At 51.0% G+C, this 57,671-nt stretch carries 37 protein-coding genes and 4 pseudogenes (1 of these 41 only partly in view); 7 read left to right on the top strand and 34 right to left on the bottom strand.

Translation table 11 applies throughout. The features are described from left to right. Positions 1-298, bottom strand: the beginning of a protein-coding gene (gene helD, locus GGC63_RS29395) for an RNA polymerase recycling motor HelD (protein WP_192705374.1). Its footprint begins 2,057 nt before the window's first position; only the first 298 of its 2,355 coding nucleotides appear in the window; the start codon lies at positions 296-298; its stop codon lies off the left edge, out of view. 432 nt (positions 299-730) lie between these two features. On the opposite strand from helD, the pseudogene GGC63_RS29390 reads away from it, so the two are divergent. Together GGC63_RS29390 and GGC63_RS29385 are read left to right on the top strand one after the other, a co-directional pair. Beyond that, positions 731-1,490: pseudogene (locus tag GGC63_RS29390) on the top strand (IS5 family transposase). Positions 1,491-1,520: 30 nt separating this feature from the next. Then, positions 1,521-1,799 (top strand): annotated as a pseudogene (locus tag GGC63_RS29385) (DUF711 family protein); the annotation flags it as partial. 161 nt (positions 1,800-1,960) lie between these two features. Here the strand turns inward: GGC63_RS29385 and GGC63_RS29380 are convergent. From GGC63_RS29380 to GGC63_RS29365, 4 genes and pseudogenes are all read right to left on the bottom strand, one after another. Continuing rightward, the gene (locus GGC63_RS29380; protein WP_192705313.1) at positions 1,961-3,916 is read right to left on the bottom strand and encodes a carbohydrate-binding protein; all 1,956 of its coding nucleotides are present in this window, start codon (positions 3,914-3,916) and stop codon (positions 1,961-1,963) included. A gap of 84 nt (positions 3,917-4,000) precedes the next feature. Beyond that, positions 4,001-4,159 carry a hypothetical protein gene (locus GGC63_RS29375; RefSeq protein ID WP_192705312.1) on the bottom strand — a complete coding sequence of 53 codons (159 nt, stop codon included), beginning with the start codon at positions 4,157-4,159 and terminating at the stop codon, positions 4,001-4,003. Positions 4,160-4,299: 140 nt separating this feature from the next. Further along, positions 4,300-4,920, bottom strand: a pseudogene (locus GGC63_RS29370) (glycosidase); the annotation flags it as partial. 203 nt (positions 4,921-5,123) lie between these two features. Further along, positions 5,124-5,405 carry a helix-turn-helix transcriptional regulator gene (locus tag GGC63_RS29365; protein WP_225948589.1) on the bottom strand — a complete coding sequence of 94 codons (282 nt, stop codon included), beginning with the start codon at positions 5,403-5,405 and terminating at the stop codon, positions 5,124-5,126. Between the two features lie 315 nt (positions 5,406-5,720). Between GGC63_RS29365 and GGC63_RS35440 the strand changes: the two are divergent. The 3 genes and pseudogenes from GGC63_RS35440 to GGC63_RS29355 all read left to right on the top strand — a co-directional run. Further along, positions 5,721-5,843, top strand: a pseudogene (locus GGC63_RS35440) (hypothetical protein); the annotation flags it as partial. A gap of 7 nt (positions 5,844-5,850) precedes the next feature. Next, positions 5,851-6,117: a transposase gene (locus GGC63_RS29360; protein ID WP_412973902.1), complete on the top strand. Its 267-nt coding sequence runs from the start codon at positions 5,851-5,853 to the stop codon at positions 6,115-6,117. 368 nt (positions 6,118-6,485) lie between these two features. Continuing rightward, positions 6,486-7,022 (top strand): DUF3221 domain-containing protein, encoded by a 537-nt coding sequence (locus GGC63_RS29355; protein ID WP_192705311.1) that lies wholly within the window; start codon positions 6,486-6,488, stop codon positions 7,020-7,022. A 304-nt stretch (positions 7,023-7,326) separates the two neighbouring features. Here GGC63_RS29355 and GGC63_RS29350 read toward each other — a convergent pair whose 3' ends face one another. From GGC63_RS29350 to GGC63_RS29320, 7 genes are all read right to left on the bottom strand, one after another. After that, a complete protein-coding gene (locus tag GGC63_RS29350) occupies positions 7,327-9,552 on the bottom strand; it encodes a glycosyl hydrolase family 95 catalytic domain-containing protein (protein ID WP_318781141.1) in 2,226 nt (741 codons plus the stop codon). A 16-nt stretch (positions 9,553-9,568) separates the two neighbouring features. Continuing rightward, positions 9,569-10,864, bottom strand: coding sequence for an ABC transporter substrate-binding protein (locus GGC63_RS29345; protein ID WP_192705310.1), 1,296 nt, complete (start codon positions 10,862-10,864; stop codon positions 9,569-9,571). A 129-nt stretch (positions 10,865-10,993) separates the two neighbouring features. Further along, a complete protein-coding gene (locus GGC63_RS29340) occupies positions 10,994-11,875 on the bottom strand; it encodes a carbohydrate ABC transporter permease (protein WP_192705309.1) in 882 nt (293 codons plus the stop codon). Between the two features lie 15 nt (positions 11,876-11,890). Beyond that, entirely contained in the window at positions 11,891-12,853 is a 963-nt protein-coding gene (locus GGC63_RS29335; protein ID WP_079913575.1) for an ABC transporter permease subunit, read from the bottom strand. A gap of 78 nt (positions 12,854-12,931) precedes the next feature. Further along, positions 12,932-14,581, bottom strand: a complete 1,650-nt coding sequence (locus GGC63_RS29330) for an extracellular solute-binding protein (RefSeq protein ID WP_192705308.1) — start codon at positions 14,579-14,581, stop codon at positions 12,932-12,934. A gap of 472 nt (positions 14,582-15,053) precedes the next feature. Then, positions 15,054-16,991 carry a chondroitinase-B domain-containing protein gene (locus GGC63_RS29325; protein WP_192705307.1) on the bottom strand — a complete coding sequence of 646 codons (1,938 nt, stop codon included), beginning with the start codon at positions 16,989-16,991 and terminating at the stop codon, positions 15,054-15,056. Positions 16,992-17,283: 292 nt separating this feature from the next. Continuing rightward, on the bottom strand, positions 17,284-19,614 hold the full coding sequence (locus GGC63_RS29320; protein WP_192705306.1) for a helix-turn-helix domain-containing protein: 2,331 nt from the start codon (positions 19,612-19,614) through the stop codon (positions 17,284-17,286). Positions 19,615-19,912: 298 nt separating this feature from the next. Here GGC63_RS29320 and GGC63_RS29315 point away from each other — a divergent pair, with 298 nt between their 5' ends. Continuing rightward, complete coding sequence (locus GGC63_RS29315) at positions 19,913-20,350, top strand: MarR family winged helix-turn-helix transcriptional regulator (protein WP_225948575.1); 438 nt, start codon at positions 19,913-19,915, stop codon at positions 20,348-20,350. 112 nt (positions 20,351-20,462) lie between these two features. Here the strand turns inward: GGC63_RS29315 and GGC63_RS29310 are convergent, their stop codons facing one another. From GGC63_RS29310 to hepB (GGC63_RS29220), 19 genes are all read right to left on the bottom strand, one after another. Beyond that, positions 20,463-21,017 carry an OsmC family protein gene (locus tag GGC63_RS29310; RefSeq protein WP_192705305.1) on the bottom strand — a complete coding sequence of 185 codons (555 nt, stop codon included), beginning with the start codon at positions 21,015-21,017 and terminating at the stop codon, positions 20,463-20,465. A 97-nt stretch (positions 21,018-21,114) separates the two neighbouring features. Then, on the bottom strand, positions 21,115-21,648 hold the full coding sequence (locus GGC63_RS29305; protein WP_192705304.1) for a hypothetical protein: 534 nt from the start codon (positions 21,646-21,648) through the stop codon (positions 21,115-21,117). 41 nt (positions 21,649-21,689) lie between these two features. After that, positions 21,690-22,658 (bottom strand): ABC transporter ATP-binding protein, encoded by a 969-nt coding sequence (locus GGC63_RS29300; RefSeq protein ID WP_192705303.1) that lies wholly within the window; start codon positions 22,656-22,658, stop codon positions 21,690-21,692. Continuing rightward, on the bottom strand, positions 22,633-23,625 hold the full coding sequence (locus GGC63_RS29295) for an ABC transporter ATP-binding protein (RefSeq protein WP_318781140.1): 993 nt from the start codon (positions 23,623-23,625) through the stop codon (positions 22,633-22,635). The genes GGC63_RS29300 and GGC63_RS29295 overlap by 26 nt, the downstream gene beginning before the upstream one ends. A gap of 25 nt (positions 23,626-23,650) precedes the next feature. Further along, positions 23,651-24,586 (bottom strand): oligopeptide ABC transporter permease, encoded by a 936-nt coding sequence (gene opp4C / locus GGC63_RS29290; RefSeq protein ID WP_192705301.1) that lies wholly within the window; start codon positions 24,584-24,586, stop codon positions 23,651-23,653. A gap of 13 nt (positions 24,587-24,599) precedes the next feature. After that, on the bottom strand, positions 24,600-25,556 hold the full coding sequence (locus tag GGC63_RS29285; protein ID WP_192705300.1) for an ABC transporter permease: 957 nt from the start codon (positions 25,554-25,556) through the stop codon (positions 24,600-24,602). A 65-nt stretch (positions 25,557-25,621) separates the two neighbouring features. Then, the gene (locus GGC63_RS29280) at positions 25,622-27,343 is read right to left on the bottom strand and encodes an ABC transporter substrate-binding protein (protein ID WP_192705299.1); all 1,722 of its coding nucleotides are present in this window, start codon (positions 27,341-27,343) and stop codon (positions 25,622-25,624) included. A 326-nt stretch (positions 27,344-27,669) separates the two neighbouring features. Next, positions 27,670-31,452, bottom strand: coding sequence for a discoidin domain-containing protein (locus GGC63_RS29275; protein WP_192705298.1), 3,783 nt, complete (start codon positions 31,450-31,452; stop codon positions 27,670-27,672). 340 nt (positions 31,453-31,792) lie between these two features. Then, complete coding sequence (locus GGC63_RS29270; protein WP_192705297.1) at positions 31,793-33,118, bottom strand: ABC transporter substrate-binding protein; 1,326 nt, start codon at positions 33,116-33,118, stop codon at positions 31,793-31,795. Between the two features lie 74 nt (positions 33,119-33,192). Beyond that, complete coding sequence (locus GGC63_RS29265; protein WP_192705296.1) at positions 33,193-34,512, bottom strand: ABC transporter substrate-binding protein; 1,320 nt, start codon at positions 34,510-34,512, stop codon at positions 33,193-33,195. 173 nt (positions 34,513-34,685) lie between these two features. Further along, positions 34,686-36,089, bottom strand: coding sequence for a sulfatase (locus tag GGC63_RS29260; RefSeq protein WP_192705295.1), 1,404 nt, complete (start codon positions 36,087-36,089; stop codon positions 34,686-34,688). A 37-nt stretch (positions 36,090-36,126) separates the two neighbouring features. Then, entirely contained in the window at positions 36,127-37,632 is a 1,506-nt protein-coding gene (locus GGC63_RS29255) for a DUF3604 domain-containing protein (RefSeq protein WP_192705294.1), read from the bottom strand. 65 nt (positions 37,633-37,697) lie between these two features. After that, the gene (locus GGC63_RS29250) at positions 37,698-39,593 is read right to left on the bottom strand and encodes a heparinase II/III family protein (RefSeq protein WP_192705293.1); all 1,896 of its coding nucleotides are present in this window, start codon (positions 39,591-39,593) and stop codon (positions 37,698-37,700) included. A gap of 9 nt (positions 39,594-39,602) precedes the next feature. Beyond that, a complete protein-coding gene (gene hepB / locus GGC63_RS29245) occupies positions 39,603-41,846 on the bottom strand; it encodes a heparin/heparin-sulfate lyase HepB (protein WP_192705292.1) in 2,244 nt (747 codons plus the stop codon). Between the two features lie 565 nt (positions 41,847-42,411). Next, positions 42,412-43,722 carry an ABC transporter substrate-binding protein gene (locus tag GGC63_RS29240; RefSeq protein ID WP_192705291.1) on the bottom strand — a complete coding sequence of 437 codons (1,311 nt, stop codon included), beginning with the start codon at positions 43,720-43,722 and terminating at the stop codon, positions 42,412-42,414. Between the two features lie 84 nt (positions 43,723-43,806). Then, positions 43,807-45,846, bottom strand: a complete 2,040-nt coding sequence (locus tag GGC63_RS29235; RefSeq protein WP_192705290.1) for a heparinase II/III family protein — start codon at positions 45,844-45,846, stop codon at positions 43,807-43,809. Between the two features lie 55 nt (positions 45,847-45,901). Continuing rightward, complete coding sequence (locus GGC63_RS29230; RefSeq protein WP_192705289.1) at positions 45,902-47,038, bottom strand: glycoside hydrolase family 88 protein; 1,137 nt, start codon at positions 47,036-47,038, stop codon at positions 45,902-45,904. Between the two features lie 61 nt (positions 47,039-47,099). After that, positions 47,100-48,557: a sulfatase gene (locus GGC63_RS29225; protein WP_192705288.1), complete on the bottom strand. Its 1,458-nt coding sequence runs from the start codon at positions 48,555-48,557 to the stop codon at positions 47,100-47,102. Then, positions 48,554-50,836: a heparin/heparin-sulfate lyase HepB gene (hepB, locus tag GGC63_RS29220; protein ID WP_192705287.1), complete on the bottom strand. Its 2,283-nt coding sequence runs from the start codon at positions 50,834-50,836 to the stop codon at positions 48,554-48,556. The genes GGC63_RS29225 and hepB (GGC63_RS29220) overlap by 4 nt, the downstream gene beginning before the upstream one ends. Before the next feature lie 353 nt (positions 50,837-51,189). On the opposite strand from hepB (GGC63_RS29220), the gene GGC63_RS29215 reads away from it, so the two are divergent. Next, positions 51,190-52,413, top strand: coding sequence for an ROK family transcriptional regulator (locus GGC63_RS29215; protein ID WP_192705286.1), 1,224 nt, complete (start codon positions 51,190-51,192; stop codon positions 52,411-52,413). A 72-nt stretch (positions 52,414-52,485) separates the two neighbouring features. On the opposite strand, the gene GGC63_RS29210 is transcribed toward GGC63_RS29215, so the two are convergent. From GGC63_RS29210 to GGC63_RS29200, 3 genes are all read right to left on the bottom strand, one after another. Next, positions 52,486-53,142, bottom strand: coding sequence for a YheC/YheD family protein (locus GGC63_RS29210; RefSeq protein ID WP_192705285.1), 657 nt, complete (start codon positions 53,140-53,142; stop codon positions 52,486-52,488). A 169-nt stretch (positions 53,143-53,311) separates the two neighbouring features. After that, the gene (locus GGC63_RS29205; RefSeq protein ID WP_192705284.1) at positions 53,312-56,236 is read right to left on the bottom strand and encodes a cadherin-like beta sandwich domain-containing protein; all 2,925 of its coding nucleotides are present in this window, start codon (positions 56,234-56,236) and stop codon (positions 53,312-53,314) included. Continuing rightward, the gene (locus GGC63_RS29200) at positions 56,236-57,501 is read right to left on the bottom strand and encodes a TRAFAC clade GTPase domain-containing protein (protein ID WP_079913483.1); all 1,266 of its coding nucleotides are present in this window, start codon (positions 57,499-57,501) and stop codon (positions 56,236-56,238) included. The genes GGC63_RS29205 and GGC63_RS29200 overlap by 1 nt, the downstream gene beginning before the upstream one ends. Between the last annotated feature and the right edge of the window lie 170 nt (positions 57,502-57,671).

Here is a 57,671-nt window from a genome sequence, read left to right as displayed (position 1 = left end):
CAAAATAAGGCGTCTTGATCAGACGCTTCAGCTTCCCGAGCGCTATCGAAGCCTGACGATGCCGCCGCTCACGATCCGTGAGCACTTCAACCTGCTGCTTTAAGCTGAAGTAGGTTTCGGTCAGATCCTCCATCGTGCTCAGGTTCACGGTTACTTCATCCCAAAAATGCTTGCGGATATCGACGACATCGGTTCTCACGTCGCCGACTTCTCCCGCCAGCTCCTCCATACGCTTGCCGATCTTTGCTGTAACCAGGTCCACTCGCTGCTGCTCTTCGCGCCAATCGATTTCCTTCATACTCAAAAAAATCGCCTCTTTTCGAATGGAATTCAAAACAAAAAAAATAGGTTTGACATGGCTTGAACAGGATGCTATAATGATATTAGAAATGTTAATGTGGAGAATTATTACTTTCTGTGAAAACGGAAATGACCGAATCCCATTGTAACACTTCTGTTTTTTGAAATCAATATTTGGACTAGCTTAAACTAACGTCGCAGGACGTTTTTTTTATTTTCAGCTAGTAAGCATTGAATCGGCCCACCGCCGGCCCTTTCCCCAATGGAGTTATAGAATCCTCTAAATATAAATAATGGCCTAACAGAAAATAAAAACTCTTCTGCATTTGAGCTATTCTCTCGGAAAAAGTCAAGTAATTGCACACTAGGTCGTGTCTGGAAACTAAAGAATCCTATGGTATGATATGAGAAAAACGAATGAGAAACAAGCATGATTCCAAGACGGTACCAAATAACCGATGAACAGTGGGAACTAATAAAGGACATGTTCCCGCCCTATCAAACAGGAAGACCGTCGAAATTAAGCAATCGTACGATGTTTAACGCCTTTCTTTGAATTGCCCGAAGTGGTGCGGCATGGCGAGACTTGCCGGAAGAACGTTATGGTTCATGGAAAACGGCCTACAGTCGTTTCTGCAGATGGAGAGACTCCGGACTCCTTATCGCCATCTTCCAAGCCCTTCACATCAAACTCGATTTTGAAAACTTGAGCATCGATTCTACATCGGTCAAAGCCCACCAACACAGTGTCGGTGCAAAAAAAACGCAGATGGACACGAAGTAAACCAATACATCGGCGTCACTCGTGGCCGCAAGACGACTAAACTTCATGCCGTAGTCGATGGATTAGGCAACCCTCTAGCTTTTCTACTGACGGGTGGCAAGTTTATGATTCTGTTCCAGCGATCGAATTGCTTCAGGAGTTGGATATTACGGGAAGCCACATTCTTGGCGACAAAGCCTATGGCTCAGAAGCGATTCGGAACTGGATTACGAATAAACAGGCCACTTACACCACTCCGCCTAAAACGAATAGTCAACATCCATGGAAGGTCGATTGGTATCGGTACAAAGAACGCCACTTGGTTGAATGCTTTTTCAATAAAATCAAACACTTTCGCCGTGTGGCCACTCGTTACGATAAGTTGGCTAAGTCATTCCTCGCGTTTATATATAGCTTCCATTTTTAAATTGACTCAATGATAGTTTTCAGACACGCCCTAAATGACAATGTTAAAAAAAGTGGCGTAATGGCCTCCTCCTATGTAGGTAGGCTTAATAGTAGAGCCTTTATTCCGGTCATGAAGATCACGGCATGATTCAAGAGGTTCAGCGGGGTACCCTTACACTAGAGAAGCTGGAAGCTATGACCTTTGGTCGAATTTGGCGGCCTGCTCGGATATGCACCAGTTATAGCAGTAAACGGCTTCAACTGCGCGAACTTCGTTAATCGTGGCGGGCGAATCCCAGCTCCAATTCATACTTTAAGAATTAATTGAAACCTCAAACAGCAAGTCCCTATTTCACTTCACTTAGGAGACTTGCTGTTTTTTTGTGTTAGTTGGTCAGTCGTAGAAAAAACTTTAGCAGAATGAAGAGGCATATCATTTGATACCCCCCTTTATCCATCTTATTGCAATTACATCAAACAGTTTCCATTCTATTTGAACTGGAACCAAGTTAAATTTGCAACTGTGGTTGAATCTGACTTAACAAAAGTAACATATACAGTATGGGTTCCTACAGCTGTCCCGGTATTAAGCGGGATATTCTTGACTGACCATGTCTGCCATCCGCCTGTGCTTTCTGCCGTCCAATAACCCAGCATAGTGCCTGTAGGACTGTCCAAGTGGAATTCTATCCTTCCGCCGGAATTAGCGGATGCAACCTTCAAATCAATACTTGTTTTAGCTGTACTACCAAAGTCTACATTTTTAAATGCTATATAGTCGCCATTACTCCCTCCACCAACATCCAGCCCACCATCAGTGCTTGCCTCATAGGATATAACACCTGAACTAAGGTTATAGCCTTCCGCTTCAAATTTCAATGTGTTGAATTTTGGAGCTGCAGCATAGCTGTTAGTATCTGTTATTTTCAATTCTGCCAATGTAGTTGCCGCAACTCCACCGACGCGAACATTGTTTAATGTAACTCCGGAGACAGTAGATGTGTCACTCCAACCCTTCATTATTGAAACTTCACCTAAAGCGCGTAAATTGATATTATTATAGACCACATTTTTTATCGGACCGGTTTTTGCAGAAAGATCAAACCATCTGGAGTGAACACCGGATCTTGGCCAGAAGCCTTCAACATCTATATTGTCAAATATGATGTTTTGTGCTGCTGGAGTTCCATAAAGATGACCTACCGCTAAAGCGCGCCAGCACCGGTATACATAAGAGTTTTTAACAACGATGCCATCCTGAAGCTGTTTTACTCCATCTCCAACCTTGAATGCTCCACATCTGCTCCAAGCGAAAGCATCATCCACAACTACATTTGACTGGTTTTCAGGACTTCCCGGCCAGTTTGCAGCTATATCCGTAGTTGCTACATCCCAGGTCTTAAATGAGTAGGTGTCATCCTCTGATACTGCTACAGTGTGCTTTATGAGTACATTCTGGCTCTCTTGAATGTCTATTGCATCATTTTCATAATCAAGTTCATTGTTGTTGAAGTGCTTTGTATTCTGGAATGTTACGTTATTAGATCTTGTAACGATTGTAGCCCAGCCACCGCTGTCTCTTATGGTTATGCCGTCAACCGTGAAGTTGCTGCACTGCAAGGGTACAAGAATATTGTTCAAATAATTGTTTGTATTTCTCATATAATGGCCATTGCCGTCAATAGTCCCCCTGCCGTATATCTTAATATTGTTTGCATTTGTTTCGGTATAGATAAACCATGTTCCATCCTTTTTCAGAGAATTCTTATGAAAATGGGTAGTGTAATCGCTTGGATTTCCTGAACCCCTTATAACAGAACCACCCTCCAGATAAACCGAAACATTGCTTTTTAAAACAAGGTTTCCGCACTTATAAACTCCGGCTGGAACGTATACTATACCGCCACCTGCTGCGTTAGCCGCATTGATGGCGTTCTGTATTGCAGTTGTAGCCATAGCGGACCCGGTACTGTCGGCACCGTATTGAGTTTTAACATTGTATATACCTGTACCGGATGAAGCCGGAACATTGGTTTCAAGAGCATCTGCCGCAATAACCAGATCTTTCAGGTTATTGATTTTAACTATAAGATATCTTGGTGATGAAAGTGTAAATGTAAGTGTATTTCCGCTCTTTGTTGCAGTGATTCCCAAAGCTTTGGGAGAAATATTATATGTATTGATTGGCTCGCTTGCTGTAATTGTGATTGTAGTAGTACCTGAAAAAGAGAAATTACAATAATTATAGTTTACAAATACCTCCGAAGTGTCAATTACCGGTATATTCGTAGAGTCTGCTGTTACCGTGTATTGACTGGTCGTGGTATAGATCGACGGTAATGGATAGCTTACAACTGTAGCCGCGCTTGCTGTCAAAGGAACGACAGTTACAAGACTGGCCACCATACAAATAATTAAGCTTAAAAACTTTAACCGCTTTAACATAAATAAACACCTCTTTCATATTTTTTTAGAAAACACTCTATCATCAATGAATGATGATTTCACCAGCGATGCTCTTTACTCCTTTCATAAAGTAAATATATTCCTGCTCAGCTTCGGAAGTGGCAGAGTAATACTAACCTTTTCTGCATCAGCAAAGTTTCCTTTTAAAATACGGCCCCGGTTTTGTTGCACCTTGTGCAGGATTTCTGCGTTGGTCGCTACTACTGAGCTGTATTGTTGCATTTTATGCACAATCTCCCCACGGTCGCTGCTATTGATTTAGCATTGTTGCACTTCATGCACAATCTCCGCGCAAGCCGCTCCAATCATGGCACATGGCCCCACTGTTACTCCGCATTTCCGCCCTCAGCCTGCTTCCAATCTTATCTATGCTCCGGCTCCAGACAGAGCCGGAGCAGATCGTCCACATGGGCCGTTGCCAGACATTCCACCGTATCCGCAGAGCCGTAATAGATCTTGACCTCGCCGTCATCCTCCAGAATTATCCCTCCCGGAAAAATCACATGATTGCGGAAGCCCCCGCCAATCTCATAGTCTGTCTCCGGTGCCAGCAGCGGCTGCCTGCTCATGCCGATTCACCTTGCGGGGGTCCTCCAGATCCAGCAGCATAATTCCGGCGGTATAGCGCTTCTTCCAGGTGTCCTCCCAACCTTGCTTGCCACTGGCCGGGTCCACATCCACCGCATGGAAGGTGGTCAGCCAGCCCTTATCCGTCCGGACCGGAGGTGCGGCCGGGCCAATCTTGTCATTGGCAAACGGCACCTGCTCGACGGCGAGCAGTAGGCTGGAGTTGCCCCAATGCTTCAGGTCCGGCGACTCGGAGATCCAGGCATCGAAGCGGTCCCGGCCGCCGCGGCTGTATACCGTGAAGGGACGCTCCAGCCGGACTACTTGCCGCCGATCAACTCGGGAAACAGTACCATATTGCGCAGGTCCGGTGTAGACAGGCTGAGCACCTCGAAGTGTTCCAGATCATCGGTAACCTCAGAGATGTTATTAGCATACGCTTCATCATTGGTAGTCACCCTTATATATCCCTTCTGTATTCGCTTACAACCTGATTATAGACGGATTGGCGCATCCGGATAAGGCGGGTAAGCCCACATTAAGGGCAGATTTCTGCAGCAGCTTTATACAGAGAAGGGAGGCCACCTCCGCCCTGCGGACATGCCTCCCCTGCGCATTCTTATTCTTTTCCAAGATAATGCAGTTTGAAGTCGGACAGGGTCATGCCGGTATATTTCTTGAACACCTCGCTGAAATAGCGCCTGTGCTCATACCCGAGATCCTGGGCGATCTCCTGAACCTGCCGGCCGCCGATCAGCATCGCCTTGGCCTTCTCCATCTTCTCATACATCACATACTGCTGAAACGAAATCCCCTGCACCTTCTTGAACAAGTTGGAGAAATACCCCTGGCTGAGGTTAATCTGCTTCGCCACCTGCTCCAGCGACAGCCCCGTATCCAGATGGCTATCGATATAAGCGGCGGCCTGGCGGATAATCCGCGTGGACTCCAGGGAACGGGCCTCCGTAACCAGCGCACAGGCCTCCCGGCACAGCCCGGACAGCAGGTCCCGGATATCCTGCAGGGAAGGTCAAAGACTGTACCAGGAGTTGCATAAATTGATTTAAATCATCAGACGTCATTTTTGGGTAATCTAAAATGATATATTGGAAGAATGTATAGTTTCGATTTAGGATGTAATAGAAAGTCATTAAGCCGAGTGCTATAGCGAAAATGGTTCTTATAATATCTAGGATGTGTCTGAAAACTAAATAACATGGTAAGATTTGAGAGAACGAATGGAGCGTCAAGCATGATTCAAAGACGGTACGAAATAAGCGATGAACAGTGGGAACAAATTAAGGGCATGTTTCCACCCTACAAAACAGGACGTCCGACAAAATTAAGTGAAAGAACCATGTTTAACGCTTTTCTATGGATCGCTCGAAGTGGGTGCTGCCTGGCGCGATCTACCGGAGGAACGCTATGGTTCATGGAAAACGGTCTACAGTCGCTTCTGCAAGCGGCGAGATACCGGACTGCTTGTCGCGATCTTCCAAACTCTTCAGGTCGAACCTGACTTTGAAAACTTGAGCATTGATTCTACATCGGTCAAAGCCCATCAACATAGTGCTGGTGCTAAAAAAACGCCCCAGGACAATACCACAACATAAACTGTACTAATAGGTTGAAACAAAAAACCGTTATGCACTTCCCTCGTTTAACCTCGAAGGGGACGCATAACGGTTTTTGCTTTTAGACACTAAGCTTTCCTTCTTAACAGCCTTAATGGTTAAACCCGAAAATTGTTATCCTAAATCGAACCCTTGTTTTGCAAATTCCTACGGGTTTACTTTTATATTTTTAAAATTAGTGAAACAATGTACTCGTTTTGGAACGTCTTTTAGATGTAAATCAAAAAAATAGGAGAAAAGTGCTCATTTGAAACTCTTCAAATCAATCGTTCTATTAAATACTGCCTCGGCAGTATTATCTTTTTAACATTATTTTTTATTTATTAAATAATGGAGGGACCTGAGACATGATCAAATTACTTGTAAATGCCCTATCTGTGGGAAGAGGACAAACGAAACTTTTCGTTATTTTTTCAATAATTATGTATTCGTTTTTACTATTAGGCTGCAGTTCCTCTGAGAAGGTGAAGGGCTTGAGTACGAGTGTAACAGGGTATATTGTAAAAAATGAAAATACACGCCTGCTTGTCGTTTCACAACGACCGTATAGGGATAAAGACTACGAAACAATATGGATCACAAGTAGAGATGCTGCTAACTTTACAGTTGGACAATTAGTTGAAGTACAATTAAAAGGCCAGATACAAACATCAAATCCGGCGCAGGGATTATCAGAAAAAATAAGCGTAATCAAAATGGATGCAATTCCTGGCGCACACAAAACCAAGGAGAACGTATTAAAAGAAGCTCTATCAAAACTGCAAAATGTTGAGGTCCCTCTAGTTAAAGATATAACATTTTCGAATGACAACAATAAATGGACTCTTACATTCTCTGATTCTAAAAATGCGGATCAAAAGGTAACTATAGACATAACCGATTAACCAGGAAAATCCGAGCAGCAATTATTTTTGCTTGCAGAATCGGGTACTTCCAGAGCTGAAGAAATTTATTTTTAGGTCTTGATAACACGGAGTCTCGGTCTAATGTAGTTTCGTTTCTTAGGAGCAATAAATAAGCCCATTAAAGTAAATTGAAATCCGACTAATGTTCAGTTTACTTAGTAATGGGCTATTTTTGTTCCCTTTAAAGGGAGTGTACCGATAGTCATTTATAAAAAATCATTGTCAACTAATTTTCTGACTGAAGTTCATAATCTTCTCAACATTATTTACAAGAATCTTCAACTTACTGGAAAGGAATCCCATACCGGCGCCAAGGCTTGTTAGCGCCGAAATAATTGCACAAGCTCCGCACGGCGGGAACCGGTGCTATAACGAACGAGTCCGGGCGTTCCCCTTCGTATAACACGACTTCCTCGTCCTGGTTCAGGTCCAGCTCAATAAGACCGCCGCCCAGCAGCCTCACTGGCACTTCCCGTTCACCTATCACCCGAATGGCCGACGTATCCAGCCAATCGGTTTGCAGCCGGCACGGCTCCCCCGCCAAGCTTTTGACGCGGATGAACGCTGTCCGTCCCTCTTTGCGCTGGGCACTGAGGAGAAAAGCCCCTTCCGCCCGCAGATCGTGGAAGCTGACGTCTTTCCATGTGCTTGGAAGCGCTGGGAACACGCGAATTTTATCTCCCCAGCTTTGCAGCAGCAGATCATGAATCGACTCTGCGCAGGCTAACGGGGACTCCATCACGGGCCCGGCTTCCCTGTACATCGTATTCGGCTTGATCAGATGCATGAAGGTTTGAATGTACTGCAGCGCTTCGTCTCCCTCTCCGATCGCCGCGGCGATAGAGGCAGCCCCGGTGAACGTGAAGCCGCGCATGTCCCCCTCCATGCCGGTCCAGTAGCAAAGCGACTTGTGAATCAGCTTGCGCTCCTCCTCCTGCTCCCCCGTCATCTGGTGTAATGGGAACACGGCGAGCAGATGGCTGAAGTGCCGATGGCCGAATTCTATCGGAGTATCGCGCCCGAGCAGAAGCCCGTTCTCGTCCACTGGATATGGGGTCAAGTGATCCAACACAAACGTCCAACGCTCCGCTGCCGGATCCTCAAGCTGCAGCCTGTCGTTGATGCTGAGCAGCGTCTCACAGCCCCAGCGGATCAAGGACAGATCGTAGTGGCAGTCGGGAACGGTCATTTTCTTGAAGGAGCCGTACTCCGGCGAGACGGTCGGCGGCAGATGCAGCTTGCCGTCTTCCCCCCGCTCCAGAATATGGATGAAATATTGCACGCCGCGCTTTAACAGCGGCAGCAAGCCGTTTCTCAGCATCGACTCATCCATGGAATGGCGGTATTGACGCCAGTAGTTATGGCAGATCCAGAGCAGGTTGCCTGTCTCGTCCACTACCTTGCTCTTTAAATCGTAGCTGCAGCTGCGGCCAAGCCCCGCGGAGTCATGCCGATACTCCTCCGGAACGTTGGCGATCAGATGATCGAAATTAGCATCCAGCGCTCGGGTCAGTGACTCCCCAATCTCCAATCTGTTGGACGTATACACCGGAGAATAGCTCATTTGAACGTTCATATTAAACCATACGCCAGGCCATGGGGTAGGCGCCATCCAGGGCCCTTGATTGTCTATGATCAAATGCTCCTTCCGGGTAGCAGAAGCCAGCTTATACATTTGAATCCAGTAAAAGCCTTCCAGCAAAGTATCCGGAATCGAAACGAAGCTTTGCGGATAATAAGCATGCCACCAGCTCCGGTGCTGCTGCACCTCCTGCTCCAGATCGGCTTGCGCGGTTTGGCGTACAAGATCGGCAGCATCCTGCTTGACCGCGTCGCTAACCCCGTTCTGAATCGTCAAGTAACATACCCGATGATCTAAAGCGGCCTCTACCTCCTGCCATGCCGTTGTACAGCCGTCTCCCAGCGGATACTGCTGAACTCCGATATGTACCCCGTCTACTATGCTGCGGCTCACTTGAATGTCCGGAATGTACTGATTCAGATTGGGGCCGTCCGCGTTTTTCAGCACGCGGGAAACCTCCGGCTCGGCATACCATTGAAGCTTCGCGTCGCGTTCCCCTTCGGAGGTCTCCAGCTCGATGACCATTACCATCTTTTCGCTGTGGATGAAAGCTCTCAACCCGATCTCCCCTACGGTTGTGACCACCCGCGCTTTGATTTCAGCGTTCCATAGATCGACCCTGATCTCCGTCGGCTGGTAGACCCAGCCTACACATTCCAAATCGATCTCCCCGACCGGAATGCGCGGACTATAACCGCTTTTGCGCGCAGCCGTCACATCCGTGCGTCCAAGCACGAAGCGCAGCACGTTCCTTTTATCGCGATGCTCTTCCCCGAACATCATGGCGCCCATTAACCCGTTCCCAATGAATGCGCCTTCATTCCACGTCATAGGACGCGTCGTCCAAGTCATATCATGCCGGGATAAAAACTCTTTCCAATCCAGGTTGACCTCAAGCCGGCTCGACTTCTCCTCTTCCACTCTCACACCGTTCTCCTCCTAACTAGCGCTGTTCCTTCTTAATAGTCTGCTCTGCCGCCTCTTTGGCTGTCCGAAGCAAAGTGTTAATATCTGTATTTCCTGTCGTTAAAGCATCGAACGCTTTATCGATTTCTTTGGACACGAAGGCATCGTTCTCATTGATCTGACGCATCGGTGCAGCCTTCAGTTTAAATATAGCCGAGGTGTTCTTCCCTTTCAATATGTTTACTTTCTCGCCGAACACCTGCTGCAGCTCCGCATCCTGAATCGCCGGCAGCTTGCCGTTCTTGCTCAGCTCCATCTGCGCCTCCTTGGAGGTCAGCTGCATCAGCACTTGAAAGGCTGCATCCTTGTGCTTGCTTGTCGAGGAAATAGCTATATTGTGCGAGTCAATGCCATGGCCGATACCCGGCTTATCCTTCATAACGGGGAATGTCGCCATATCCCAATTCATCGGCTTGCCTTCCCGCTCCAATTGCTCGAGATTTTGCGTATTATCGTAGGTTATATACGTTGCCAGCGTCCGTTCCTTCAGGAACAGGTCGCGGTAATTTTTCATATATTGATTGCCGGGAATCGAGTAAAAATCCAGCATCGTCCGGAATGCCGTCACCCAGCCCTCGGAGGTTACGTCCACCTGCTTGGTGGCAGGATTAATATAGTTGAGGGACATCGGCGCTCCGCCCTTCAGCGCATACGGATTGACGCCTGAATACTGAACTCCGTCGACGACTCTTGTCAGCTTGCGGCTTAAATCGAGATAATCGTCCCAGGTCATGCCATCCTTCGGATAAGGAATGCCGAATTTATCAAAAATATCTTTATTGTAGTACGTTACTGCGTAGTTGGTCGAGAACGGAAGCGCATACAACTTGTCGCTGCTGCCGCCCGCCTTGCGAATAGCATCCAATGCTTCCTTATTAAATGCATCCAATGGGAAGCTATTTTTCTTTGCGAGGGCATCGAGGTCCTCAACAACCTCCAGCTTCCGCATATCGGTGACGTACGGTGTACTGAGGAAGATGAGATCGGGCACATTGTCCGCAGCAATTAAATCCTCGATAGACGATCCTTTGGCATTATTAATAATTTCGATTGTGATGTTCGGGTACTTTTTCTGAACGGGCTCTATAATATATTTTTTTATGCTGTCCTCGGGATACGCAATACGCATGAACAGCTTTAACGTCACCGGTTCATTGCTAACCACAGTCTGACCCTTGCCCTCTTCCTTAGGCGAGGAGCTTCCCCCGGCTCCGCAGCCCGCCATCAAGACAAGCGCCATAGCCGCCAACCACATTCTGGATGGATGTAACATCGATAAGGTCCCTCCAATTCTTCATCCTCTGTTTTCGCATTGCTCTTCTAGGGGGATCGGGGAGAAGGCCGTCCGAACAGGACAGCCTGTCTCCGCCGTGGAACCCGCTATCGCTTGAGAGCAAACGGATTATCCTTTAATAGCGCCGACCAAGGCGCCTTTCACAAAATATTTTTGCAGGAACGGATACACCAGCAGGATCGGCACAGTTGCAACGACAATCGTTGCGTGCTTCAGTGTCTCCGATAGCATCGCGATATCGCTTGCGCTGGAACCGGATGCCATATTGCTCGCTTCATTTTGCAGCAAAATCTCTCTTAGAATCAGCTGCAGCGGATACAACGAGCGATCCCGCAAGAAAATCATCGCGTTAAACCAGGAATTCCAGTGGCTTACTCCGTAATACAGCAGCATGACAGCAATAACCGGCATGGACAGCGGCAAAATGATCCGGAATAAAATGACGAATTCGTTCGCCCCATCGATTTTAGCCGATTCCTCCAAGCTGTCCGGAATTGCTTCAAAAGAGGTTTTCATGATGATCAGGTTAAAGGTGCTGATGGCCTGCGGAATAATCAAGGCCCATAACGTGTTGGTAATGCCCAGCCCTTTGACCGTTAAGTAGAACGGAATTAATCCGCCGTTGAAAAACATAGTGAACACGATGAACAGCATGATCGGCTTACGGAACTTCAAGCATTTGCGGGATAGCGCGTAGGCCCCCAACGAGGTGAAAAAGATGTTAAAAGCCAAGCCGACAATAACGACAAACAGCGTATTGCCATAGCCTTTAAGGATCATCGGATTGTCGAACACCATTTTATAGGCATCCCAATTAAACCCAAGCGGCTTCAATAGAAATCCTTTGTGGGCCATATATTCGCCAGGATCGCTTAAGGAAGCGAAAATGACGTAGATTAACGGGTAAATCGTTGTAATCATCAACAAGGTCAGAAATACGGCGTTACTCCACTCAAAGGCGATTTCACCCAGCTTTTTTCGATACGGCATACTCAAGCCCTCCTCCTACCATAAGCTCGTCTCGTTGAGCCTGCGGCTTAACCAGTTCGAAAAAATGACCAATGTGAAATTGATGATCGAGTTAAACAAGCCGACAGCGGAGCTGAAGCTGTAATTCAATTCCTGCAGACCGATACGGTACACATAAGATCCGATGACATCGGCGGTCTCATAAGTCGACGGATTATAGAGCAGAATGATTTTCTCCGAACCGACGTTCATCAGCCTGCCGATATCAAGAATAATCAGGATCACGATCGTCGGCATAATACCGGGAAGCGTAATATGCAGCATTTGCTTCCACCGGCCCGCACCATCGATCTTGGCGGCCTCATACTGCTCCGGGTCGATGCCTGTTAATGCCGCTAAATAAATGATCGTTCCCCAGCCGATGTGCTGCCAAATACCGGACGAAATGAATAGCGTTCGAAAATATTCCGGCTCCAGCAAGAGCGAGATTCTTTCCCCGCCAAAATAGGCGATCACATCGTTGACAATGCCCGAACTGGAAGTGAATTCCTTGATCATCCCGCAGACGACAACCAGCGAGATAAAATGCGGCATATACGTCACGGTTTGTACCGTTCTTTTGAACAAGGAGGAGCGGACTTCATTCAGCAGCAGCGCCAGGATAATGGGTGCCGGGAATCCGAACAGCAGCTCGTACAAGCTGATCAGGATCGTATTTTTCAAAACCCGCCAAAAGTAAAGCCCGCCGAAAAAGCTTTGAAAATGCTCCAGTCCCGCCCATGGGCTGCCCCAAATGCCAAGCCTCGGCGAATAATCCTTAAAAGCTATGATGGCGCCATACATCGGCACATAATGAAAGATGGCAAAAAACAAAATGACAGGCGCCAGCATTAAATACAGCAGTTTATTTTTGCGAATATCTCCAAGCCATTCAACAGCCAAGTTCCTCTTTGCCGGGTAGGGAACCGTATTCGGCTTCGTGAGCGTTTTCGTGCTCATCCTCATTCCCTCTCTCTTGTTGTAGTTAAAAGGGAACCGGCAGTCCAGCCTGCCGGATCTCCCCATTGGCTTCCTCCATTAACGCTTGTTATAACGGTCAAGGGCATCCTGATAAATTTTGACCGCGCGCTCAATCCCAAGCTTCTTGATCTGCGCTACATACGTATCGTAATTATCTAACGGTTCTTTGCCGACTACGAATTTCACGAACATTTCTTCCTTATAATTCGTGACATCGTTAATGATTTTGCCGAGCTCCTTGCTCTCCTCCGCCGTTGGCGTCAGGAATAATGGAATCGTGTGCTTCTCCGCATCGGTCGCTCCCCAAATCGCCGGCGCCTCGTCCTGCTGCTTGTAGGAGTTCCAGCTTCTGCGTTCGTCCGCTTCGTAAGGACCATTCGGCTTCGTATATTGGGAAATCATTTGCTGAAGGTTGTACTTATCGTTCTTCACAATTTTATCCGTATACTTGGGTATGCCTTTATCCATCGTGTAGCTGTCGCCTTCGATACCGAAGTTGAAGAGCAGCCCGCCTTTTTCGCTGTAGGCGTAATCGAGCCATTTGGCAACCAATTCCGGGTTTTTGGCTCCGGTAGTGATAGCTTTGCTTGCCCCTGGGCTGTATTTGAAGTCACGGTGCCCGGTGAACGGCTTCTCGCCCTTTTTAAGCGATGGGTACGGGGCAGCGACCAAATTGTATTTAGGGTCTTTGCCTTTCATCGTATCCAGCCATTTGCCCAAGCCCCCGCTTTGCAGACCTACGGTGGCCCCTGTTTGGCCGCTTAGCATCTTGGTATCCAGCGCCTTGCCGTCCGTCAATGCAAAATCTTTGTCAAACAGCCCTTCCGCGTACCATTTGCGCAGCAAGGCTAACGCGTCCTTGTATTGCGGATCGATAGGACCGAACTTCACTTTGCCCTGATCGTCCAGGTAGAACGAGTTGGAGGTTTTGTAAGCGCCGATGAATGCATCGCGCATCTCCAGGTTGCCGTTCACGTAGGTGACGGATAATGGAGCCGTGGCGTCTTTCTTCTCCTTAAAGGCCTTCAGAACGGTTTCCCACTCATCAATGGTCGTCGGCATTTGAAGACCAAGATCATCAAGCCAGTCCTTGCGGATAATCGGACCGCGGAATACGAGACCGGAAGGGTTACGGATCATCGGGAATACATAGTATTTGCCGCTGTCCGTCTTGATCATTTTGTCGAGCTCTTTATCCGCCTGCAGCTTCTTCTTCAAGTTCGGCGCATATTTATCGATAATATCGTTCAGCGGAACGATAACCTTGTCGGCTATAGCTTTCTCCGGGCCTCCGGGATACGAGCCCGCGCTGCGTCCGGTCCAGTCATACTCCACTGTATCGGGAAGCTCATTCGATGCGATCATCAGATTGAATTGTTCTTTCGTTTGATTGTCTGCCGGGTGAATATATTTCACCTTTACCCCTGTTTCCTTCTCCAATTGCTTGCCGAAAGGCAGATCCGCTAAATTGGGTGCGAAGGTGGTGGCGTTATTATTCAGACTCTCCCAGGAGGTGATGCCTTCCGTCGTTTGCAGCGGATAGCTGCTGCCTAATCCGGCTTGCCCTTTCGCCGCATCCTTCCCTCCGCTTCCTGCCCCGCTATCTGTCCCTGACTTACTGCAGCCTGCGAGAACCAACCCGCCGGCCAAACTAATCGCCAATCCGACACCGACGATTTTTTTTACAGATCGATGCTTGCGCTTCATCAAAGAATCCCCCTAGTCTATATTTTCACCATATCCATGAAACTGTGGAGTGCACTCATGGCCTCATTATGCTATGTCCCCGGTCAAATGCCTATCTACAAAAAGTGAAATCGTCGATAAAATCGATACTTCCGGATCGGTACTTTAGGTATTGTTCGGCAAAAAACAAACTGTTCCGTAAAACAGCGAGGTTGTTGAGAAACCTGAGGAATTTCAGATGCATTCGTGCCGCTCCGGTAGGATATCCCCCTCCAGCCGCTGTTGTTCTCGGGAAATTTCAATTAATCATTTTTTCAGCGGTGATTTCCCGAGAACAAAGGCAGACGCTATCGCTCTTCCAGGGGATACCCCACCTCCCGCTTTCTGCCATCTTCTGAAGGACGAACTAGGCATCTCAACAAGCTTGCTGTTCTAACGAACCGTTCTAAGGGTAGGAAAGGGAGGAAACCCCCTCCCCCTGGTTCAAGATGCACTACGGTGTTACAGGCCCGACATCCGAAACGGTCAAAGGCTTGCGTACATCGGAGCTGGAAGCGTAATATTCATCCGCGCCGATATCGCTGATGCCCGAACGGGCTTCGCCGTCCATATCCTCCGTAACGTAAGTGAACGTTCCGCCTGAAGCGTTGATAGCCTGCGTGCTTGCCGAGGAGAGCTTTTTCAGCATAAGCGGGCTGGAAGCCGTGCCTTCGTTGACATCGACCAGATTAGGATCGGCATTTTTCACCTGTGCGCTAGTCGCATTAAAGTTGCTCGCGCTTTGACCGAAACCGATATTGTTCTGGAATATTGGATTCACAGCCGTTCCGACATTGTACATAGGTGTAGCGTTGATGCCTACCATGAGATTATTGGCTATTTTCACATCCTGCGGAGCGTAGTTCGGCGTTCTCGTCTTCATTCCGACGTTAATGCCGCTGGTGCTGTTAACAATCGTGTTGTTGACGATTTCCGCACGATACACCTTCCAATGCTTCTTCAAATCATCCTTCGTAGGATTGGTGCTGTCCCCGTCAGAGCCTCCATCATAATCTCCGCTATCGACATTAACAGCGTCCATAGTTAGGCCCGACATATAGTTGTTATAAATTTTGTGATCGTTGCCGTAAATCCGGAAGCCGCCTACCTTCGCTTTAACGCCGTCGCCCAAGATGAAATTGCCGTAGTAGCTGTTCGCATGGCCATGACGGGCCGTTATTTGACCCCGTGAATTTTTAACAGTGTTGTAGCGGATCGTGTTGTGGCTGCTTTTAACGGAGATGACTTCGTCGTCGTTATCCGTATTTTCGAACAGATTATACTGTACCTTGGCAAAGCCGTCCGACATGGACAAGCCGGATAGGCCGACGCGAATGTTCTCCCCGCCGTTGTCCGTAATGTAGCTCCAATCGTGGAAATAGTTATACTCGATCGTATCATTTTGAGACACTTGGGTACCGGCTCCATCAACGGAGATCATCTGCCCGATGCCGTTGCGCGGACCGAATTCATTATGGTCTATCATGTTGTGATGGCTGTTGGCTCCTGTAAGCTCCACCCATTTCACTAAAGTGTTGGGGTCGCTTTGCTGCAGCTTGAAGAGATTGTTCGTCAAGCGAATGTTGTTGCTGGCGTTCAGCGATATTCCCGGCGTCAGTGCGGTGCTCGTCAGCTTTAAGCCTTTTATGACGATGTAGGAGGAGCTTTTGACAAGGAAGCTGCCGGACAGGACGGCTTGCCCTTGATTCGCCGCTCTTATCGTAATCGGCTGGCTGCTGGTTCCGTTCTTGCCCGAAATGACGAATCGCCCGGCAACCACTGGGCTCTCCGTGTTATTGGAGTTATAATACGTGCCGTTAGCCAGCACGATCTCGGTTCCTGCCGTTGCATTGCTTAAGGCCGTCACCAATTGGGCGGAAGTCGACACATTGACTATATTGGAGCCTGTCAGCTCTTCTCCGTAGATTTCAACCTCCGTGTAGCTGTTCCACGCACTGGCCGAGTTCATGTGGCCGATAATGCGCACATAACGGGCCCCGCTCACATCCGGAAAATCGAAGGTCTGCAAGCTGTTGTTCATAGCGCTCGTTACGTTAGATTTAGCGGTTGTGAATGTCGTTCCATCCGCAGAAGTTTTGATATCGAAATTGAACGTACGCGTATCCCCGCTTTGGAAGGCGATTTTGACATACGCTACCTTTTTGCTGGAGCCCAGGTCGTATTGAATCCATTGATTGTCTCCGCTTGCCGACCAACGTGTCGCCAGATTACCGTCAACCGTATTGGCCGGCACATTGCCGTCATCCGCGCTAGCGGTTACAGCGGAAGCGGCGATACTGAATTTCGCATCCGCAGCATACCCCATGCCGGGAAGCAGGGCTGTGAATAGAAGCAAGCATAAGCAGATGGACCACATTCTTCTTTTGATCATCAATTTTGCACCGTCCTTTGGCAGGCTTTTTTGATACCGGCATTTCTAAAAAAGGAAGCGTTATCAAAATATCCTTTGCTTCTTCCTCCCGCATCCCTCCTTCAGCATCCGTATCCAATGGAGTGCGCACTCACTCTATTATGAACGTCCAACTGCCCGCCAAAGTAAATCTCGAAAACGTAAAATGATCGTTAAAAAGCAAACTTGGCCCCATAAAAAGTACCCATATAAAACGGAGAGCCGCAAAAGCTCAGCTTTTGAACGGCTCGGACAGAACAACAATGAGTGCTTTTTACGTCGGAGGAGTTTTAGTATATTTGCCGGGCGTGATGCCCTCAAACTTTTTGAAAATACGCAAAAACGTATTAACGTCGTTGTAACCGACCTTGCCGGCCACCTCATTGACGGTATATTTTTGCTCCAGCAATAGCTTCTTGGCTTCCTCCAGACGGGTTTTATTGATGAAATCCAACAGAGCTTCGCCCGTATATTCCTTGAACAGCCGCGACACATAGGAAGGGGTCAGATCGAACGCTCCCCCTATCATCGATATGTTCAAGCTCTCCTCACTGTAATGCTCCTTCACAAACGTCTGGATCTGCTCGACAAAATGCTTGTGATGGTTTTTCTTTTCCTCGTTGATGGATTCGCATACCTGAAGGAGCACCTTGTTAAGGTGGGTCTTCATGTCCTTAATCGTTTCGCAGCTCATCAGACGGTCAATCGCTTCCGCTTGGTCAAAAAATTCTTTCCTGCTGCTCGCGTTCACTTCGTCGATCGTCTTCAGCATGGTGCTGACCAGATCGAACATGAGGCACTGGCCCATTCGGACGGACATGGAGATGCCCGTTACATTTTTCTCAAAGATTTGCTCCAGGAGCTCCTGAGCTTTAGCCACATTGCCGGTTTTGATAAAATAAATGAACTGCTGCTCGACATGAAGCGGATAATCATAGGTACGACGTGCTTGCCCGTTCTCATTTTCCTTCAATTCCTCATAAGACAGAATCTCCCCGCTGCCCATAACGATCCGGTATTCCATCGCTTCCATCGCCTCTTGATACGCTTGGGCAATCCCGACCAGCTCTTGCCTCACCCCGCTGATCGATACCGTCAATTCGGCATGAATATGCTCCTTGATAAACGCCTTGGCGCTGTCTGCAATCCGCTGAAGCTCCTGGAGCGGATCCTGCTGCGCTGCGTCCACATTCATAATGCAGGCCAGCACATCATCCATCTCGACGGAATACGCCGTGCTCTGGGCACCCGCCAGCTCCTCGATAACGTTCGTAATAACAAAATACAGCATCTGCGCCTTATGATCGGCTCCCGGCTGCTCCGAGTCATCATTGAACTTGCCGTAATGCTCGACGTGGAACAGCAGCACCGCAAACTGATCGGATCTTAGCTGCATGTCATGAGCGGCCAATGATTCGTGAAGCGGCACTCCCCCGTCGGTCTGTCCCTTCAGCAATCTCCGCAAAAAGTGGGAGCGGATCGCATTATGATGCTGCTTGAGCCGCTGGTACACCTCTTCTTTCTCCGCGAAGGTGTTATTCATGGCCGCTTGAAAAAACACATACTCATTGGAGCCGATATCGAACGGAACCCCTGCTTTTTGGGATAAGCTCTCAATGAGAGTGCGGATGGGCAAATAATTTCGCCGCAAAAATAAATACGTTACGATACCGCCGAACAGAAAGCATAAGAACACGCTCCACAGCGTTACCTTCTTCACAAAATTCATTTTCTCCGAGTAAATATCTGCCGGAATAAGCGAAACGTATTTCCACCCGGTCACATCCGAGGTTGTGTAGGACAGCGCCAGCTTGCGGCCGTCGGCTCCTTTTTCATACAACAACCCCTTTGCCCCTGTAAGCCTATCGTACTGCAGCCCGGAAGGGATATCCTGCTCGCCGATATTAGTCGCCACGACCCGGTTCTGCTCGTCCATGATGACCACATGTGCGTTCGCCTGAGGAGGAATCGTCTCCAGCAGCTTGGAGTCTTTCATAACGAACATGATGACGGCACCCGATGAATCCGGATAATCGCCGAGGATCGTCCTCGCATACATGACAGATTTCTCTACCCCTTTATCGTTCCAGCTGATAACGGGGGTGTAGCCTTGAATATATTTTTGGGCAAAATAGTCCGCCCATTCCTCATATTTCGTATCCTTCGTCTGCCGCAGCACCGAGTATAAGCTTTCGAGACTCATCCGATTATAGGTGGAGAGCACCGTGTTGCTGTTTCTATAGTAGACGTACAGCTGACTGATGAAATCATTAGCCATTTTAAAAACCCGGACATCCCCCGCGATATTAAACAATTGGAAGTGGTCGTCATCCGTCAGCGGCGCACTTACATTAATAAAGCTGGTTACCTTTTTGTTGTAAGCGATTTCTAAAGTGAGCTGCTCCAGGCTCTTGAGCTTGCTATCGATAGCTTGTTCAATCTGGGTCAGCAGAAGCTCGTTCGACCGGTTCACTTCATTCTCTACAATACGCAGGGTTGCTATATAGATAATGACGCTGATGATAATCGGGACCAGCAAAACGGAAATATAAGAGATCAGCCATGTCGTCATAACGCTACGGCTATTCAGTCGGATTCTTTTCATTATGGCCAGCTCCCCCGGATGTTCCACGAATTGATTTGAAAATAGGGACAAACTTCACTCTCTCATTATATAGAAAAAACGGCATTACCGCATGGTTTATCTTCATTTGGTTTCGAACAATATTCATATCCCCGCGTGCGAGACTGCGAGCAGGATATCGGCCGTGCTACAGGCTTCTGGACAGTGAGGACGCCGGCTTTATCACGGGACAAACCATTATGGTTGACGCAGGCTCTGTTATGTTAAGATAAGGACAGGCATTCGATGCCTGACTTATATTTCGACTGAGGTGTCCTTATTGCTGACAGGAAAGAAAAAAGAGCTGTCTCGTTTATATGCCCGGCAAACTTCGGATTATGTAAATGAGTTCACTAAAATCATATGGAGCTACGATCTGACCGATTCCCAGTACGCCTTGCTGCAAATTGTGAACCGAGAAGGCAAGAAAACTTGCTCCTACCTGGCTGAATCCCTTGGCGTCACCCTCTCGGCAGTGACCAATCTTTCCAATAAGCTGGTGAAAAAAGGGTTCATCGAGCGCATCGTTCCGGAAAACGACCGCAGAACGACGTTACTGCAAATTACGGATGCCGGAAAAGAAATGATGCAAAAAATGATCGACCGCTATACGGAAATTTCGGAGGGCATGTGGACCGGGTTTTCAGAGGAAGAGATGGAGCTGCTCATCGGAAGCTACAAGAAGATGATTGCCAATCTGGAGCGAGAGAAGAAATAAGGAGTGCTTTACGTGACGTGACGAATACCCCAAAGATCGACGGCGTTATCCGCTGTCTTTCCTTGGGGTATTTTGCATCCCTTTGCTAATCTTAATCTGCAGGGCAAAGATGCTAAACCTGCTGCTCCTGCTTGGCCTCAGGGGCCGTATGGATAACCTCACCAACGACAATTTGCGGATTCGCAAGAAGGTTCAGCACAGGGCACACCCGCTCCACCGCTTCATGAAGCTCGGCAATCGTTTCTTCGGATTCGGGAGATACGATATGCAGCTTGTACTGAATATTGTGCGGGTAGATAGGGATCTCCTCATAGCCCGGCTTGCCTGCCAGCGGATGCTGCTGTCCCGTCACTTCAACCTCCAGGGACTCCAGCTTCACGCCGCGTTCAGCCGCTTGAATCAAAGTGATATGTGTCAAGCAGCTGCCTAATACGCCTAACTGAAGCTCAGGAGAGCTTGGTCCGAGATCATACCCGGCGAAATCCGGCGGGCTGTCGCTGATGATCTGAAAATCGCGGATGCGGATTTCCCGTACGCCGCTGCGGCCTTTGGCACGCACTTTGGCTCCAAAACGGTTAGGGGCCAGATTAGGATCATTTTGAGCTTTTTCGCGTCTTGCGATAGAAGCTTCGCGCTTCTCCAGCAAATATTCATTTAATGTGCTCATGCAGTAACACTCCTTTGATTATTTAAAATATAGAATGATGACTTTGTAACCTACGATTCCTTAAATGAGGTGAGATCAGTCCGTGTAGGGAGCAGCTTTACCCGGCCTCACCTCCTTCGAAGCGGATCGTTTGATGATAGAGGCGATCTATGCGAATGGTTATTGATGGCTCCTCTTGAAATTCGTGGAACGATGGATCGGAAGAAGACTCCTCCCGTCTCTCCTTCGGCTCGATTTCACTTATCTGCCAAAACGCCGGGATCGTCGCCTGGAGTACAGCGATGCTGCTTCGGCTAAGACGGAGCCCTTCCAGCGCGCCTTCAGATGCCTCGTAGTCCTCCTGCTCTTTCAAGCCAAAGCGATAGAGAAGATAATGGATCAACCCCCGCACCGTCAAAAATTTGAACTCATAGCCGTCCAGAATGGCTTGTTCGAGCTCATCCTTATTTTGCTCTCCATATTCGATCAAAATATCCCACGGCAGCTGCTCCGGCCCTAATGCCTTCAGCGCAACCTTGTCCTTGCGGTGAATGGCTTCGATTAACGCTTCACCCGATAATCCTCCCGCTCGCGCTATTTCCAGACGGATTCCTACGGGCTGCGGCAGCCTTACTCTCGTTCCCTCGATCATGAATAACATGCCTCCTTCCGCCTCATGCTGCCCTAAGCAGCCTATATCAAATGGCAGGCGGCATAATGTCCTCCGCCCACGTCGCGAAATTGCGGCTCCTGTTCCCGGCATACTGGCGCGGCCATCGGGCATCGGGTATGAAACTTGCACCCCGACGGCGGATTGGCCGGGCTCGGAATGTCGCCTTTCAAGACAATGCGCTCCCGTCTTGCGTTGGGGTCGGGTATCGGAATGGCCGACAGCAGCGCTTTCGTATACGGATGCTGCGGCCGGGCGAACAACTCGTCCCGCGGAGCCAGCTCGACAAGCGAGCCGAGATAGAGCACGCCTATCGTGGAGCACAGATGCTCTACCACACTCAGATCGTGCGAGATGAACAAGTACGTCAGCTGCCTGCTCTGCTGCAGATCATGCAGCAGGTTAATGATCTGCGCCTGGATGGAGACGTCCAGCGCCGAGACCGGCTCATCCGCTACGATAAATTCCGGATTCAGGATCATCGCTCTGGCGATCCCGATCCGCTGACGCTGTCCGCCGGAGAATTCATGCGGATAACGGTCGATATGATAAGGCGCCAAGCCGCAGAGCGACAGCACCTCCTGCACCCTCTCCCGCGCCTCCGCCTTCGTTGCCGCGATTCCGTGATCCAGGAGCGCCTCCCCAATGGCGTCACCGATACGAATACGGGGATGGAGCGACCCGTAGGGGTCCTGAAAGACCATCTGCATCCGCGGACGGATACGGCGCAGCTCGGCGGGTGAGAGCGCGAACAGATCAATGCCGTCGAACCGTACCTCTCCATCCGTTTTGTCCGACAGCCGCAGGAGCGTCCGGCCTATCGTGCTTTTGCCGCTCCCCGATTCTCCTACCAGCCCGAAGGTTTCCCCGCTCCGTATCGTCAGGTCGATGCCGTCCACGGCTCTAACATCGCCGGTTTTGCCGCCAAAGAAGCCTTTCCGGATCGGAAAATACGTCTTTAACCCGTTAACCTGAACTAACGGCTGGGACATGCGCTCTCGCCTCCTCGTACAGCCAGCATGCGACCGGATGGCCGTCCCCCGCCTCGCGCAGAGGCGGCTGCTTCGTGCGGCACTGGTCCATGCAGTGCTCGCACCTGTCGCTAAAATAGCAGGCATCGCCTAGGCCGACAGGTCTCGGCACTTGGCCGGGAATAGAGTACAACCGTTCCTGCCGCTGCCCTATGACCGGTCTGGACTTCAGCAGCCCTTGCGTATAAGGATGCTTCGGCCGCTCGAATAAGTCACGGACCGGAGCCTGCTCGATAACCTTCCCGCAGTACATCACAACGACATAGTCAGCCATCTCGGCCACAACGCCGAGATCATGGGTGATGAGCAGGATCGACATGCCCTGCTCCTGCTTGATCTCCCGCAGCAGATCGAGAATCTGCGCTTGGATCGTCACGTCCAGTGCCGTCGTCGGCTCATCGGCGATAAGCAGCTTCGGATTGCAGCAGAGCGCCATTGCAATCATGACCCGCTGCAGCATCCCGCCGCTCAGCTCATGGGGATAGGCGTCCGCAATCTCCCTTGCCCGCGGAATGCCGACCCGTTCGATCAGTTCTACCGCGCGGATGCGGGCTATCTTTTTGCTCAAGCTCAGATGCCGGATTAAGGGCTCCATCAGCTGCTCTCCGATGGTCAGCACCGGATTTAGGGAAGACATCGGCTCCTGAAAAATCATGGCCAGATCCTTGCCCCGCAGCCGATGGATGTCTTTCCTCCCGGCCTTCAGCAAATCCTGATCTTCGAACAGGATGCGGCCTCCCATAATGAGGCCCGGCGGCTCCTCGATCAAACCCATCATCGATAGCGCCGTGACGCTTTTGCCGCAGCCGGATTCTCCAACCAGCGCCACCGTTTCTCCCTCATGTATGCGAAAGCTCACTCCATTGACCGATTGGACGACGCCTTCCTCGGTGTAGAAATACGTATGCAGATCTTGAAATTGTGCCAAAGTCCTCCGGGTCAAGCCGCTTCACCTACCTTTTCGTTCTGGGGTCCAGCGCGTCGCGCAGGCCGTCGCCCAGCAAATTAATCGCAATGACCGTCAAAAATATCGCCGAGCCGGGAGGAATCCACAACCACGGTCTCGTTTGAAAATCAATAAGCGAATTCGCTGCCGCCATCATATTGCCCCAGGAAGGTGTCGGCGGCACAACACCTAAGCCTAAGTAGCTGAGCACGGTCTCGCTTAAGATCGCACGGGCCACGCTCAGCGTCGCAACCACAATGATGATCGGTACCGCATTAAGGATCAAATGAACAATTTTTCGCTTGTCACTCAGCCCCAACGATTCAGCTGCCAGCATATAGGGCCGCTCCCGAAACGATAAAATCTGGCTTCGCACGAGTCTTGCCAGGGATGGCCAAGCCATGAAGCTGATCATCAGCATGACCAAATAAATGCGATATTCCGAAGGCACCTTCAGATCGGATAAAATCGCCCCGATGATTATGAGAATCGGAATTTCCGGTACCGCCAGCAAAATATCCGCCGTCCGCATCACAAGATGATCCACAACCCCGCGGTAGAACCCGGCCAAGGCACCCAGGAGGGAGCCGATAGTAACCGACAGCACCATGGAGACGAGCCCGACAATAAGCGAAATTCTTCCGGCCTGCATCAGGCGGGAGAGCACGTCCCTGCCCAGATTGTCGGTGCCTAACCAATGAGAGACCGACGGCGGCTTGTTGATTAGCGCTACGTTCACCTTCCCTGTCGTGGGCTCTGAGAACAATGGGCCTACGAAGCAGAACAGAAACATGACGAGCAAAAACAATAAACCGGATACCGCCAGCTTGTTTCGTATAAGCCTCCGATAAGACGTGCGCCATAAGGATGAAGAAGGAGCCGCTTTTCCTTGGGGGCTGACCTTCAAGCGGGCATGGAGCGCCTCTGACGATTCCGCAGCCATACGCTCACCTCCTTCACTTTAAACGGATGCGCGGATCGGCCACGGCATACATCCAATCCGCCAGCAGATTGCCAATGACCGTGAGTACCGCCAAAAACATCGTAAAGCCCATCAAAACCGTATAATCGCGATTCGAGATCGCCTCCATGTGAATGTAGCCTACACCCGGCCATGTAAATATCCGTTCGGTGATTATCGCTCCCGAGAACAATCCAGGAAGCTCGAGCCCGAGCAGCGTAATAGCCGGCAGAAGGGCATTGCGCAGGGCATGCTTGTAAATGACGGTTCGTTCCTTCAAGCCTTTGGCCCTTGCGGTTCGGATGAAGTCCTGCTTGATGACGTCGATCATGTTGGCGCGAAAATGGCGAGTCAGCGACCCTACGCTAAGCATGGTCAGTACTGTCGTCGGAAGAATCATGTGGCGCAGCATTTCCCACATTCGCTCATAGCCGGTCGTTTGGCTGCCCGTATCCAGCAGGCCTCCGATAGGCAGCCATCCGAGATCTACGGCGAACCATTTGATCAGAAGCAAGCCGATGAAAAAGGACGGAAACGACATCGCCCCGAATACAGCCAGTGTAATCAGCGAGTCGTACCAGGAGTACTGCCGTGTGGCGGAGAATACCCCGATGAATACGGCAATGATCCAGGTGAAGACCAGGGACACTCCGGCGATCAGGAACGAATTGAAGACATATTCCTTCAATACCGCCGCCACGGGCTGCTGATACTGCAGCGAATAACCGAAATCCCCTTTCAGCGCATTGCCCAGCCAGATGAAATATCGCTCCCACAACGGCTTATCGAGGCCGTATAACGCCTTAAGCTCTGCCGCCCGCTCCGGTGTAAGCATGATATCGGAATCGACATAATCACCGGGAGCAAGCGCGAAAATGAAGAAAATAATGAGAGATGCGCCAATCAGCGTTGGAATCAGCTGCAGCACTCTTTTGACCATATAGGGACGCATGACAGCCTGTTGCCTCCTTACCGGCCGTGCCGGCTTTGGCTCTTAGCCCGGGTCCGTGCACGGCGTTATTCGATCTTTAACTTGGGAATGGAACGGTTCAGAATCGACACCGGATCGGGATTGATCCCTTGAATACGGGCATTGTGCGCCGATAAGATTTTCAAATAAGACAGCAGCAGCACCGGCGGATCTTCCTTCAATTGCTTATACAGATCGTTATAGATCGGAATCCGTTTATTCGTATCCAGCGTTTCGGTCCCTTGGTCTATCAGCTGATCAATCTTCGGATTGAAATAGCCGCTGACATTGTATTTGCTGTGAAAGCTTTTTACGCCGTCATAAGGATCCGAGAAATTGGTGGAAGTAAAGGAAGCAATGTCAAAATCGCCTTTTTTCCGTTTAGCCAGCAGCGCATTGAAATCGAGAATTTCAGCCTCTACCGCAATTCCGATATCCTTGAAGTTTTCTTTGGCGAGCGGTATCAGTACATCGTCGATGTTGTACCCTTTGCGTCCCAAATATTGCAGCTTCAGCTTCTGCCCATCCTTCTCCCGGATGCCGTCAGCGCCGACCTTCCATCCTGCTTCGTCGAGAAGCTGCTTCGCTTTTTGCGGATCGAACGGGTAGGGCGTTACCTCCTTCGTGTAAGCCCATGACGCAGGAGATACGGGTACGTTGGCGACTTCGCCGAATCCTTGATACAAAATATCGGTGAACTTTTGCCGGTCCAGCCCGTAATAGAGCGCCTGCCTTACCCGCTTATCCTTCAGGAATTTACCCCCGCTGTTAAAATCCAAATAGACGTAGGAGATCGCCGTGAACGTATTGATATTGACGAAGCCGAGTGCCTTCAGCTGATCGAAATTATCGCGGTTCGCCGTAAAGCGGTCGTAATCCGTCTCGCCCACCTTGATATATTGAAGATTTGTATCGTTGTTCGTAATTTTGAAAATAAAGTTCTCCACGGCAGGTTTCCCCGCGTAGTAGTTAGGATTCGCCGTAAACCGGACTTCCTGGCCTTTGATAAATTTATCGAATTGGTAAGGGCCGGCACCAAGCGGCTTGTCGTGAAGCGTCTTGATGTAATCCAGATTACCTTGCTTGTACTCCTTGCCATAATAAGCCTTGGACAGCACCTCGCCGCCCAGCAGCGGCAGCGCCAGAGTCGTCACCTTCTCCGTCGTAAATTGAATGGTCAGCGGATCGATCACCTTAATCCCTTCCACGGTATCCGCTTTTTTCTCCTTGTAGGCCGCTCCGCCTTTAATGTACGCCTGCGAAATATCGACTCTTCCGTCATAAGCGGGATCGTGCAGCAGGGTTAATGTGAAGGCTACATCCTCCGCCGTTAACGGCGTGCCGTCGCTGAACTTCAGATTAGGCCGCAAGTGGAAGGTGTAAGTCAGCTGATCCGCGCTTGTGTCCCATTTCTCCGCCAGCTCCGGAATCGGCTTGCCGGTTTCGTCCTTCGTAATCAACGAGGCGAACAAGACGCCCGTGACGTTGCCATCCCAGCCGTTCTGGTAAAAATAAGGGTTAAACACCCCTTCCGGCGTTTGCGTTCCGGAAATGAATGTGGTGGTTCGTTTCTTAGCGGTTTCGGGATTTTTGGATAGATCCGATGCTTTGATCAGCCCGTCCTTGACGCTGCTTAGACCAGCCTCATTCTTGTTTTCCGCCTTATCCGCCGGGTCCGGGCCCGTAGCGGAACGATTCCCGCCGCATGCCGTCAGCAGCAAAGCCAAGGCCAGTACGGAAACACTTGCTTTCATCCATTTTCCTTTCATCTCTGTTCCCCCTGTTCTCCTGTCCTGGAAGCAATGAATTAATCGATTATACATACCCGAATAGTAGGAATAATGATCGAGGTTGTCCCTGTTTGTCTCAGCAAATGCTTAATAGACCAACAGCTCCCTATCCGTTGATCTCCGTTGGTTACGGTAGATTCCCCTTCCCCTGCTCCTATATATGTACCTTTCCTAGCTACCCGTCAAAACAAAAAGGAGACTAACAGCCATTCGTTAGTCTCCGTTCGTACGGTAGATATCAAAGTATTCTTATGTGATTTATATGCTATCATCGTCTTTTGTATCTGTCAACCTTTTTTCTGGGCTTAACCGGAAAAGACCGCCATCTCGCTATAGCTGTTCCACGCGTTAACCGAGTTGCCGTAACCGGTCACGCGAACATACCGTGCCTGCTTCGGGGCGAAGCCGAAATACTCCATATTCGAGGAAAGGCCGCTGCTGACCGCGTTCTGGACCTTCTCCCAGGTCTGACCGTCCTGCGATACGGAAATATCCAGTTTAAAATATCGCGTCGCACCATTGTAGAAGGCGATGCCCAAGCCGTTAATCGGCTTCACTCCTCCAAGATCAAGCTGAATCCACTGGGTGTTCTCGGCGGACCAGCGCGTATTCAAATCACCGTCAATAGCTCTGTCTTCGCCATTGCCTTCCTGCGCTGAGCTGGCCGTTACTCCCTGAACCGCCAGTTGCGTATAGCCAGCAGGCTCGGTTAGAACGGACTGCGCATTGAACTGGACCACATATTGCTGCGAGCGGTCCGTATATACGGCATCCGTCACCGTGATGACAACCGGGGCCGGCGAGTATACATTTTGCGCGACAGTCACTTGGTCGCCGTGCTTGGCAGGCGTTGCGTTCACTGCCGGATAGCTCTGTGACTCGAACGGAACGTTGACCGCATAACGGTAATTCGTTTTGCTGAAGCCTGACAAAGGCTGCCCGTTCAGCGTTATTTGCGATAGCTGCGGAAGAGGTTGAATCTCCCCGTCCGCAATGCTCCAGCCGGCAAGCGGAATATATGGCGCTGCCCCAGGCACGCTGTCTCCGGCAGCCAGTGGAGTCAGATGGATCGCCATGTTGAGATCCTGCACGCCAGTCAGCTCCAACGCCAGCTTGCGGATACCGGTATTGGCATCTTGACCGGACGGGTTCGGAGACACCGGCAGCGGCTTGGCGTCCATCACCTTGAATACGGCTCCTGCCGGAGCCTGGCCGGAGAAGCTCATCGTCACACCGAGACGCTTGCCGTTCTGAGTCAAAATCGCCGATTTGCCGTCAGCAGCGACCGCGATATCGGCCTTCGTATGCATGAACCACCATATCGTCGATGGCGCTTTGGCATGAATTTCATCCTGAACCGTCAGGGTGTTTCGGTTATTACCGAACATCAAGCCTCTCTTGGCCGTGGCGGCATTCTTGGCATAGGCCGGCGTCATATTGACGATAGCCAGCCCTCCCTGAGGCTTTGATTCATAGCGTTCGATCGGGCTGAATGCGTATTGGTCCTGCTCGAAGGTACCGTCCGGATTGATCACAAGTGTATTATGGCCTTCCGGCATGAGCCGGTAATATTTGAACCGCTGGTTATCATAGTCAAAATAATTCGGAAGGTTATAATCATCGCTTCCTAAATCAATAGCCCACTGGACGCCATCCGCCTCAAAGACGAAATTGCCGACATCAGAATGTGCATGGCTGGAACTGCCTTTGCCGCCCATGATTCCAGCGAATCGGGCTGTCGAATCATTCCATTTGCTGCGGAACGTGGCAAGCTCCGTGTTGCGGAAATACTGATCTAACGGAATGGATACGTTCATGTTCAGCAAGCTCGGATCGTACCAGAGCAGATCGTATACACCGCCCGCCTGCTTCGCTTCCTGCATCAGCAATAGCCTAAGTCCGGCTACATCCGGATTGTTAAGCTGCTTCGCCATCCAGAACAGCTCCGGCGCCCGTATTTTGAAGCTGTTGGAATCGCCAAAGTTAAACGAGCCCTGCGGACTAAGCACATAATTTATGAAGTAAGCCGTCTTGTAGAAGCCGGGCGTTTCCGTATGACCGTAGGTTTTGCCTAATGCGGTTTGCATGGCTGCCATATAGGTTACCAAATATTCTACCGTATAGCGCCAGTAGCCGGGGCCTTCGCTCCAGCCTCCGTCAGGATTAAATTCCAGCAGGATAAAATCCTCCAGCGAGCGAAGTGATTTAGCAATAATGTCCCCTGCGACGGCCTCCTCCTTATCTCCAATGGCAAGAGCCCCCAGGATAATACCGCCGTTGCATACGGCATTCCAGTTGCTGATCTTCTCGTTATCCGACAAGCTCACCCACCAAGCGTTATTGTTATGGGCGTCGATGGCTTTGGATAACCCCTTGTCGCGGATCGCCATGCGGATGACGTCCCTTTGCTGCTGGGTTAAATAGCTGTACAGCCAGTCATATCCTATGGCCATGCCTGCAGTGAGCTCCGATGTGTTCAGAAACTCATTCTGCTCATTCCAATTCGGAATGGAGGCGGCCTTCAGCATTTCATCGACCGCCCGCTGCGCGTACTTGGTCTCTCCGCTTAACAAATACATTAGCGCCGTCTTCTCGATAAAAGGACGCGCATCCTTGGCGGAATCCATCCGCCGGCCATCGGGGAGATCGTATGTACCCACAGGTGTCGTCAGCACAGTATCTGCGCTTTTGCGCAAATCGCCATACCATTTGGATAAATTGGCGTCCGTCTGAATTTGATTTTGCAGTGAGGTGATACGGTCCGGCGTCATGAACAACCGGGGATGCTGCTGGTTCGGGTTATGCTGCTTCAGATCGGCCACCAGCTCTGCTGCCGTCGGGCGATCGTAGACGATGCGGCGAATGGCCTCCTTCGTCAGCTTCAACAGCTCGCTCTCGTCCGGCAGCGGATTGGCGGTGCTAATCAGCACCAGTTCATCGTGCAACAGCACATGCTGTCCCAGCGCTTTCGAGAACAGATCGGAGGAAACGAACACCGTCGTTCCGATGAGGCGCACAGGTGCATCCAGTACGATCGGACTGCTGCCCCCTGTCACATTGGAGCTGCCGACCGTCAGCGTCAAGGCGCTGCCTAGCGTCCCCGTTTTAGGACCTAATGCAACAGTGCCCGCTGTCGCGTTCCAGCTATACGGAATGTCCAGCTGCTCTGCCACAAATTGCAGCGGAACGAGCACTTTGCCGTTCTCCGCTTGGGGCTTCACCGTCGGATCGGCGGCATTCAATGGCTTGCGCTGCAAATAAGCATAAGCATTCGGGAAGCCTGCCAGCAATGCGATGGACTGCTTCAGTCTGTCTTGAGCATAAGCATCATTCGCATTGCCAGTGCCAGGATCGGGCGTTTGAAAGTAGGAGTCGTCAAGCGGCACTTCGCTTGCATACACGCGCACATCATCCATCCAAAACTCATTATCCGTTCCCGTCTGTGCCTTCGTATAAGCTTTAAACGAACTGATATCGTTCATCGTAGCGGAATTGCTGTAGCTGCCGTCCGTGATTTTTTTTGCGCCGTCTACGTACACGTCGATTTTCTTCGTCGCATGTTTGACGATGACCGTCACTTGGTACCAAGTATCCGCCGCATAGGCGCCTCCCGGCAGCTTCGCGCCTCCAGCGTACATATAGCCGTCCGCCTTGAATTCCAGCAGCGCGGACTGAACATTCGTACTCGACTTGATTTGGACTAGAGGGCTATAAAACTTCGCTTGGTTGTATTTGACCTTCATCTCGATAGCTACATTGCCTGTCAAAGGCGAGGCGAAGGTCTTGGTCAGCACCAAATCCGACGCGGTCCCGCTGCGAAGGTGGAGGCTTTTTCCTGTTCGGCCTGCGACCTCTTCGCCTATGATCATCGCCCCTGAGGTCAGTCCGGATGCCGACCATCCTTTAGGGGCGCCGGAACCATGCGTGTCGAAGTTATCATTTACGTAAATGACCGGCGCCGCTCCGTCGGCATATGCAAGGGCACTGCCTCCCGCCCAATCCGAGTAAGACGCGAAACCGCTCAGGATCAGCAGCGCTGTCATAAAGAGCAGCAACCCTTTAAAGTATGGACTCGTTCTTAGCTTCATCAGTAACACCTCTTTCGGTTAATAGATCCATCTCACAGTAGGGTATTTCGTTCCTCCATTTCCTACGATCTGTTTTGCAGGAGTAGGCGGTGGCGCTTTAGGATATAGTGAAACCGAAAAAACTCGAAATGCTGCCACTATATTTCGGTGGGATATGCTCCTCCAGCCGCTGTTGAAACCCGTGAATTTGATTTAGAAGTTAGCGGTATATTCACGGGTTTCAAAGGCGGACGTAAACTCTTCCGAAGCATACCCCACCTACTTATATGGCAGATTTCTCGTAAAGCTGTTTTCCCTTAAACCCAAATGCTAATACGCCCTATCCTGCAATTGATCGTTTCTATTTCTTTTTAGCTTTTTCCGCCTCAATATCTTTGGCGAGAAGCTCGTTAGCTTCCCGAACCGCGGTGACACTGTCCTTTTGACCCCGGCCGATAAAGCCGAAAGCATCGTTAAGGCGCTTCCAGGCTAGATCGTTATACTCGGTCAAAGGAGCCGGAGCCGCGTATTTTTTCGGGAAGATGGCGTTGATGTTTTTGCCTTTGTATTTCGGCAGGTCCTGAGCAAATGTCTTCTTGATCTCCGGATTTTTCAAAGCAGTTTCGATCCCCATCTTGGAACGCATTGTTTGGAATTCATCCGAGGTCAGTGCTTGAATGACGTCCATAGCCTCGTCTTGATGCTTACTAGTCTTACTGATGTAGATATAACCAGGGTAAGCTTGCGGCCCTACTTCACCCAGTTCCTTAAAGTATGGTAAAGAAACGTAATCCCAGTTCAAATCATCCGGGAAGTTGATCGCTGAGTTGGAGAAGTGGGACCACATTGCCAGCGTCCGATCTTTTGCAAACATATTCGACTGCGCTGTGGAAGCGAAGAAGCCCCCTGCCAGCGGCTTGCCGTCCGGGGACGGGATTAATTGATAGAAGCGCTTCAGGTTATCCAGGAAGGCCATCATCTTCGGATCGTCGAACATCGGCTTCGATGTCTTAGGATCGACGAAAGGTGCCGAGAACTGATTCGTTTTCGAGATATGTTCAGGCGACGCCAGGAAGCCGTAATATTGGGTACCATTATCGTTACGAGTCACTTGCTTGGCCAGATCGTAGATTTGATCCCACGTCATGCCATCCTTCGGATAAGGCACTCCGAATTTGTCGAAAATGTCCTTATTGTACATAATGACAGGAGACGTGTTGGACAACGGAAGACCGTAGATCCCGCCGTTGGCGATTTCTTTTTGCTGGTCAATGGTGAACGGCTCGAACCGGGTCAAATCGACGTTCTTTTTCTTGATCAAGTCGCTGATGTCCATCTGGAATTCGTTGCGGATCAGATTCAGATGCGTATGACCTATCGAAAAAATCAGGACATCAAACTGCTGACCCCCGGTAATCAGAGCATCCATCGATTTGGAGGCGGGAACCGGAACGAATTTGGGAATAATATTAGGAAATTTTTGCTTAATATAATTGCCGTAATTGTTCATGAAGTCTTCTTCTTTCCAATCGGCATTCCCCGTTTGATAGAAGACGAGCTCCACTGGCTCCTTTTTGGTTGCTGCCGAAGCCCCTTCCTGCTTCCCACTGCTGCAGCCTGCCAGTAAGCTTGCCGCTACTATGGAGGCAACCGCTGCTTTCCCAGACTTTATAACCCACGATTTCATGTGGACACCCCTTTTTTCGTCTAATCATCAATTTCCTTCAACAGGAACACTGCGTCGTTCCATGCCACTTTCCATTACTTCTGCTTTTCAGCAATGATGGCTTTATTGATCGTTTCTTCCAAATCCCTAAGCGCCGTATTTACGTCCTTTTTGCCGGTAAGCACATTGTTGAACTCCTTATTCAGCGGAGTGGTCACTGGAACCGTAACCAGCTTCGAGTCTCGCGCAGGAGCTGCCTGGACAGGTTTGTTCACATAAAGCGCTTCCGTATGCTTGCCCTTCAATTTGGAAAACTCTTGACCGAATGCTTGCTTAATCGCCGGATTGTTTAACACCGTAGCTTTCCCCGACTTGCTGGCCTGCGTCTGCATTTCATCGGACAATACCAATTCAAGCACCTTGAACGCTTCCTCTTTATGCTTGCTTGCGCTGATCAGGTAGTAGAAACGGGGGTTAATCTGCACATTCGTGCCTGGAGCCTCCTTCATCGTAGGCAGCGAAACCATATCCCAGCTTGTAAAGTCTTCCGGAAAGCTCTCGGCGGCAGCCGTAACATCCGCATGCATGGCAGAGACCCGCTCCTTCACAAAGCTGTTCACTTCCTTCACCCGGCTTCTTTCATCCATAGGCGTGTTCATCGGAAAACGGTAAAATCTCGTTAGCGTGGAGAAAATCGACTTCCAAGCATCCGTATTCACCGCCGATTTGTCCTCGCTGGCATGCAGGTACGGCACTCCAAGCTGATTGTTATCCAATAAGTAGATGAAGTTCATGGTCATCCCGCGGTATTGAACCCCCTCCTCGTAACGGGTTAGCTTCTGGGCTAACGCATAGGCATCGTCCCAGGTCATGCCGTCCTTAGGGTACGGGATTCCGAATTTGTCGAAAATGTCTTTATTGTAATAAAGCACCGGGGTATACGCGTTGACGGGCAGACCGTACAAACCGGCTCCGTAGCTGGCCGAAGCGTTCTTGATGATGTCGAGATAGGCCGGATCAATTCGGCTCAGATCCAAATTCGATTTCTTGATCAGCTCCGTCAAGTCATATTGAAGATTGAACTTGACCAGCTTCTCGTTCAGCGCTGAAATTCCCTGGTAATAAATGTCCGGGCTGTCTCCAGCAAGCACGAGATCCTGAATTTCTTTACCTTGATCGGCTCCTTGAAACTCAAAGGAGATGTAAGGATATTTCTGCTTCACCTTCGCTTCGACTTCGGTGCGGAATTTTTCCTCATAATCCTTATCACCGGTATAAAATTTCAGCGTTACCGGCTCATGCTTCACTTGGACGTTTTCGTTGTCTGGAGCACTCTGCTTGCTGCAGGCTGAGATGAAGGTGACGGCAAGAACAGATGACAGCGCCGCCAGGCCGATTTGGATTCCTTTTCCCATACTAGGTCCCTCCTATTCGCATTCAACTTCAAAAGTTTCCGCTGTCTGTACAGAAGGAGCATGGTATTGCAAGATCAATAGTTCAAGATCAATGCTTTAATCTAATCTACAAGGCCGGACTGGCTGGCACCTGTTCCGTCCCGAGCAGGTCTGCCCTGCAGCTTCCATCCGGGCTAACGCGCAGCTTCCACGTAAGGCGTATCCTTGACTTCAAGCTGTTTGCGGTGCAGCTCCTCGGTTAACTGCTTCACCGTCTCGGCATAGGCCGGATGATGGTATACGTTGTTCATTTCATTAGAGTCCTTACGCAGGTCGAACAGCTCCCATTCCGGGGGCTTCGGATCGTCAACCGCATCGGTAGCTCCGAGCGCATCGGCATAGTAGTAGATCAGCTTGTAGTCATGCGTCCGCAAGCCGTAATGGGCATAGACGCCATGCTCGCTAAGATGCATCCAGTACCGGTAGTACATGGAGGTGCGCCAGCCTTCCGGTTGTTGGCCCTGCATTAGGGGGCGCAAGCTGACTCCTTGCATAAAGTCCGGCACCTCGATTCCTGCGTAATCCAGGAAGGTTGGGGCAAAGTCGACGTTAAGCGCCATCGCATCCTGTACTGTTCCTGCTTTGATCTCCTGAGGATAGCGTACGATGAACGGCATGCGTAAGGATTCCTCATACATAAAGCGTTTATCGAACCAGCCATGATCTCCCAGGAAAAAACCTTGGTCCGATGTATAGATGACCATCGTATTATCCGCAATGCCTTCCTCCTCGAGCTTATCCAAGAGACGGCCTACGTTATCGTCAATGGATGCTACGCAGCGCAGGTAATCCTTTATGTAACGCTGGTACTTCCAGCTCTTGAGCTCGCGTTCGGTCAAGCCCTCCGGCGGGTCTATCTTCAAGTCCCGCTTCTTCAAATCGCGGTCGATTCTCATAATCGCCGCTTCGGCAGCTGCTGCCCGATTGCTGTAATCGTCATCGAAGGTCGGCGGCTCCGGTATGTCCACATCCTCATATAAATGGGCATGCTTGGCATCTGGAATCCAGGGACGATGCGGCGCTTTATGATGACACATCAGGAAGAACGGGCGCTCTTTGTCCCTCTTGCCGATCCAATCGATCGATTCATCGGTAATAATATCGGTCACGTATCCCTCGTATTGCTTTTCTTCACCCATTTGAATGAACTTGGGATCCTGGTAGTCCCCCTGTCCGGGCAGTACGTTCCAATAATCGAAGCCGGTCGGATCGCTATAGCCTCCGTGGCCTAGATGCCACTTACCGATAATGGCCGTCTGGTATCCGTCCTGTTGAAGCAGCTTAGCCACCGTCTGCTGGCGGCCGTCAAAATGATCACCCAGCGTCTGAACGCCGTTCAGATGATTGTACAAGCCGGTCAGTATCGTCGCCCGGCTCGGAGCGCAGATGGCATTCGTGCAAAAGCAGTTGTCATACCGCATCCCTTCATTCGCAATCCGGTCCAGATTCGGCGTTTGATTGATTCGGCTGCCATAGCAGCTCATCGCATGGGCCGCATGGTCATCGCTCATTATAAACACGATGTTCGGTCGGTTCATCGTTCTTTGCCTCCTTTTGCTTAGTTGAAGCTTCGCCTCAAGCAAGCGCATAGATCGGCGAGATCCAAGCGCATTGGCCGTTGACCTGCTTGATCTCGACATGATAGACATCACATTCGGACTCCACTTGGGTATCTGTCCAAGCTTCCTTCACGGTGTAAGCCTGCTCTGGAATCGCACGATGCAGGACGATAGCTTCGGAATTGTACGGATGCAAATGCTGTGTTCTGTTGCCTTCCAACAGTTCTCCCACGGTAGCCGTCATTTCTGCACCGTTGATTTGCACCTGGATTGCCGTATCCAAGCTTCCTTCGATTTCGAGGATGAGCGCAGCCGTATGCGGATGCAGCGTCGTCGGGTTTTTGAACGTCATGCAGCTCCATTCGACGGCTTCATCCGATTGGCGGATCAGCTTATTGCCAAGCTCATTCATGGAAGGATCGTCCTTCATCTCCGGCGTAGGAGCCAATACGCTGCGACCGCGGAAGCAGGTTTCTACGGAAAGCAGCTTACCATGGCTTACATTGGCGGTACCTTGCCACTTGAAGCCGTTTTTGCTGTTGCCCCAGCCCATTTCGACTCTTACTTTATATTTGCCCGCCGCTTTTGCAGCTTCGGGACTTGGGTTTATCAAGGATTCTCCGTTAATGACTTTCCAAGGCCTCAGGTTTTTGTAAACGACAATTTTATCGATTTGATCGCATGCTGTAACCTCCAGCTCCAGCTGGCGCTCGCTCGCTTGCACCTCACTGCCCATTAGATGCCCGTTCATGCTGAACCGGCAGGCTATTTTGTCGCCGGTCACCGCGTACGTTCTGCGTGCCAGAATCGCTTCCCAGATGGACTCACGGGTTTTGGAGTCGGCCAATACGGCCAATCTGCCATCCCCGTAAGAACCCGGATATCCCGCATGGTGATCCGTCGAACCGACGAAGCCGAAGCGATGCTTCCGTTTCAGCGCCTCATACACACTGCTTCGGGAGTCGCGAGGCCCCATGTCGTGGTAGTACGGATATAGGGACTGATCGGACATGCCGCTGCCGTGCTTGGAATACACCTCGACAATCGGACTGATAGCGCTGTTGAAGCTGTCCCAGTTGCCTCCGCGGTATCCCGGCGTATAGCCGACATGATGTGGAACGGCAATAACCCGGCGCGGCGCCAGCTTTTCCACGATTGCTGCAGGGGATTCTCCCTCTAAAAGCGGCAGATCATCGTCCGGCGAGACGAAATGATGGTCGCCGTATTGGCTGGAGTGCGCTTCATAGCCCTGAAAGGTGACGAATTCTCCCGGCACGTTGAAGCTCTTAACCGTCTCTCGTACATAGTCCCAATGCCCGCGCAGCTTGGCGAACCCTTCCTTATGAAAATCGACCAGGTATTCCAGTCCTTCCGTGCGGGCGGGAATGTCGTACCAGGATGCATGACCGATAATGGCTACGAAATCAAGCTGGCCCTTGGCCGCAAGCAAAGCGTTCTCCAATCCTCCGAATCCGTAGCTGATTCCGCAGTGGTTGTGCAAATCTCCCCAGTATAATGGCATAGTATTATTCCTCTCCTATTCGTATGGTCGAAGGTATGCTATCTCTTTGTATTTGGCACTTATGTTTAAGGCTGGCGGAAACGAATGAGGTGGCTTCCTTCCTGCCGGGATTGGTTAGGTGTCAGCACAATGCGCTGAAGCCGCTCTCCCCAGGCATTGCGAAGCTTTTTGTCCTCGATGGATATGGTCTCCACCGCAGCAGTAAATTGTTCTGAATCATACTCCATCTGCAAGGCTTCTTGATCGTTACGGCGTAATACTATACGTCCTTCACCGTCGATCTCTGGCAGGCAGCATGTCATAAAGTTAAGTGTAAATTGGCATGCTGTACCGTCGGCAAAGGCATACCGTTCCTCCAGCTCAACAACGGCCTGTGGCAAGCGGTTCAAGCGGCAGCACCGGTTCCAAGAACGGATTCCCGCTTCAGGCAGGTAAGCGGACGCGATGTCCATGCTGAGCTGTGAGCTTGCTCCCGTAACTTCGTATTGTGCTGCTGAGGCGCGGTAGTTATTTCCGTCCTGCTGCATGAAGCCGTTAATTGTAGGAAGGTTGTGGTACCCGGACTGCATCGTCCAAATCTCGTATCGCTGCGCGCTAAACGTTTTGGCCGTATACTCCTCGACGCCAATATCGATGAGCACCGGAAGTCCATCCGCATACACGACAAAGTGCCCTACATCGTTATGGTTGTGGCTTTCCAGATTGTGCCCGCCCTTCATAGCAAGGTACAAGCCGTGATCCGAGGATTCGGTTTCCCGCGCTGCCATGACCTGAATGCCGTCCATGTACATATCGCGTTGAAACGTTAACGGTCTGTTCTCATTCTCAATCACGCTGTAATGAAACAATGCGGGGAGCACACGGAGAAACGATAGAAATTTCATATTCTTCCATCCTTCGGTACGCAGCATTTGGTGCACGGCCGTTCCGAGAGCCATCATATTATCGTCACTTATCCGTTTCCCGTAGCGGTATACGATATCTTCCTCCACCGTTATCCTGTGGGGACCGTCCGCAAAATTAAGGAAGTATCTATCATGGATATGAACCTTGTAAATATAACGGCCGATATTTTGAATCAACGGCTCACCATACACATTCAAGGCACCGTTAGTTGCGGTATACAGAAGCTCCAGGCAATCAAACAGCGATCCGCCTGCTTTGTTCCAATAGCCGGGACCCTCGTCGCAGCCCCCATCCGCCGGATGCATCGATAAGAACCGGTCCAGGCTCATCATCGCCTTACGTACAGCCTGCAATCTTCTGCCGTCATCCTCCTCCGCCAGGAGAAAGGCGCTTAAACAGTTGGACGTACACCAAGGCGTCCAGTTGTTCAGCCGCTTATCCCGCTCCTTGATCCCCATCCACCAGCAGTCGTCCCGTTCCAGATAAGGCTCCAGAATACGGCGGCGCAGCTCGTTAACCAACCGCTGATCTATAAGCGGGTTGATCCGATCGAATACGGGCTTCAGCAGGTAGTGCAGCCATGCGAACAAGTTGCCCGTCTCAGCGGCGAACAAATCAATTCCGGGCTGAACTGAGGTATCGGGCAGACTAGGATGCTCGCGCTGGAACATCCGGTTATGGGCCGAGATGACCCAGCTGGATTCTTCGCTGATCTGCCAAATGCCATTGATCAGGTCATTCACAAAACGCCCTTGATTTTCCACGCATTCGGCGAGGGCAAGGCTTGTCACCGCTCTTCTGCGCAGATGATACGGTCCGTCGTAGCGCGTCCGGTTGCCATTATTCAAAAACTCCATATACATTGTCGCGGTCAGGATAGGCCATGCATAATCGAGGTACTTTTCCCCCTCCGCAATAACCGATAGTCGAAGCTCTTCAGGCAGCGCCTCCCACTCGCCCCTCTGCTCAATATCCGGAAAAGGGCGATAGGCAGCTTTGCTTAACAGAGATTCAGCCAATTCTTCCGTACTTAAACGATCATCAAGATTGTTCATCAGGAAACTTTACTCCTTTCCTTCCGCTTTTGCGGTTAAGGGAATGAGACGGACAGGGGTCGACACTTCCGTAAGGTGGAGCACGCCGCTCTCTTCCGTGACCACGTACTGCTCTCGTGCTTCCCCACGTTCTGCGACCCAATCTCCTGCCGCCAGGTCGGATATCACGTAGTGGAATGTTGTTGAAGCTTCTGACACAATCAGTGCCGAAGGCACAACCAGCTCCTCGCATAGCCTCTTGCCGCTCTTGCTGAAAAGAACGACCCAATCCCTGATCTGCGCCCCGACAAGCGGATCACTGTCCACTAGATAGGTCGGCAGCGCTTCCGGGCCATCCATATCCTTGAGCTGCATCACGTTCAAGAACATATCCTCCTCCGCAGCCTGGCTCGGGCTGACCTCGATACGCCAAGCCCCCTGCTCCTTCGTGCTTGGAAAATCATTGATGTAATTGGTCCCGAATACCCAGAACTGCTTGCCTGGGCCGCCGACAGGGGTGATTTCGAGATTATCGGCCGTTGGCAGCAGCGTATCGTTAACGAGCTGTCCGTTATAGCCGTCCTCGCTGCGCGAGATGACGGTACGGCTGCCGTCGACCTGCGGCTCTTCGATGCTGTGCAAAAGCCAATATTTTTTGAAATCCGGGTTAGCAGATTGGACGCGGTCGAACACAATTAGTGCGGCCGGATGGTTCGCATCCTTAAAGTTTAAGAACATGAAGGAGCGCTGGAACTGCTTCATCTTGCTCGAATACGCAGCGGTAATGTCGCCTTTTAAATAAGAAAAGTCAGGCTGTACCGGATCCGGACCGTACGCATGCGCCAGTACTTCACCGCGCTTGAAGTCTTTGTTCAGCAAATCGTCCAGCGTAAGCGGCGGACGCCCTTCATTTGGCCAGCGCTGCCCGCCATCATTCACGTTCGGCCATGTGAGGCCGCCGTCTTTGACGTAAGGATACTGCTCTAACTCATGGGGATCGTAAACAAGAACCGTGTTATGGGCGATCGTCCGTTTGAAATAATATTTGTTATGCGGCGAATGGTATTTGCCGGAGGAGCCTTTGTAAATCCCGGAATCGATAGCCAAGTAGCCCTTGTAATACAGCTGGAATGCACCCGCATCCAAATGCTGATGGTTGTTGTACTGGTATTCCCCTATACGCATCTCGGCGACTACCGTCGGTGAGCTTTTATCCATCCCCTCATCCCAGCCGGTTCTCGCGATCATAATTCCTGTCGGTGATCCAAAATAACGGGTAAGCGGCAGCTCCTGGATCGACTTGGGCTTCACCTCCGGGTTATAGAACAAAAAGGCGTGAAACACGTACATGTCCGGTATCGTTGGATATTCTCGGAACTGCTGATCCATGAAGTAAGGATTTTCGTAATAGCTGCCGGACATCAAGTAAACAAGCGGGAAAAACTGAATGTATTTGTTTTCCGCATATAGTGGATTATCGCTATCCCCGTCCCGCAGCAGCTTGCCGTCCGGCCTTCTTGTATAAATCCATTGATACCCTACTTCCCCCTGGGAAGGGTCGTAAGGATTGCCGGCCCCCATGCGGTCCAAAATCCACGTAGCGAACAGCTCCGCCTGATATCGATAGGTGCCGTAATTATCTCCTTGATGATGCCAGCCCGAAGGATAAAAGAAATTCCGCGCAGGTACCATCTCGGCATAGAAGCGTCCTGCGGCTACGTCATAAATTTCCGGGTCCTCGTCGTAGATGGCGATACCCGTACCGATAAGATCACGCATCAGCATCCATTCGCTCGTATGACCGACGATGGAGCCCTCCTTCCTCGGAGGGAAGCCGCATTCCAGCATGCCGGCTAATCGTTTGAAATGACCGATCATCAACTGCCGTTCCGTATCATCGATTAGATCGCGGCACCAGTCGTAGACAACGGCTGCAGACGACATCAATCTTCCGATAGCCCGGGAAATATCCTGAAAGTTCGGATTGAATGATTTGGTCATGGTAGCGAGTGCCAGCGCTTTGGCTCGAAGTCCCGCTTCTTTATCTCCATCGAGAATATATATCAGCGCGTTCGCTTCAATGAGATAAGCTTCATCAGGATACTCAGCGGAATGCGCCTGGCTAATATCCACCTGGCTGAACTCCACGAGCCGCTCCCATACTTGCTTCATTTCCGGCTTGAATCGTTTCTCCCTTAAACCGGGCAAATGCTGACTCCGCAGCAAGAGACGCGGATGCTCCGGCGGCGGTGTAAAAGGCGGTTTCGGGTACATGCTGTGGCCCTCCTTTTCGTATGGGGGTGTTCGATTGCAAATAAAATCTGACGCTAGCGCGGTGAGCTTGTTGAGGCGTAAAAACATGGAAAAAGTGCTTCGGTCCCCCGGTGGGGTATCCCCTTCCAGCCGCTGTTGTTCTCGGGAAATTATGATTAGATTTGCTAGAGGATATTTCCCGAGAACAAAGGCGGACGCTATCGCTCCTACAGGGGACACCCCGCCTCTCACCTTTCGCTTTTTTCTGAATTAAAGAATGTCTCAACAATCTAACCGCTCACGCGGTCATACTACTTTGATTTGCATCGATTATTTAGTTTTTTTCTCCACATAGAAATGCTCTTGTTCACTTAGTCCATCCGGACGAAGTGAACAACATTTCTATTGGCGAAAAAATCTACCTTTAAAAGCGGTCATACTGCTTTGATTTGCGTCGATTATTTAGATTTTTTCTCCACATAGAAATGTTCCACTCACTTTAGTCCGTCCGGACCAATTGAACAGCATTTCTATTGGCGAAAAAATCTACCTCTTATCGCGTTCGCTCATCTTTGAATTACTGCGATTAATTAGATTTTTTCATATCCACCATCGTCTTTTCGGCCTTTTCCTGAATCTCCCTCAACACGGTATTGACGTCCTTGTTGTTAATCGCCATATTTTTGGCGCCGTCACGTATCAGCTGCTTGAAAGGAAGATCGTAGTCGGTCGGCTTGACGATAGGCGCCTGCTTCGTTTTGAAGACGGCCTGCACGTTTTTGCCCTGGAAGCCTTTTAGCTCGGAGGCATATGTTTTCTTGACCGTATCGTTGTTCAAGGATGTCATTCTTCCGGTTTTGTTCATCGTGATCTGCGCTTCATCGGAGACCAGGGTCGTAATCACTTTGAACGCTTCCTCCTGGTGCTTGCTCTGCGGCGAGAGCATCATCAGATGCAGATCGACAGGCTTGCCGACACCGGGACGGTCCTCGAAGCTCGGATACGTGACCATATCCCAGTTAACCGAGCTCCCTTGCTGCGCCATATTCTCGATCGTACCGACGACTCCATCGCCCCAAACTGGGTACATCGCCAAGATCCGATCCTTGAAAAAGCCGTTGGACGTATACATGAACTTGTTCTTCTCGCCGATAAAGCCGGGAATCTCATACATCGCCTTCAGCTTGGTGAAAGCCGCCTTATAGCCCGGCGTATTGATCTCCGGCTTTTCCTCCTTCTCGTCTACATAGGGAAGCGAGTACTGCCGGGTCAGGTTCTCCGGGTAATCGGGATCAATACCGATGTACTGAATCCCGTCCTCCTTGCGAGTCAGGTTCTTCGCCACCGCAATCGCCTGATCCCATGTCATGCCGTCCGTCGGATAAGGGACCCCAAATTTGTCGAAAATGTCTTTGTTGTACAGCATGAGTCCGTAATTCATCGAGAAAGGGACAGCATATACCTCCCCTTTATCCCCGAACTGCTTGATCGCTCCCATGCCTACCGGATCGAATCGGTTGAAATCCAGGTTGTTCTTTTTCGCCAGCTCATTCAGATCCATGCCAAGCCCCAGCTTGTTAAACATGCCGATATACACATTGCTCGTCAAAATGAGATCGGGCAGATTGCCCGAAGCGATAATTTGCTCCGGTGTGTCCTTGTCTCCATTGCGGGAAACGAGCTGCATCGTAATATTCGGATATTTCTTCTGAACCGGCTCTACAAAAAACTTCTGAAATTCCGACTCCTGAATCCCTGAGCTATAGCTGTACACGACAAGCTTGACAGGCTCCCTGGATTCCGGCTTGACGACGGTCTCCCCCGCCTTTTCCTTGGAGCAGCCGGTCAGTGCCACGGACAAACAGAGCAAACCTGGCAGAACGAAACCTTTTTTCATCTCCGAAAGACCCCCTGTTCACGTATGAGAAGCGTGTTAAGATGAATCCAACGCAATCGGTCCATTATATCGAAGCTTCTGTCATTAAGGCAGCTTCCACTCGGAGAGCGGTACATAATCATGACCTGCCGAAGGTATTGCCTCTCCGGCTGCGAGCGGAACGAGCTCCACGGCCAATCGCACATCCTGAACCCCATCGAGCTTAATAGCCAGCTTGCGAATGCCATTATTAGGCATCTGCCCTTTCGGATTCAACGACTCGGGAAGCGGCCTGGCATCCATAATCTGAAATTTCGCTTGTGACGGAGGTGACGCATCCTTCGGAAAGGTCATCGTCACCCACAGCCTTTTGCCGTTCTGGCTTAGCAATGCCGATTTGCCGTCTTCGGCCACTTGGATGGACGCTTTCGTGTTCATAAACCACCAGAACGCCGAGGGCTTCTTGGCTCGAAGCTCATCCTGAACAATGAGCCCTTTGCGGTCGACAAACCGAATGCCTCGCTTCGCAGCGTCGGCATTTCTCGCATAGGCGGGCTGCATATCCGCTACCGCTAAAGCTCCCTGAGGCTTCGACTCATAACGGGTTATTTGGTTCATGGAAGCCTGGTCCTGCTGAAACTGCTGGTCCGGGTTCAGCACGATCGTATTGTGTCCCTCCGGCTTCAGCCGGTAATAGGTATACCGCTCCTTGTCATACTCAAAGTAGCCCTTTAAGTTATAATCCTCCTTGCCGGGATCGATAGCCCACTGCTCGCCGTTCGCGTGAAAGACGAATTCGCCGATATCGGAGTGCGAGTGGCTTGCGATAGCCGTGCCCGCTTTGAAGCCGACATATGACGCTGCCGGATCATTCCATTTGCTCCGAATAATGACCAGCTCCGCATCGCGGTAATATTGGTCGGTCGGAAGCGTCATTTTCGCATCGTGAAACGATGGATCATACCAGAGCAGATCATATACCCCGCCTGCTTGCTTGGCATCCTCCATCATGGCAAGCCGCTGTCCGGCGAGCATAGGATCGTTCGTTGCCTTGGCCAGCCAAAACAGCTCCGGAATTTTCATCTTGCCGCTGTCGCTATCCGCAAAGTTGAATGTTCCTTGCGGCCCGGTCACATACACGGGGAAGTAGGCCGTTTTATGCAGAGCGGGTGTCTGTGCGTGCCCATAGGTTGTGCCGAGTGAGGTCTGCATCGCTGCCATATAGCTGACCGTATATTCCATCATGTACCGCCAGTAGCCTGGTCCTTCGCTCCAGCCGCCGTCAGGCTCCCAATGGCTTAAAATAATGTTTTGTACAGATTGCCATGAGCGGAGAATGATCTCTCCGGCGATCGTCCTCTCCTGTTCCTCGTCTCCGATAGCGAGAGCTCCCACGATGATGCCGCCGTTGCAGACGGCGCTCCAGTTGTTCACCGGATCGGTCCTGACGCTCCACCATACCTGTTTATTGTGGGCGTCGAGCGCTTTTTGCAGCCCCTTCTCCACCATGGCCTTACGGATGGAATCCCGCTGCTCCTGCGTGAGATAGTCGTACAGCCAATCGTAGCCGATCCCCATACCTGCTGTGATTTCAGCCGTGTTAAGAAATTCCTTCTTATCGTTCCAATCCGGGAATGCAACCATCGCCATCATTTCCTGCACGGCCCGCTTGGCGTACTTCTCATCCCCGCTAAGTCGGTACATCATCGCATTCTGCTCGATGATCGGTCTTGCATCTCGGGCGGACAGCATGCGCCGTCCATCCGGTGTTTCGTACGCTCCGACCGGCTTCGCCAACGTTTTGTCGGTAGCCCGCTGCAAATCGCCGTACCATTTGCGCAGCTGCGGATCGGTCTTGACCGTGTCCTTCAGCTTCGCAAACGTGTCGCTCGTCGCGAACAGCCTTGGGTGACGCTGCTTCGGATTGTTTGTTTGCAAATCGGCGATGATCCGTTCCGCCGTCGGCGGCCCGCCGGTGTATGACGCAAACACCTGCGGGGAAGGTGTCGGCTCTGCCCGCACAGTCGCCCCGGGCTTCTCGCTCGAAGATGGAGCAGCCGTATCTCCGGAGCAAGCCGGCAATATGGTTATGCCTATCGCCATGAGCATACCGACCACAGCTCGAGTCATTTTGAGAAATGGCATCCCGTTTCCTCCAGTGCCAGCTTGGCTCTGTCCATGACAGACAGGCGCGATTTTTTTACCAGAACAGCTCCGTCTGTCCGCGCAGCTTCGCTAATGCCTCGACGAAATAGTAGTCGCCGTAGATTAGGCCGACGTCGATATTTTTGTTCGCAGGCCAATGCCCTGTACCGTGAGGCAAAATCGCTTCATCGCTTGTATCCCAGATTGCATAGCGGTCTACTAACGATTTGAGAATCCGCTTCGCCGATGTCTCATATAGACGTCCTTCTTCAGCCGGAAGGGATTCCGCCAGCAGCAGCAGACCGCTTGAGGCAATAGCTGCCGCTGAGGAATCTCTTGGAGCGCCTTCCTGCGTAGTCAGGCGGAAGTCCCAGTACGGCACCAAATCTTCCGGAAGATTAGCAAGGAAGAAATGCGCTACCTTTTTACTAGCCTGCAAATAAACATCGTTCCCGGTATAACGGTAGCAAAGAGCCAGACCATACAAGGCCCAGGTTGTTCCTCTTGCCCACGCCGATTCAGGTGCAAAACCTTGGCCACCCAGAGCGCCGATACGCTCTCCTGTCTCGGGACCAAACTGTACAATGTGATACACCGAGCCGTCGGCACGGATGAATTCGCGCATGACCATATGGGCATGAGCCTCGGCAATATGCTTGAATCTAGGGTCACCGATCTGTTCTGAAGCCCAGAAAAGAAGACTTAAGTTCATCATGCAATCGATGATAGCCCAGCCGGTGTTTCCGTTAGCGCTCTCCCAGTTGCTTTGATTCCAGGCACGAATGAAGCTCCCCTTAAGATTGAACCGCCCGGCCAGCCACGCCGCTACCTTCAACGCTCGCAGCTTCGACGCTTCGTTGCCGGTTAGTTTATAGTTAGCAACCGACGTTAAACTCCACATGAAGCCTACATCATGATGCAAGCGAGTATATTCATCGATGCATACATCCATCTTGCTCTCGCATTGCTCGGCCAGCTGCCTAAGCTCTTCATTGTTCGTATCGCGGTATAGAAGCCACAGCAGTCCCGGCCAAAAGCCGGAGGTCCAGCCCTGCGGGTCCGTGCAGTCATATTTTCCTTCTTTGGATACGTGGGGGAACCCGGCTCCAATCGTCTTGCTCGTTTGCTCCACCTTGGCGACAACCTTATTCCATGCTTCCTCCACCCACAAATCGTATGTAACTGCTGACATCGTAATTCTCTCCTTTAGGTTTGATTCTTTGCAGATCGTTCTATTTAGCCCATTCCAAGTCTTAAGCCTTAAATTCCGAATAATCGGCCAGGAAACGATCGTAAAGGTCAGCCGGAAGCTCGAGCAGATCGTTGGTATCCCGCATATGCTGCCTCAAGCTGCCCAGCAGGCTTTCAATCCGGCTTCCGTACTCCTCGGACTGGAAGGCCAAGTTATTCATCTCCTGAGGATCGTTCTTCACATCGTACAGCTCTATGAAGCTCTCATCCTTGAACATATCAACGATTAACTTGTAGTCACCCTCCATCACACAGCGTTGAAAATTGCTGCGCGCCCCGTTCCCGTCAAACTGGATGAAAATCCGCTCCCGCTCCAGCTTCTCCTGCTCCCCTCGAATAAGAGCCATGAGGGATAAGCCCGATACCCCTTGAGGCTCCTCAATTCCAAGAAAATCGCATAAGGTTGGCAGCACATCGACACTGCTGACGAGCTCTTCAGAGCGTTCCATTGCGGGGGTAAACCCAGCCGGAAATTTAAAGTACAACGGCGTTTTGACCGATTCCTCGTACATGCACATTTTTTGCCATAGCTTGTGGGAACCCAGCATCTCTCCGTGATCACTTGCGAAAAGAATCAGCGTATTATCGTACAGACCTTGCTGCTTCAGCTCGGTGATCAGCTGTCCGACGCAATGATCGAGCAGCGCAACCAGCCCCAGATAAACCTTCCAGATTCGCTCCCATTCCTCACGCGTATAAGGCGTGCCCAACACACCCGTCAAGTTGTACAGCTGAAGTGGAGATTGATTATCCGCCCATACCCCGACGTTATCCGGCAGCTTCACCTCCTGAATCATGGAGTACCATGGATCAGGTATATCCAGCGGAGGGTGCGGCGCAAGGAACATCGCATTCAAAGCAAACGGCTTGCTGCGATCCCTATTGCGAATCGCCTCCAAAGAATCATTTAGAATAAAGCCGTCATAAAAGAAATCCAGCCCCTCTTCGTACCTGCCTGTCTTTGGAGTCGAATACTTGCGCTTTCTCGTAATTTTGCCGTAAGCAAGCTCAGGAACAAGCCCCTGAAATGCCGGCCCGCCCGGCTTTGTCTTGCCGTTCTTCTTAAGGAACGCCTCATAGCGCTGCTCCAGCTGCAGCCAATGCGTCTTGCTGTCCTCACGGTGCTCAAGCTTGGGCGCAGTGAAGAGGTGCTGCTTCCCGGTATGCCAGCTGTCCCACTGCTGCTCCAGCAGCTCATACCAATGGGTATGCTCTTCCCGCACCATCCCATGCTGCCTCTCCTGCCCCGTCCAAGGATTGATGAGCGAGCCTGTAACATTAGGATATTTCCCCGTGAAAAAAGCCCCGCGAGCCGGTACACAAAGCGGCGATGCACAGTACGCCCGATCGAAGACGACGCTCTCCGCTTTCAGCTGATTAATATGAGGCGTATGGGCTCCAAACGCATCCCAGCGCAGCTGGTCCGCCATAATGATGACTATATTCGGCTTATCGCTCATGCTTGCAACCCCCCTGCTGATCCATGGTTCGAGCCATTTAAGTAAATCAGCCTAAGTCGGCCCGCCGCTCCCTCACTCTGCCAATGCAAGACACCAGCCTCTTCTGTTACTTCCGCTGTGAACAGCGTTCTCCATTCCGCACCTACTGCTCCCGCATATTCCTGTTCCACACTCCATTGCCCTGCTGCGAGATCAGCTGCGAAATAATGGCGGCTTCCTGCATCAGCCGTTTCTTCAGCAATATCCGGAAGGATCACATCCTCCTGCAAACGCTGCCCGCTCCTTGAAAAAAGCGCGATCCAATCCTTTATTTTGACACCAACCACTGCGTCTCCATCCAGCCTCTGCGTCGGTAATGCTTCAGGACCGTCTATATCCTTTACCTGCATAACATTTAAAAATAAATCCTCTTCCGCAGGCATCTTCGGGCTAACCTCGATTCGCCATTCGCCCTGCTCCTTCGTGCCGGGAAAATCATTCACGTAGTTGGTACCGAACACCCAGTACTCTTTCCCCGGGCCACCGATCTTCTCAATGATCTGGTTATCCTTTGCAGGAAGCAGCGTATCGTTGATCAGCTGACCGTTATAGCCGTCCTCGCTGCGAGAAATGACGGTCCGGCTGCCCTCAATCTGCGGCTCCTCGATGCTGTGCAGCAGCCAATATTTTTTAAAATCGGGATTCGCCGATACGACTCGGTCGAACACGATCAATGCCGCCGGATGCTCCGGATCCTTCAAATTCAGGAACAGAAAGGAACGCTGGAACTGCTTCATTTTGCTGGAGTAGGCTGCCGTTATGTCTCCTTTCAAATAGGAGTAGCTCGGCTTCACCGGGTCAGGTCCTATTGCATGAGCAAGGACATCTGCGCGTTTGAAATCCTTATTCAGCAGATCGTCGAGCGTGAGAGGCGGACGCCCCTCATTAGGCCAACGCTGCCCGCCGTCGTTCACATTGGGCCATACCAGACCCCCATCCTTGACATATGGATACTGCTTCAGCTCATCCGGGTCGTAAACCAGCATCGTGTTGTGCGCGATCGTTCTTTTGAAGTAGTACTTGTTGTGCGGGGAATGATACTTCCCTGACGATCCCTTATAGGAGCCTGAGTCAATTGCCAGATTGCCCTTGTAGTAAATTTGGAACGCGCCCGCATCCAAATGCTGATGGTTGTTGTATTGGTACATGCCCACCTTCATCTCGGCGACCACAACGTTCGAATCCATTCCCGTCTCCCAGCCTGTGCGCGCTACCATTATGCCGGTCGGCACCCCGAAATAACGGGTGAGCGGCAGCTCGTCGAGCGGCTTGGCTTCCACATTCGGGTCGGCGAACAGGAAAGCGAATAAAACATCCTTATCCTGCAGCCTTCCCTCGTCCATCTGCTTCTGAGCTATGAAGTAAGGGTCCTTGTAGTAGCCGCCCAAAATCCAATAAATGAAATGAAGCCTCGTATACTTCGTCTGCTTCAGCATAACCGGAGTCGTATCCCCGTCGCGAAGCAGCTTGCCGTCAGGACGGCGCGTATAAATCCACTGATAGCCGACCTCTCGCTGCGAGGCGTCGTATACATTACCAAAGCCCATTCGATCGAACATCCAGGTAGGGAACAGCTCCCCTTGAAAGCGGACGCCGCCGTAGCCGTCCCCCTGATGATGCCAGCCCGAAGGATAAAAGAAATTGCGAGCCGGAACCATCTGATGAAGAACCCTGCCTGCGGCTAAATCATACATTTCCGGATCCTCGTCATAAATGGCGATGCCCGTACCCAGCATATCGCGCTGAATCATCCACTCGCAGCTGTGCCCTACGAAAGCGCCCTCTTTAACCGGCGGGTAGCCGCACTCCAGCAATCCCGCCAGCCGTTTGAAATGCCCGATAAAAAAGGTTCTCTCTTCATCCGTCACGAGATCGTAGCACCAATCGTACACGATCGCTCCGGCCAGCATGAGCCGCCCGATTTCTCTGGAAATGTCCTGGAAGTTGGGATTGAAGCTCTTCGTAATGCTGCTGAGCGCCAACTGTTTGGCTTTGAGACCGGCTTCCCGATCGCCCTGCAGCAGATACAGAAGCGCATTGGCTTCGATAACGTACACGTCCCCGGGGCAGTGCTCGGAGTTCGCCTCCTCTATACTGTACCTGCTGTACTGAACGAGCCGTTCCCACTCCTGCTTCAGCTCCGGCCTCGTCATCTTCTCCCTCAGCTCCGGCAGATGCTTCTTGCGCAAAAATAACCGCGGATGCTCCGGCGGCGGCGTTAATTCAGGTTTGGCAAACATGGCAGCTGACCTCCTATCGCTATTCTGCTTAGGGTTTAATCGTTTCAATTCCTGGCAACACTATAGCCGCTTTGCGCCGCTAATTGTAAACGTTATCAATAATAAACTATGTAAATATCCCGACGGACTGCTTTACTTCTCCTCCTGATCATACGTCCGTGTCAAACTTATGTCAATAATTAAACTTAGATTAGATAAAATAATATAAAAACCTCTACTTTTTGAGAGGGGTTTTCAAGATTTATGTAAAAAATTAAACTTTATCCCCTCGAGCTCCATTGCTAACTCGCGATAATTTTGATATGGTTACATTATCAATATTGGAGACCGAAAATGAATGGCGAGGGAAAGCTATGGATAACATTCGCAAAATTTGGGATCAAAAAGGAAGCAAAACCGCGATCCTTCAGATGCTGAGAGTGCACGGCCCGATGTCCCGAATCGAGCTGACTCAAATGACCGATCTGAGCCGTGCGACGATCTCTGTCACCATCAACGAGCTGATTGAGCTGGGACTCGTGCATGAAACCGTACTGCGCCAATCTACCGGGGGAAGACCGGCCACGAATCTGGAGCTCGTCCCCTATTCCCATATGATACTAGGTGCCGACCTGAACCATCAGACATGGACGCTGGGCGCCTTCGACCTGCTGGGCAACACCATCGAGAAGAAGCAGATCTCGTTCAGCCCGCTGACTCCGGAGGCTGCCGTGCAGGCCTTGGTCTGTGAAATCCCTGACTTTATTAAGCAAATAGACAAAAGTCCAATCCCTTTGCTGGGCATCGGCGTCCCTGGCCTTGTCGATACGCATAACGGTCTGCTGCGCAGCTCGGCCGTCATGGGATGGCAGCAGGTGGAGCTCGGTTCGATGCTGGAAAAAGCGCTGGGCTGGCCGACGGTTGTGCTGAACCGCAGCCGGGCCCGCGGCTTGTCCGAATGCCGCTACGGTGCGGGGAAAGACTACCAGCACATGATTTACGCCGGAATCGATTCCGGCATCGGGGCCGGCATCTACGTCCACCGGGAACTCATTCACGGAGCCTTGGGAGGCGCCGGTGAAATCGGCCATACGACGGTCGATGTCGACGGCCCGCTATGCCCTTGCGGCAACAACGGCTGCCTGCAAATGATGTCGGCTGCTCCAGCCATGGAGTTGGAAGCGCGCAAGCTGCTGCGGATGGGGACCCCTTCATCGCTTCATATGCAGCCGGGCTTTGATCTGCAGATGCTCAAGGCCGAGGATATTTGCCATGCCGCCGAGCAGGGAGACGAGCTGGCTTCCCAAGTCGTTCATAATGCCGCCACCTATCTGGGCATTACGATGGCCAATCTGGTCAATCTGCTGAATCCGGAGGCTATTATTCTAGGGGGATCTATACCCAAGGATTGCCCGTCCTATGTGCAGACGGCCGTGAAAGTGATGAGACAGCGCGCCATGGGGCAGCTATCCGCTTCTACAGTCGTCCATATCGGCGAGTTCAAGGAAATCGGCGGCGCGCTGGGAGCTGCCAATATGGCCCTGGACCGGCATATGTCGTTTGCCCATTTTTCTCCGCAGTCCAGCATGGTGAAGTAAAACTATTCCCGGCAGCCGCCGGGCTACATAGGAAAAGCTAAAGGGGGTGCTCACGGTTGAGCCCCCCTCCACTTAACGCGGCTGAGTATTGACCTCCAGCAGCCAAATGTTCCCCTGTCTATCGATCCCATAGTCGAACCCGAGCTTATCAATCCCCGGAAACGCTCTAGTCAGCGCCTCCATCCCCAGGTAGGAGAGCCTGTTCATCTCCTGCTTTTTGGCATGGGGAGAAATGGATAGCGAGCGGCGAAGAGCTTCATTTGCCCCTAGCACCGTTCCGCCGCTGTGAATGTTTGTCACGAACAATCCAGGCTTAGCCAGCCGGCCGATAATCTTTTTGGTGAACCATTTTCCGTGCCGCCGAAGCAGCTTCACCCGGTAATCTACGGGGCGGCCGGAAATACTTGCTAATACTAGGCCGCGCTGCACCAAATAGGCTGTTCCTCGGCGTAGGCGTTCAACATGGGCCAGCATCGCCCCGAAGCTCAGCCTACTCCAAATTCTTTCGCGGTGATGAACCATGTAGCCCAACCTCTGCTTGGATATGAGAATGAGTCCATGTCCGCCGAAGCCAATGCAGGGCTTCATAACCACCCGTCCATACTGGTTCAGCATGCGTACCAGCACGGCCCTGGTATACACCCTCGTTTCCGGAATGTGCTTTGCAACCTCGCGATGTCTGAGCAGTACATTTGTTTTCAGCCATTTGTTCGGAACCAATCTGGACACCGCTGGATCCCTCCTTGTACTGGCGATTATATTTCTCCAAGTACCATATGCATCCAAGCCAGACAACTCCTGTACCTTTGTCCGTCCATGACGTTTGAGGGGGGAACTTCGGCCGTAAATGAGTAAAAGCCGTCCCTTGGGAGTATCCCAAAGAACGGCTTTCACGAAACTATTTCTTCCCCGTGCCTGCTGCGGTAGCTGAAGCGGACGGCGTATACTTGATCGTCTTTTTGATGGTATCGCTCATTTTACCGAATTTATTGCCCGCCTTAAGCTCTACGATATTTTCTCCAGGCGTCAAATTCATCGACCAGGATACGGAGCCTTGTCCCACGGCCTGCCCGTTAATATAAATGGTCGGACTCGCATCATTCGTATCTTTGGCCGTAGCCGAGATCACGACGGAAGCCGTCTTGGAAGTCTCGGGAATCGGATTGTACGTAAGCGTCGGAGAAGGCATGGAGTACATCACCTTTTTCCGAATGACCTCCGACTCTGTCCCCCCGCGATTGACAGCTTTCAGTTCAATACTATTCTCGCCGTCATGAAGCGTTATCGTCGTATCAAGGGTACCGTTAGACACGTATTGACCGTTCAAATACATTTTTACTGTAGCTGCTTTTGATTGATCTCCCGCCACACTAGCCTTGATCGGCAAGTTCATGGTCGTGGACGTTTCCGGCAGTGCCTCAACCACAACTTCCGGAGGCGGCCCGAAGCTGGCTATCCAGTTCAGCATCGGAGTCCATAATACATAAAGAAGAATAGCTATAACAGGAACTGCAATAAGACTGGACCGAATCAGCTTCCGTTTATTTCGAACGAAAAAACGAGTCCATTTCCCCGCCTGCTTCAGTTTGATGGCTTGAAATACTTCAAGGAAGGACGCATTGGAAACCGCGAGCAGCTTTTCCCGAACCGCTTTGTCCCTGAAGGCGCGGGCGTCATGAACGTCAAAATAACGGATGACCGCCGCTTTGTAGGTTGGCTGAATCATGTCCTTCTCGTCCAGAAACTTACGATCCTTCGCCGAACGGAGCAAAAAGTCGTACATCGTTTCCGAGTCACTCATATGAGTCGCTATATATTCAAGCATCCCGTCGTAATCGTACCCGGCTGAGAATTGGAAGCTTCGTTCCGCTTCGGGAACAAAAAATGCGAACGTTATCGCGCTGAAGCGGCTGGAATCGATCCGATTGGCCAACAACCGTTGTAACGAATCCTGTACCCGCTCCAGGTCGGAAGATCCCAGCTCCTGCAGCGCCTCGAGCGCTTCGGCTTCCTCCTCCGGCTTCAGCATTAGCATCCGATATAGGAGGGCTAGGACGATAACGGTCTGCCTCTTGCTTTTTTCCATCTGCTGAAACACTTCGGCATCGATAGGGTCCACCATGAAATCGAGGCGGGTTACATCATCATACGTCAAGCTGTCGAATTGAATCGTCTCAAGCAGCTCCAGCTGCAAGTCCAGCAGCATAGAGCCGCCAAAAGACCCCACCTGCTTTTCCTTGCTTCTCTTAAGCAATTGCTGAAAATAACTATACAGCCCCGCGGTGATTTCAATCCGTTTGGCTCCGGCCTTTTGCAGCAGCTGCTTGGCTTTTTTCTTCGCCCCCTGGACAAAGAAGCGCGCCTGGACGACTCCCCCCGCCTGCTCCAGCCAAAAATCGATCTCGGCCTTCAGGCTATCTGCCGTTCCAACTTGCTCCATCCGGTAGGTCACATATTGCTCCGCCGCGGCGGAGGACTGCTTCTGCAGCTCCTTCATCAGAATTCCAAACACGTTCGAGGGATGAGACAGCATCGGCTCAAACAGCCGTGCGGCACCAGTCGTTCCCTCTTCGGAGCGTGAGGTCGAACGGTTCAAGAAAATGATGAAGCATTGGACAAGCAGCGCCTGTTCCCCTTCCGAAGCCAGTATGTAATAGTCCAGCAGACTCTGAATATAAGCCGCATCCGGCAATATTTCGCTGTTGGAAGCGTCCTTGCGAAGCAAGCCAATGAACAGCTCCCTTAACCGCGGCTTGCCGTCTCCGCTCTCCTTGCGCAAAAAGCTCAGAATGGAGCTCATCGACCCTGACCGGTTGCGCTCATACAGCGTCTCGTCGCCCTGCTCGATCTCATACAGCGTCAACAGCTGCGAATAGGTCGACACAGCCAAGGGGATATTCAGCCCCATGTCCTGCAGCGCTTCCTCGCAAAAATCAAACAGGCCTTGAAGCGGCTCCGCTTCATGACGGAAATGCCATACAAATTCCAGTAAAGGCTGCTCGCTGTCGGGGATGTCCGTATTGATGAATTTCTGGTTAGGAAAATCGAACACATAATCCTTTTCGATCCGCCGGTCCGGGAGCCGCAGACTGCCCTTTTCAACAAAAATGACATGAAGGTTCTGCTTGCTTTCCGGCTCGCTGTTAAAGGTCATGAAGCCCAGCTGGCGGCGAAAGGCATACGGGATGCAGCGATAGATGATTTCCAGCAGCCGTCTGGCCTTATCCGCACTCTGTGATACATCCGTATCCAGCGCAACATATACCTTCCTTTTGTTCGTGACGGATGAAATGACCGCATGCACCAGCTGCTGGAACCGCTTAGAGTCTATACCCAGCTCGGTTAGCAACCGCTCTTGCGCCGCTTCGTCATAATGCCGGTCGTACTCGATCTCATCCACCTCGGGAATCGTCTTCCCATTGCGGATATCGTAACTGCTCTGGAAGCTGCTGATACGAAACAGCCGGTTGGAGTCCCTTAAGAAAGGCTCCTTCAGCTCCTTCGGCACCACATACTGATGCGTAAACGATGCGCTTCGCTGGCCCGTGAAATCCGTCCCTACGTACACGCTGCGGCCGATGACCATATCGCCGTTATCGGTTTGAAAAACAAGCAGCGATTCCGGATAAGCACTGCTGTCCGCTTCATTCCGCGCCAGCAGCTCTTGCGGTGCCTTGTAAACGCAATAAGGATGTAAAATGGCCTTAATAAAAGTGTTGTCGAGCGACGGTGACTTCGCAACGGTATCAAACCCTTCGCTGGTACGAAAGATCCCCTCCCGGTCTCGGGTAAAATACTGCTGCTGTATTTTTCTCTGAGCCATTACTGCGCCTCTTTTCTAGCTACATAGTCCAGCTTGTGGAGCAGCCAAATAAACGGCTCGTCGACCCGCGTCGGGTTAATGACGCCCGTAATCTGCTTGTTGACCGGGTTGGCGCCAAGGGCCGACACCGCAAAGTAAGCGGTGTTCGTGAAATACACATCTATGGCATCTTTAAAGGGCCTGTCTACCTTCTCGATAAAACGGCTGATTTCACCGTTGATGTTCTCGAATTCGGTCTGGTTCAAGAAGCCTTTATGAACCACATTGCGGAATACGTTGCTGTTAGGCTGGATGTATTCGCTGTCTTCCTCCTTCAAGTACTGCAGCATATCGCTTTTGGTCAGCACGATCGCCGTCGGGATGTCCGTCTTGCTGTTCTGCTGATGAGCGATGAAATTTTCGAACAGGCTGATAACCACTTCCCGCGGCTCATCGTAACGATTGGCAAACTCGCCCTCCTCCGTGCCCAGGTTAATGTGAATCCGGTCGCGGATGCTGCGAATTTGCAGCGGGTCGACGAGGAATAGAATGCCAGAGGAATTTTTGATATGGGACGCGTAAATATCCAGGTACTCACGCTCAACCATGCCCTCGCCCGCTACATCGAAAAAGACGAGCGTCAACGGCGCCTGCTCAGGGTCCTTGAAGACGAATTGAAAGATAAACGGCTCCTGCTGCTCGTTCGGGTTTGTCGACTGCAGCATGCTTCCGCGTTCGAAAATCGGCTCATGGTAATTTTGCCGAAACTTGCGGCTGATTTCCGCACTGAGCGGCATGCAGGCCGCGTTGAAATTGGATGCGGTCGTGTTCTGCAGGGTGTGGATCAGCGACGTCATGTAGACGGATTTGCCCACCTGGGAAGCACCGACAATGGAAATAATGTTGCTCGGCACTTTCCCCGCTGAAATCGGCAGCTCGTTATGGCAGCTCGGACAAAGCCGGCGCTTGGTCGTCTCCCCGTAGCGGTCCGTAACAGCTATGAGCACGTTCTGCGAGTAGGTTTTGTTCTCTTCGGGAATGGTGTGCGGCTCGATCACCGCCTCCATGTCGACTTCGGACAGATGGAATTTGCGCCGCCAATCGTTCAGCCTGCGGTCCTCCTGGAGCATAAAATCGTCATCGTGATCTTTTATATGAGTAGCCCGGAACACGACTTCCTCCGGGTCGAATTTGCTGAAGCAGTAAGGACATACGATACTGTAATAGGGCGGCTTTTCTTTGACAGGCGCCTTTTTGCCAAACCAATTTTTTAAGTTTTCTAGCATGTTATCCCTCCTAAAAGTTTTCGGAGAAAACTTACATCGTAAGCATTTGCTTGAGTTTTCGGAGAAAACTTACTTCGTAAGCATTTGCTTGAGTTTTCGGAGAAAACTTACTTCGTAAGCATTTGCTTGAGTTTTCGGAGAAAACTTACTTCGTAAGCATTTGCTTGAGT

The sequence above is a fragment of the Paenibacillus sp. OAS669 genome, assembly GCF_014873645.1.
Taxonomy (GTDB): domain Bacteria; phylum Bacillota; class Bacilli; order Paenibacillales; family NBRC-103111; genus Paenibacillus_S; species Paenibacillus_S vulneris.
The sequence above is the reverse complement of the archived record's forward strand: the minus strand, read 5'-3'. Positions and strand labels throughout refer to the sequence as shown.

What these genes read in the sequence shown, in the direction of transcription:
- GGC63_RS29380 (WP_192705313.1), bottom strand. Translation starts at nt 3,916, where the DNA reads ATGTTAAAGCGGTTAAAGTTTTTAAGCTTAATTATTTGTATGGTGGCC.
- GGC63_RS29265 (WP_192705296.1), bottom strand. Translation starts at nt 34,512, where the DNA reads ATGGGAAAAGGAATCCAAATCGGCCTGGCGGCGCTGTCATCTGTTCTT.
- GGC63_RS29320 (WP_192705306.1), bottom strand. Translation starts at nt 19,614, where the DNA reads ATGAAAAGAATCCGACTGAATAGCCGTAGCGTTATGACGACATGGCTG.
- GGC63_RS29330 (WP_192705308.1), bottom strand. Translation starts at nt 14,581, where the DNA reads ATGAAGCGCAAGCATCGATCTGTAAAAAAAATCGTCGGTGTCGGATTG.
- GGC63_RS29345 (WP_192705310.1), bottom strand. Translation starts at nt 10,864, where the DNA reads ATGTTACATCCATCCAGAATGTGGTTGGCGGCTATGGCGCTTGTCTTG.
- GGC63_RS29280 (WP_192705299.1), bottom strand. Translation starts at nt 27,343, where the DNA reads ATGAAAGGAAAATGGATGAAAGCAAGTGTTTCCGTACTGGCCTTGGCT.
- GGC63_RS29270 (WP_192705297.1), bottom strand. Translation starts at nt 33,118, where the DNA reads ATGAAATCGTGGGTTATAAAGTCTGGGAAAGCAGCGGTTGCCTCCATA.
- GGC63_RS29325 (WP_192705307.1), bottom strand. Translation starts at nt 16,991, where the DNA reads ATGATCAAAAGAAGAATGTGGTCCATCTGCTTATGCTTGCTTCTATTC.
- GGC63_RS29305 (WP_192705304.1), bottom strand. Translation starts at nt 21,648, where the DNA reads ATGATCGAGGGAACGAGAGTAAGGCTGCCGCAGCCCGTAGGAATCCGT.
- hepB (WP_192705292.1), bottom strand. Translation starts at nt 41,846, where the DNA reads ATGTACCCGAAACCGCCTTTTACACCGCCGCCGGAGCATCCGCGTCTC.
- GGC63_RS29200 (WP_079913483.1), bottom strand. Translation starts at nt 57,501, where the DNA reads ATGCTAGAAAACTTAAAAAATTGGTTTGGCAAAAAGGCGCCTGTCAAA.
- opp4C (WP_192705301.1), bottom strand. Translation starts at nt 24,586, where the DNA reads ATGGCTGCGGAATCGTCAGAGGCGCTCCATGCCCGCTTGAAGGTCAGC.
- GGC63_RS29300 (WP_192705303.1), bottom strand. Translation starts at nt 22,658, where the DNA reads ATGTCCCAGCCGTTAGTTCAGGTTAACGGGTTAAAGACGTATTTTCCG.
- hepB (WP_192705287.1), bottom strand. Translation starts at nt 50,836, where the DNA reads ATGTTTGCCAAACCTGAATTAACGCCGCCGCCGGAGCATCCGCGGTTA.
- GGC63_RS29310 (WP_192705305.1), bottom strand. Translation starts at nt 21,017, where the DNA reads ATGAGCACATTAAATGAATATTTGCTGGAGAAGCGCGAAGCTTCTATC.
- GGC63_RS29375 (WP_192705312.1), bottom strand. Translation starts at nt 4,159, where the DNA reads ATGCAACAATACAGCTCAGTAGTAGCGACCAACGCAGAAATCCTGCAC.
- GGC63_RS29235 (WP_192705290.1), bottom strand. Translation starts at nt 45,846, where the DNA reads ATGCCATTTCTCAAAATGACTCGAGCTGTGGTCGGTATGCTCATGGCG.
- GGC63_RS29230 (WP_192705289.1), bottom strand. Translation starts at nt 47,038, where the DNA reads ATGTCAGCAGTTACATACGATTTGTGGGTGGAGGAAGCATGGAATAAG.
- GGC63_RS29340 (WP_192705309.1), bottom strand. Translation starts at nt 11,875, where the DNA reads ATGCCGTATCGAAAAAAGCTGGGTGAAATCGCCTTTGAGTGGAGTAAC.
- GGC63_RS29275 (WP_192705298.1), bottom strand. Translation starts at nt 31,452, where the DNA reads ATGAAGCTAAGAACGAGTCCATACTTTAAAGGGTTGCTGCTCTTTATG.
- GGC63_RS29255 (WP_192705294.1), bottom strand. Translation starts at nt 37,632, where the DNA reads ATGCCATTATACTGGGGAGATTTGCACAACCACTGCGGAATCAGCTAC.
- GGC63_RS29335 (WP_079913575.1), bottom strand. Translation starts at nt 12,853, where the DNA reads ATGAGCACGAAAACGCTCACGAAGCCGAATACGGTTCCCTACCCGGCA.
- GGC63_RS29250 (WP_192705293.1), bottom strand. Translation starts at nt 39,593, where the DNA reads ATGAACAATCTTGATGATCGTTTAAGTACGGAAGAATTGGCTGAATCT.
- GGC63_RS29205 (WP_192705284.1), bottom strand. Translation starts at nt 56,236, where the DNA reads ATGGCTCAGAGAAAAATACAGCAGCAGTATTTTACCCGAGACCGGGAG.
- GGC63_RS29240 (WP_192705291.1), bottom strand. Translation starts at nt 43,722, where the DNA reads ATGAAAAAAGGTTTCGTTCTGCCAGGTTTGCTCTGTTTGTCCGTGGCA.
- GGC63_RS29285 (WP_192705300.1), bottom strand. Translation starts at nt 25,556, where the DNA reads ATGCGTCCCTATATGGTCAAAAGAGTGCTGCAGCTGATTCCAACGCTG.
- GGC63_RS29225 (WP_192705288.1), bottom strand. Translation starts at nt 48,557, where the DNA reads ATGAGCGATAAGCCGAATATAGTCATCATTATGGCGGACCAGCTGCGC.
- GGC63_RS29260 (WP_192705295.1), bottom strand. Translation starts at nt 36,089, where the DNA reads ATGAACCGACCGAACATCGTGTTTATAATGAGCGATGACCATGCGGCC.
- GGC63_RS29215 (WP_192705286.1), top strand. Translation starts at nt 51,190, where the DNA reads ATGGATAACATTCGCAAAATTTGGGATCAAAAAGGAAGCAAAACCGCG.
- GGC63_RS29355 (WP_192705311.1), top strand. Translation starts at nt 6,486, where the DNA reads ATGATCAAATTACTTGTAAATGCCCTATCTGTGGGAAGAGGACAAACG.